This is a genomic window from Actinomycetes bacterium, assembly GCA_035489715.1.
In the GTDB taxonomy this organism is placed as follows: Bacteria; Actinomycetota; Actinomycetes; order JACCUZ01; family JACCUZ01; genus DATHAP01.
The window spans coordinates 1-51,017 of record DATHAP010000004.1 but is presented as its reverse complement, the minus strand read 5'-3'; the positions used below and the strand labels follow the sequence as shown (position 1 = coordinate 51,017).

The 51,017-nt window shown below is 72.6% G+C and carries 43 protein-coding genes and 2 pseudogenes; 19 read left to right on the top strand and 26 right to left on the bottom strand.

What is annotated here, in order from left to right; all coding sequences use genetic code 11:
• The coding region (locus VK640_00440; GenBank protein HTE71656.1) for a DEAD/DEAH box helicase at positions 1-2,631 on the top strand (2,631 nt) is incomplete at its 5' end.
• Positions 2,628-3,899, top strand: a complete 1,272-nt coding sequence (locus VK640_00435; protein ID HTE71655.1) for an FAD-binding protein — start codon at positions 2,628-2,630, stop codon at positions 3,897-3,899. The genes VK640_00440 and VK640_00435, both read left to right, overlap by 4 nt.
• Before the next feature lie 39 nt (positions 3,900-3,938).
• Here VK640_00435 and VK640_00430 read toward each other — a convergent pair whose 3' ends face one another.
• The 5 genes and pseudogenes from VK640_00430 to VK640_00410 form a co-directional block, all read right to left on the bottom strand.
• A complete protein-coding gene (locus VK640_00430; protein HTE71654.1) occupies positions 3,939-4,499 on the bottom strand; it encodes a hypothetical protein in 561 nt (186 codons plus the stop codon).
• Between the two features lie 156 nt (positions 4,500-4,655).
• Positions 4,656-5,203 (bottom strand): annotated as a pseudogene (locus tag VK640_00425) (GNAT family N-acetyltransferase).
• Positions 5,196-5,591, bottom strand: a complete 396-nt coding sequence (locus tag VK640_00420; GenBank protein ID HTE71653.1) for a universal stress protein — start codon at positions 5,589-5,591, stop codon at positions 5,196-5,198. The pseudogene VK640_00425 and the gene VK640_00420 overlap by 8 nt, the downstream one beginning before the upstream one ends.
• A 58-nt stretch (positions 5,592-5,649) precedes the next feature.
• Positions 5,650-6,129: a cupin domain-containing protein gene (locus VK640_00415; GenBank protein ID HTE71652.1), complete on the bottom strand. Its 480-nt coding sequence runs from the start codon at positions 6,127-6,129 to the stop codon at positions 5,650-5,652.
• Positions 6,130-6,162: 33 nt separating this feature from the next.
• The gene (locus VK640_00410) at positions 6,163-6,687 is read right to left on the bottom strand and encodes a maleylpyruvate isomerase family mycothiol-dependent enzyme (GenBank protein HTE71651.1); all 525 of its coding nucleotides are present in this window, start codon (positions 6,685-6,687) and stop codon (positions 6,163-6,165) included.
• Positions 6,688-6,883: 196 nt separating this feature from the next.
• On the opposite strand from VK640_00410, the gene VK640_00405 reads away from it, so the two are divergent.
• From VK640_00405 to VK640_00395, 3 genes are all read left to right on the top strand, one after another.
• Positions 6,884-8,428: an HNH endonuclease signature motif containing protein gene (locus VK640_00405; GenBank protein ID HTE71650.1), complete on the top strand. Its 1,545-nt coding sequence runs from the start codon at positions 6,884-6,886 to the stop codon at positions 8,426-8,428.
• Between the two features lie 167 nt (positions 8,429-8,595).
• On the top strand, positions 8,596-9,057 hold the full coding sequence (locus VK640_00400; protein ID HTE71649.1) for a hypothetical protein: 462 nt from the start codon (positions 8,596-8,598) through the stop codon (positions 9,055-9,057).
• Complete coding sequence (locus VK640_00395) at positions 9,057-10,034, top strand: ATP-dependent DNA ligase (protein HTE71648.1); 978 nt, start codon at positions 9,057-9,059, stop codon at positions 10,032-10,034. The genes VK640_00400 and VK640_00395 overlap by 1 nt, the downstream gene beginning before the upstream one ends.
• Before the next feature lie 12 nt (positions 10,035-10,046).
• Here VK640_00395 and VK640_00390 read toward each other — a convergent pair whose 3' ends face one another.
• From VK640_00390 to VK640_00370, 5 genes are read right to left on the bottom strand one after another with little or no spacing between them, the layout of a single operon-like run.
• On the bottom strand, positions 10,047-10,439 hold the full coding sequence (locus VK640_00390; protein HTE71647.1) for a VOC family protein: 393 nt from the start codon (positions 10,437-10,439) through the stop codon (positions 10,047-10,049).
• Between the two features lie 57 nt (positions 10,440-10,496).
• Complete coding sequence (locus tag VK640_00385; protein HTE71646.1) at positions 10,497-11,234, bottom strand: ABC transporter permease subunit; 738 nt, start codon at positions 11,232-11,234, stop codon at positions 10,497-10,499.
• A 22-nt stretch (positions 11,235-11,256) separates the two neighbouring features.
• Complete coding sequence (locus VK640_00380) at positions 11,257-12,165, bottom strand: ABC transporter ATP-binding protein (protein HTE71645.1); 909 nt, start codon at positions 12,163-12,165, stop codon at positions 11,257-11,259.
• Entirely contained in the window at positions 12,162-13,049 is an 888-nt protein-coding gene (locus VK640_00375; protein ID HTE71644.1) for an ABC transporter permease, read from the bottom strand. Before VK640_00375 ends, VK640_00380 begins: the two co-directional genes overlap by 4 nt.
• Positions 13,046-13,966: an ABC transporter ATP-binding protein gene (locus VK640_00370; GenBank protein HTE71643.1), complete on the bottom strand. Its 921-nt coding sequence runs from the start codon at positions 13,964-13,966 to the stop codon at positions 13,046-13,048. Before VK640_00370 ends, VK640_00375 begins: the two co-directional genes overlap by 4 nt.
• Before the next feature lie 56 nt (positions 13,967-14,022).
• On the opposite strand from VK640_00370, the gene VK640_00365 reads away from it, so the two are divergent.
• The 4 genes from VK640_00365 (at position 14,023) to VK640_00350 (ending at position 17,288) form a co-directional block, all read left to right on the top strand.
• On the top strand, positions 14,023-14,472 hold the full coding sequence (locus VK640_00365; protein ID HTE71642.1) for an OsmC family protein: 450 nt from the start codon (positions 14,023-14,025) through the stop codon (positions 14,470-14,472).
• A 1-nt stretch (position 14,473) separates the two neighbouring features.
• Positions 14,474-15,979, top strand: coding sequence for an LLM class flavin-dependent oxidoreductase (locus VK640_00360; GenBank protein HTE71641.1), 1,506 nt, complete (start codon positions 14,474-14,476; stop codon positions 15,977-15,979).
• A 167-nt stretch (positions 15,980-16,146) separates the two neighbouring features.
• Positions 16,147-16,299 carry a hypothetical protein gene (locus VK640_00355; GenBank protein HTE71640.1) on the top strand — a complete coding sequence of 51 codons (153 nt, stop codon included), beginning with the start codon at positions 16,147-16,149 and terminating at the stop codon, positions 16,297-16,299.
• Positions 16,300-16,433: 134 nt separating this feature from the next.
• Positions 16,434-17,288 carry a DNA-formamidopyrimidine glycosylase family protein gene (locus VK640_00350; GenBank protein ID HTE71639.1) on the top strand — a complete coding sequence of 285 codons (855 nt, stop codon included), beginning with the start codon at positions 16,434-16,436 and terminating at the stop codon, positions 17,286-17,288.
• Between the two features lie 216 nt (positions 17,289-17,504).
• Here the strand turns inward: VK640_00350 and VK640_00345 are convergent.
• From VK640_00345 to VK640_00300, 10 genes and pseudogenes are all read right to left on the bottom strand, one after another.
• Positions 17,505-17,732 (bottom strand): annotated as a pseudogene (locus VK640_00345) (helix-turn-helix transcriptional regulator).
• A gap of 94 nt (positions 17,733-17,826) precedes the next feature.
• The gene (locus tag VK640_00340) at positions 17,827-18,348 is read right to left on the bottom strand and encodes a CinA family protein (protein ID HTE71638.1); all 522 of its coding nucleotides are present in this window, start codon (positions 18,346-18,348) and stop codon (positions 17,827-17,829) included.
• Positions 18,345-18,959 (bottom strand): CDP-diacylglycerol--glycerol-3-phosphate 3-phosphatidyltransferase, encoded by a 615-nt coding sequence (pgsA, locus tag VK640_00335; protein HTE71637.1) that lies wholly within the window; start codon positions 18,957-18,959, stop codon positions 18,345-18,347. The genes VK640_00340 and pgsA overlap by 4 nt, the downstream gene beginning before the upstream one ends.
• On the bottom strand, positions 18,956-20,359 hold the full coding sequence (rimO, locus tag VK640_00330) for a 30S ribosomal protein S12 methylthiotransferase RimO (GenBank protein HTE71636.1): 1,404 nt from the start codon (positions 20,357-20,359) through the stop codon (positions 18,956-18,958). Before rimO ends, pgsA begins: the two co-directional genes overlap by 4 nt.
• A 61-nt stretch (positions 20,360-20,420) precedes the next feature.
• The gene (locus tag VK640_00325) at positions 20,421-21,176 is read right to left on the bottom strand and encodes a RodZ domain-containing protein (GenBank protein HTE71635.1); all 756 of its coding nucleotides are present in this window, start codon (positions 21,174-21,176) and stop codon (positions 20,421-20,423) included.
• A 154-nt stretch (positions 21,177-21,330) separates the two neighbouring features.
• The gene (locus tag VK640_00320; protein ID HTE71634.1) at positions 21,331-23,880 is read right to left on the bottom strand and encodes a DNA translocase FtsK; all 2,550 of its coding nucleotides are present in this window, start codon (positions 23,878-23,880) and stop codon (positions 21,331-21,333) included.
• 148 nt (positions 23,881-24,028) lie between these two features.
• Entirely contained in the window at positions 24,029-24,664 is a 636-nt protein-coding gene (locus VK640_00315) for a response regulator (GenBank protein ID HTE71633.1), read from the bottom strand.
• Complete coding sequence (locus tag VK640_00310; GenBank protein HTE71632.1) at positions 24,661-25,245, bottom strand: chemotaxis protein CheB; 585 nt, start codon at positions 25,243-25,245, stop codon at positions 24,661-24,663. The genes VK640_00315 and VK640_00310 overlap by 4 nt, the downstream gene beginning before the upstream one ends.
• Positions 25,242-26,075 (bottom strand): protein-glutamate O-methyltransferase CheR, encoded by an 834-nt coding sequence (locus VK640_00305; protein ID HTE71631.1) that lies wholly within the window; start codon positions 26,073-26,075, stop codon positions 25,242-25,244. The genes VK640_00310 and VK640_00305 overlap by 4 nt, the downstream gene beginning before the upstream one ends.
• Positions 26,076-32,291: a HAMP domain-containing protein gene (locus tag VK640_00300; GenBank protein HTE71630.1), complete on the bottom strand. Its 6,216-nt coding sequence runs from the start codon at positions 32,289-32,291 to the stop codon at positions 26,076-26,078.
• A gap of 138 nt (positions 32,292-32,429) precedes the next feature.
• On the opposite strand from VK640_00300, the gene VK640_00295 reads away from it, so the two are divergent.
• On the top strand, positions 32,430-34,964 hold the full coding sequence (locus tag VK640_00295; protein ID HTE71629.1) for a SpoIIE family protein phosphatase: 2,535 nt from the start codon (positions 32,430-32,432) through the stop codon (positions 34,962-34,964).
• Here the strand turns inward: VK640_00295 and VK640_00290 are convergent.
• From VK640_00290 to VK640_00275, 4 genes are all read right to left on the bottom strand, one after another.
• Entirely contained in the window at positions 34,939-36,624 is a 1,686-nt protein-coding gene (locus VK640_00290; GenBank protein HTE71628.1) for a ribonuclease J, read from the bottom strand. The genes VK640_00295 and VK640_00290 overlap by 26 nt on opposite strands.
• On the bottom strand, positions 36,621-37,520 hold the full coding sequence (gene dapA, locus VK640_00285; protein HTE71627.1) for a 4-hydroxy-tetrahydrodipicolinate synthase: 900 nt from the start codon (positions 37,518-37,520) through the stop codon (positions 36,621-36,623). The genes VK640_00290 and dapA overlap by 4 nt, the downstream gene beginning before the upstream one ends.
• Positions 37,521-37,642: 122 nt before the next feature.
• A complete protein-coding gene (locus VK640_00280; GenBank protein HTE71626.1) occupies positions 37,643-38,152 on the bottom strand; it encodes a dihydrofolate reductase in 510 nt (169 codons plus the stop codon).
• A gap of 20 nt (positions 38,153-38,172) precedes the next feature.
• On the bottom strand, positions 38,173-38,988 hold the full coding sequence (locus tag VK640_00275) for a thymidylate synthase (protein ID HTE71625.1): 816 nt from the start codon (positions 38,986-38,988) through the stop codon (positions 38,173-38,175).
• A 24-nt stretch (positions 38,989-39,012) separates the two neighbouring features.
• Here VK640_00275 and VK640_00270 point away from each other — a divergent pair, with 24 nt between their 5' ends.
• From VK640_00270 to VK640_00255, 4 genes are all read left to right on the top strand, one after another.
• Complete coding sequence (locus tag VK640_00270) at positions 39,013-39,555, top strand: GNAT family N-acetyltransferase (protein ID HTE71624.1); 543 nt, start codon at positions 39,013-39,015, stop codon at positions 39,553-39,555.
• The gene (locus VK640_00265) at positions 39,552-40,370 is read left to right on the top strand and encodes an AzlC family ABC transporter permease (protein HTE71623.1); all 819 of its coding nucleotides are present in this window, start codon (positions 39,552-39,554) and stop codon (positions 40,368-40,370) included. Before VK640_00270 ends, VK640_00265 begins: the two co-directional genes overlap by 4 nt.
• Positions 40,367-40,687 (top strand): AzlD domain-containing protein, encoded by a 321-nt coding sequence (locus tag VK640_00260; protein HTE71622.1) that lies wholly within the window; start codon positions 40,367-40,369, stop codon positions 40,685-40,687. The genes VK640_00265 and VK640_00260 overlap by 4 nt, the downstream gene beginning before the upstream one ends.
• 393 nt (positions 40,688-41,080) lie before the next feature.
• Entirely contained in the window at positions 41,081-43,105 is a 2,025-nt protein-coding gene (locus VK640_00255; protein ID HTE71621.1) for a DEAD/DEAH box helicase, read from the top strand.
• A gap of 36 nt (positions 43,106-43,141) precedes the next feature.
• On the opposite strand, the gene VK640_00250 is transcribed toward VK640_00255, so the two are convergent.
• Positions 43,142-43,600, bottom strand: a complete 459-nt coding sequence (locus VK640_00250) for an N-acetyltransferase (GenBank protein ID HTE71620.1) — start codon at positions 43,598-43,600, stop codon at positions 43,142-43,144.
• Positions 43,601-43,888: 288 nt separating this feature from the next.
• Between VK640_00250 and VK640_00245 the strand changes: the two genes are divergently transcribed.
• From VK640_00245 to VK640_00235, 3 genes are read left to right on the top strand one after another with little or no spacing between them, the layout of a single operon-like run.
• The gene (locus VK640_00245; GenBank protein HTE71619.1) at positions 43,889-44,299 is read left to right on the top strand and encodes a hypothetical protein; all 411 of its coding nucleotides are present in this window, start codon (positions 43,889-43,891) and stop codon (positions 44,297-44,299) included.
• On the top strand, positions 44,296-45,525 hold the full coding sequence (locus VK640_00240) for a divalent metal cation transporter (GenBank protein ID HTE71618.1): 1,230 nt from the start codon (positions 44,296-44,298) through the stop codon (positions 45,523-45,525). Before VK640_00245 ends, VK640_00240 begins: the two co-directional genes overlap by 4 nt.
• On the top strand, positions 45,525-46,367 hold the full coding sequence (locus VK640_00235) for a hypothetical protein (protein ID HTE71617.1): 843 nt from the start codon (positions 45,525-45,527) through the stop codon (positions 46,365-46,367). Before VK640_00240 ends, VK640_00235 begins: the two co-directional genes overlap by 1 nt.
• Before the next feature lie 37 nt (positions 46,368-46,404).
• Here VK640_00235 and VK640_00230 read toward each other — a convergent pair whose 3' ends face one another.
• Complete coding sequence (locus VK640_00230; GenBank protein ID HTE71616.1) at positions 46,405-48,468, bottom strand: thiamine pyrophosphate-dependent enzyme; 2,064 nt, start codon at positions 48,466-48,468, stop codon at positions 46,405-46,407.
• A 335-nt stretch (positions 48,469-48,803) separates the two neighbouring features.
• On the opposite strand from VK640_00230, the gene VK640_00225 reads away from it, so the two are divergent.
• Together VK640_00225 and VK640_00220 are read left to right on the top strand one after the other, a co-directional pair.
• Complete coding sequence (locus VK640_00225; GenBank protein HTE71615.1) at positions 48,804-49,793, top strand: patatin-like phospholipase family protein; 990 nt, start codon at positions 48,804-48,806, stop codon at positions 49,791-49,793.
• Positions 49,794-50,010: 217 nt separating this feature from the next.
• Positions 50,011-50,919, top strand: a complete 909-nt coding sequence (locus VK640_00220; protein HTE71614.1) for an alpha/beta hydrolase — start codon at positions 50,011-50,013, stop codon at positions 50,917-50,919.
• The last annotated feature ends 98 nt before the right edge of the window (positions 50,920-51,017 follow it).

Here is a 51,017-nt window from a genome sequence, read left to right as displayed (position 1 = left end):
GTCGAGCGCTTCCGTGACGAGCTGGGCGACTGGCGGGTGGCTATCCACTCCCCCTTCGGTGCGCCGGTGCACGCCCCGTGGGCGCTGGTCGTGTCGGCGCGGCTGCGGGAGCGCTACGGCGTCGACGTGCAGGCCATGCACTCCGACGACGGCATCGTGCTACGGCTGCCCGACGTGGAGCTCGACGACGGGGGTGCACCCGAGGCCGTCGGCACGGCGGTGGTCGAGCCCGACGACGTCGAGCCGCTGGTCACCGCCGAGGTGGGCGGCTCGGCGCTCTTCGCCTCGCGGTTCCGGGAGTGCGCGGCGCGCGCGCTCCTGCTGCCCCGCCGTGACCCGGGCCGGCGGACGCCGCTGTGGCAGCAGCGGCAGCGGTCCGCGCAGCTGCTGTCGGTGGCGAGCGACTACGGGTCGTTCCCGGTCGTGCTCGAGACGATGCGCGAGTGCCTGCAGGACGTCTTCGACGTGCCGGGGCTGGTGCAGCTGATGCGCGACGTCGAGTCGCGGACCGTGCGCTTCGTCGAGGTGGAGACCCAGCAGCCGTCGCCGTTCGCCCGGTCGCTGCTCTTCGGCTACGTCGCGCAGTTCCTCTACGAGGGCGACTCGCCGCTGGCCGAGCGACGCGCCCAGGCGCTGTCGCTGGACGCCACCTTGCTCGCCGAGCTGCTCGGCCAGCAGGGCTACGGCGCGCTGCGCGACCTGCTCGACCAGCAGGCCATCGACGTGCTGGCCCAGGACCTGCAGCGCCTCTCCGAGGACCGGCGGGCGCGTGACGTCGAGGGGATCGCCGACCTGCTGCGGATCCTTGGCCCGCTCAGCACCTCCGAGGCGGTCGAGCGCGGCGCGACACCCGGGTGGCTGGCTGCCCTCGAGGAGGCCCGGCGGGCGATCCGGGTGCGCGTCGCCGGCGAGGAGCGCTGGGCCGCCGTCGAGGACGCGGCGCGGCTGCGCGACGCCCTGGGCACCCCGCTGCCGGTGGGGGTGCCGGGTGCGTTCCTGGAGCCCGCGCGCGACCCGGTCGGCGACCTGGTCGCCCGCTACGCGCGCACCCACGTCCCCTTCCACGCCGCGACGGTGGCCGAGCGCTACGCCTTGGGTCCGGCCGTCGTGGGTGCGGCGCTGGACCGGCTGGCCGCCGCCGGGCGGGTGGTGTCGGGCGAGTTCCTGCCAGGCGGGTCCGGCCACGAGTGGTGCGACGCGGAGGTGCTGCGGACGCTGCGGCGCCGGTCGCTGGCCAGCCTCCGCAAGGAGGTCGAGGCGGTGCCGGTCGAGGCGCTGTCGGCGTTCCTGCCCGCCTGGCAGCACGTCGGCGGCCGGCTGCGCGGGGCCGAGGGCGTGCTGCGGGTGGCCGAGCAGCTGCAGGGTGCCCAGGTCCCGGCCTCGGCGCTGGAGTCGCTGGTGCTGCCGGCCCGGGTGGTCGGCTACTCGCCCGCGATGCTCGACGAGCTGTGCGCCGCCGGCGAGGTCGTCTGGCGCGGCCACGGCGCGCTGCCGGGCAGCGACGGCTGGGTCTCGCTGCACCTGGCCGACGCGGCGCAGCTGACGCTCCCGGAGCCGGACGCCGACGCCGTGGCCACGCCGCTGCACGAGGCCCTCCTGGCGACCCTCGACGGTGGCGGCGCCTACTTCTTCCGCGGCCTTTCCGACGCGGTCGGCTCGACCGACGACAAGACCCTGGTCGCCGCGCTCTGGGACCTCGTCTGGTCCGGTCACCTCACCAACGACACGCTCAGCCCCCTCCGGCAGCTTGTTGCCGGCGGGCGCGGCCGCGGTGGCGGCGCGCACCGGACCCGCGCTGCGACCCCTCGCGGACGCTACGGGCGCCCCCGGCCGGGCATGGCGGGCCGCCCCCCGATGCCGAGCCGCACCGGCCCGCCGACGGCGGCCGGCCGGTGGTCCCGGCTGCCCGACGTCGAGCCGGACCCGACCCGGCGCGCGCACACGCTGGCCGAGGTCCTGCTCGACCGGCACGGCGTGCTCACCCGCGGCGCGGTGATGGCCGAGCGGGTGACCGGCGGCTTCGCCGCGGTCTACCGGGTGCTGGCCGGGTTCGAAGAGGCAGGTCGGGCCCGGCGCGGCTACTTCGTCGAGGGCCTCGGGGCGGCGCAGTTCGCCCAGCCGGGGGCGGTCGACCGGGTGCGCGCGACCGCGACGGCACTGGAGCGGGCGGCCGAGCCGCCGGCCGCCGAGCAGTGGGGTGCGCCCCGGCCGGGCAGCAGCACCGACGCGACCGGACCGCGAGCGGTCGTGCTCGCCGCCACCGACCCGGCCAACCCGTTCGGTGCCGCCGTCGGCTGGCCGGCCCGTCCCGGCAAGCAGGAAGCAGGCGCCGACCGGACCGACGCCGGCCACCGGCCGGGACGCAAGGCCGGTGCCCTCGTCGTGCTCGTCGACGGCCACGTGGTGCTCTACGTCGAGCGTGGCGGGCGCACCCTGCTCACCTGGACCGAGGCGCAGACCGCGCTGCAGCCGGCTGTGGACGCGCTGTCCCTCGCGGTCCGAGAGGGGCATCTCGGCCGGCTGACCGTCGAGCGGGCAGACGGCACCGGAGTGCTCGACTCGCCCCTCGGACGTGCACTCGAGGAGGCCGGCTTCCACGCGACGCCACGGGGCCTCAGGCTCCGGGCATGACCGCCCCCGGTGCCGACGGCCCACTCCGCAACTGGGCTGGCAACGTCACGTTCGCGGCGCAGCGGGTCTTGCAGCCGCGGTCGATGGACCAGCTGCAGGAGCTCGTGGCCGCGAGCTCCCGGCTGCGGCCGCTCGGCAGCGGCCACTCCTTCAGCCGGGTCGCCGACACCGACGGCGACCTGCTGTCGCTGGCCGGCCTGCCGCCGCGGGTCGAGGTCGCGACTGACGGCAGGTCGGTCACGGTGTCTGCCGGCCTGCGCTACGGCGAGCTCGCGCCGCAGCTGCACGAGGCCGGCCTCGCGCTGCACAACCTGGGGTCGCTCCCGCACATCTGCATCGCCGGCGCGCTGGCCACCGGCACACACGGGTCCGGCGACCGCAACGGCGCACTGGCCACCGCCGTCCGAGCGCTCGACCTGGTGCTGCCGTCCGGCGAGCAGCTGCACGTCGACCGGTCCACCGCGTGGTTCCCCGGTGCGGTCGTCGCCCTGGGCTCGGTCGGCGTCGTCACCGCTGTGACCCTCGAGGTGCAGCCGACGTACGACGTGGTGCAGGTGATCCACGACGACCTTCCGGCCGCGGCGATGCGCGACAACCTCGACGAGGTCCTGGCGGCCGGCGACAGCGTCAGCATCTTCACGACGTGGGACCCGCGCGGCGCGGAGCAGGTGTGGGTCAAGCAGCGCACGGACGGGGACCGCCGCCCGATGCCCGACGGCTGGCTGGGCTCGAGGACGGCTAAGGCGCCGCGGCACCCGGTGCGCGGGATGCCGGCCGAGGCGACGACCGAGCAGGTGGGGGTGCGTGGTCCGTGGCACACCCGGCTGCCCCACTTCCGGCTCGACCACACGCCCAGTGCCGGCGAGGAGCTGCAGACCGAGTACCTCGTGGACCGGTCGGACGCGGCGGCCGTCCTCGAGGCGGTCGGTGCCCTGCACGAGCGGGTCCGGCCGCCGCTGCTGGTGTCCGAGCTGCGCAGCATCGCGGCCGACGACCTGTGGCTGAGCCCGTCGTACGGCCGGGAGAGCCTCGCCGTGCACTTCACCTGGCGCCCCGAGCCCGATGCGGTGCTGCCGGTGGTCGAGGCTCTGGAGGGCGTGCTGGCGCCGTTCGGGGCGCGACCGCACTGGGGCAAGGTCTTCGGCACCGACCCCGGTGCCCTGGCCGCGACGTACCCCCGCCACGACCTCGCCCGCCGGCTGCGGCGCGAGCTCGACCCCGACGACGTCTTCGGCAACGAGTTCCTGGACACCTACCTGCCGCGCTGACGGCCCGATCGACTCTTCATCTCCGGACAGCAACGAGTGCTAGCGCTTGAACTCGATGCGCGCGATGTCCTCGAGCCGGATCTCGACGAACCCGAGCTCGTTGGTGCCCGTAACGGGGCAGTTCCACGTGTCGACCGGGTCCGTCAACTCTCGTCCGTCGAGCAGCGTGACAACTGCGTCGGCACTTGAGTTCTCCGCATAGACCGCGTCGATCTCGATGCTGCGCACCAGTTCGAGGCTGACATCCTGACCGTTCTCGAATCCGACGACTTCGGTGTTGCAGGCCAGGCCGACCGTGGACGCCTTCACATCCGTTGACGTCCCGTCCCGGCGCACCAGGGTGGCCGTGGCCTCGACCCACGGGATCAGGGCCGACTCGTCCGTCGAATGTGCGGGCGACTTCGTGGGTGCTGCGCGATCACTCCGGTGCGTGCTCGTCGCTTCAGAGACATCGCGCGTGCTCGTGCCGTCACTGTCACGCCCGATGACGTCGTTCTGGACCAGAATGCCCAGCACACCTCCGACCGCGGTGATCAAAGCTGCAATGGCTGTGATCATCCCCGGCGCCGTCTGCCAGAAGTTCCTGGCGTCATCAGCCACGGCACCACCCCCAAGCGCATGATAGGCCGAATTGTCATCTCGTTGAAGCCCGTGACGGGCAAGGCGTTGGCAACGTGCGGCATCTACCGGGGGCGGAGTCAGCCGTCGCGATGGAGCCAAGCTCAGCGGCCTCGCACAGCAGGCTCGATCCAAGGATCAATCGCCCGACCGCGCAGCGGTGTCCCAGGGCAGCGCGCGTTCGTACCAGCGCACCTCGACCCAGCGGTCCTGCTTCCAGCCCACGTCCGTGAAGGTGCCGGCGTCGCGGAAGCCGAGGCGCCGGTGCAGCGCCTCGGAGGCGTCGTTGGGCAGGGCCACGCCGGCGTACGCGCGGTGCATCCCTTCGGCGGTGACGAGGTCGAGCAGCTCGCCGTAGTGCAGCGACCCGACACCTCGCCCGGTCGCCGTCGGGTCGAGGTAGACCGTGGTCTCGACGGTCCGGGCGTAGGCCGGCTTCAGCCGGAACGGTCCGCTCGTCGCGTAGCCGGCGACCTGCCCGTCGACCTGCCCTTCGACCTGCGCGACGAGCAGCCGGTGCGGCCCGGTCTCGGCGTAGTGCTCGAACCACGTCCGCCGCGCGTCGACGGTGAACGGCTCGACGTCGAACGTCGCGACGTCTGCTCGACGTAGTGGTTGTAGATGCGGGTGAGTGCCGGCAGGTCGTCCTCGATGCGGGCCGGACGGTAATGCCACCCGTCACGCAGTCGCCTTGACGGCCAGGATCGGGCACTCCAGGCCGAGGAGGAGTCGTGACGACGTGCTGCCGAGGACGAGCTTTCCCACGGCGGTACGTCGTCGCAGCCCGATGACGACCACGTCGGCGCCGGTCTCCCGGGCCACGTCGATGAGGGCGTCGGCTGTGTCCGCGCCGGTCGGAACCTCGCGCACCGACACCGCGACCCCTGCCGTCGCGAAGCGCTGCTGGACCGCGTCGAGGACCTGCTCGACCGAGTACGGCGAGGTGCCGGCGTCGGCAGGGCGGGGCACGTGGACGACGACGGCGTCGGTCGCCCGTCGCCGCGCCTCCTCGACAGCGGCGGTCACGGCGGCGTCGCCCTCGGGCGTGGGGACGTAGGCGAGCAGCACGGTCATGGCAGCAGTCTGGCCGATGTCCGTCCGGCTGGCAGCCCTCTGCCCAGCAGGCGGGCAGTCAGACCCAGATGTTGTCGTGCTCCGCGTAGAACGCCGTCCTCTCGTCCTCGCTCATCCGGTCGAGCCGGGCCAGGCCCTCGAAGTAGCCCTCGCGCGGTGCGCCTGGGGCGAAGTGCAGCAGCATCGAGGACGGCTCGCCGGACCGGTTGTGGAAGGCGTGCACCCCGCCCGGCGGCACGTGCACCCAGTCGCCGGGCTCGGCGTCGACCCATCGGTCACCGTCGAATATCTGGATGACTCCGGTGAGCACGTAGAACGACTCGGCGATCGAGCGGTGGTAGTGAGCCCGCGGGCCGGTCTCCTCGGGGCCGCACTGCCAGCGGTACATGCCGAACAGGCGGCCCGTCGACGCGCCGGTCGCGAGGTAGGAGATCGTCGTGCCGTTCGGGTAGACCAGCTCAGGGGCAACGTCGGCCCCGCGATAGGTCGCGCTGTGCTGCGGGTCCGGCTGTTGGTACCGCGGCGGTGGGTACGTCACCGGCACATCCTGGCCATGCTGCCGGGCGGCCGACTAGACCTTGCGCCCGGCGAACGCAGCAGCCCGTGCGTAGGCGTCCGCACCGTCCGGTGCGGGCTGCTCGGTCCGGAAGGCCGGCGCGCGGTTGTCGTCGTTCAGCGAAGCCTGCATGAAGGCCAGCCCGCGCTCCGCCACGTCGGGGTCCAGGTCGGCGGTCGGCCGGTGCAGCGCCGTGGCGAGGTCCCAGGTGTGCACGGCGATCTCGGCGCACTGCCAGTCTGGTCCGGGCGGCGCACCTGGGTCGGCGTCCACGGCGGCGCGGAGCTCGTCCGCGTGAGCGCGGAACGCCGCCACCGGGTCGCCCTCGTGCGGCGTGGGCGCCGACCAGTCGACGTCCTCGCCACGGGTCATCAGGGCGAACTTCTGCGGCGCCAGGACGAGGTGGTCGACCAGGTCCCGCACCGACCACTCGGGGCAGGGCGTGGAGCGGCCGCCGTCGTCCGGGCTGACCGCCGCGATCAGCGTCTCGACCTGGTCGAGCCCGGTGCGCAGGACGTCGATGCTGCTGCGCTCACTCATGGCACCGGAGTACCCGCCCGACCTTCGCGGCACTCCCCGCCGCGCCAGGAGAGTCGTTCCACCTGCGCGCTGACCGCCGGCTGCGCGGCTGCGCGACTCGTGACTCAACCTGTGGACAGAACCTGTTGTCCACAAGGGATTGCAGGTCTCGCTCGGCGTCGGGGTTTGCGTCCGACCCACTGTCTAGGTTCGGGGGATGGAGCGCACGACCCTCACCCGATCGGTGGTGACGGACGTGCACGCGGCGGTCGAGCTGATGGCCACAGCGGCTGGCGGCTTGGACTCGGTGTGGCAGCTCCGTGACGCTGACGTGGAGTCCGGGTTGTCGGCGCTGGTGCGGTTGCAGGCCCACACCGCCGCCCTGGAGGCGGTACTGCTGGCCGAGGCAGGGTCGCGGGACCTGAAGGCCGGCACGCAGGCGTCGACGCTTGTGCGCTGGCTGGGTGACCGGTTCCGGCTGTCCCGGGCTGACGGCAACACACGGGTCCGGGCCGCGGAGGCGCTGGGTCGCCACGCCGTGGTCACCGAGGCGTTGGCGACCGGGGCGGTGACTGTCGAGCAGGGCGAGGTGCTGACCCGGGTGCTGGACACCGTCGAGACGTTCCCGGGGGTCGCCGATGGCGAGCGGACGGCGGCGGGTCGGTTAATGGTCGCGCAGTGCGATGCCCTGGCCACGCCGGACCTGGAGCGCGCCGGCCGGGCCTTGGTCGAGGCGCTCACCGCAGCACCGTCGGTGGACGACCCGGCCGACGCCGAGGCGCTCGCCCGGGAGCAGCAGCGGGCCGAGGCCCAAGCCCAGGACGCCGAGCGCAGCCTGCTGAGCGTGACCCGCCGCCGTGGGCGGGTGCTGGCGATCCTCGAGCCCGGCACGATCGGGCAGGCCGCGCTGCAGCAGTGGATGCGCAAGAACGGCCAGCCGCATGCCGGGACCGACGGGTTGGAGGACACCCGGACCCGCTCCGAACGCCTCGGCGACGCCCTCGTCGACCTCCTCACCGCAGCCGCCGGCGCCCCAACCCCACCCGCGCACTCCGACGAGCTGGTTGACCTGGTCGAGGACGAACCGGAGATCGACGGTCAGGAGCCGCTGCCCGGTCCGGCGGCGGGCGCAGCACGCGGTGGGTCGGCGCCCGACCTGTGCGGATCCTGCGGCCGGCCGGGCCCGGCGCCGGCGACCGCCGTGCTCACGGTGACCACCACGGTGGACGGGCTGCGATCCGGGCTGGCCAAGGCCGGACGGCTGGACACCGGGATCGCGATGTCCGCCGCCGCGCTACGGATGCTGGCCTGCGACGCCCTGGTCGTCCCCGCCGTCCTCAGCACCGCGTCGGAGGTCCTCGACCTCGGACGGGCCTACCGCGTCTTCAACCGCGCCCAGCGCCGAGCGACGGCGCTACGTGACGGCGGTTGCGTGGCACCCGGCTGCGACCAGCCACCCAGCGCCTGCCACCTGCACCACATGTGGTGGTGGATCCAGGGCGGCCGGACCGACCTGGACAACGCAGCACTGCTGTGCGGCTTCCACCACCGGATGGTCCACCGCCAGGGCTGGGCGATGTGCCTCGCATCCAACGGCTACCCGCAGCTGGTGCCCCCGACCTCCATCGACCCCCAGCAGCGACCCCGCCAGCACCACCGCTTCACTCTCGACGCGGCGATCGCCGCCGCTCGGTGCGAGTCCCGACCCGGCCGACTCGGCTCGGCCCCCGGCGGCGCCGTCATCCCGCACCGCCGCACCTGACCGACGTCCGGCGACCCGAGCCCACCCGCACATGAGCCCTCAGCACACGAGTCGGGTGCCGGTCACGTGCACCTCACCTGGCACGCCGACTGCGATGAGTTCGCGCGCGTGCCCGGGTCCAACCTGGGGATGACCACGTCGAACGCATCGTACGGAAGGGGCACATGATGGATCAGCCGACGGCCGAGCACGCACTACGTGCCCTCGAGCCGCTCGTCGGAACATGGAGCATCGAGGCCACCGGCGCGGACGGGAAGCGGTGGCCGGGTGAGGGCCGGATGTCGGTCGAGTGGCACGAGTCCGGGCAGCACCTGGTGCAGCGGACCACCGTCGATCTGCCCGAAGCCCCGGACACGGTCTCGGTCATCGGGTGCGACGCCGCGAACGGCAGCTACGTCCAGGTCTACACCGACGACCGTGGCGTCTGCCGGATCTACCAGATGACGTTCGGGGACGGGCACTGGACGCTGCAGCGCGAGGGCGAGCCCTTCGCTCAGCGGTTCACCGCGACGTTCAGCGACGACGGCCGGACCATCACCGGCCGGTGGCAGCTCGCAGAGGCCGGTCAGCCCTACGAGACCGACTTCGACCTCGTCCACCGCCGCATCGACGGCAGAGGAGGGCGATGATGGCCGGCGTGGTCGAGGAGGAGCGCGACGGCGTACGGCTGACGAATCTCGACCAGCCGCTCACCAGCGACGGCAGCGAGACCAAGCGCGACCTGGTGGACTACCTGGACCAGATGGCCGACCGGCTGGTGCCGGTGCTCGCCGGCCGAGCGCTCAGCGTGATACGCGTCCGGCCAGGACAGCCGGCCTTCATGCAGAAGAACCTGCCGGCCTACGCGCCGGAGTCGGTCCGGACGCTCGACGTGCCGACGCAGGACGGCAGGAAGGTCGTGCACTACCCGGTCTGCGACGACCGGGAGACGTTGCTGTGGTTCGGCAACCAGCGCGCGGTCGAGTACCACCCGACGCTGTTCCGCGGCACGGAGGCCGACTGCCCCACCCACCTCGTCGTCGACCTGGACCCGCCGGCGGGCTCGGCGGCGTTCGGCCAGGCGGTCGCGGCGGCCCGGCTGGTGCGAGAGGTGCTGACCGAGGCGGGCATGGCCGCCGTGGTCAAGACCAGCGGGGCCAAGGGCGTGCACGTCGTGGTCCCACTTTCCCCTGGCGCAGGGGCGGCCGACGTGGCGGCCGCGACCAGGGCCATCGCGGCCCGCGCGGAGCGGCTCGACCCGCAGCTGACGACGACGGCGTTCGTCGTCGAGGAGCGCGGCGGCAAGGTGTTCCTCGACTCGACCCGTTCCGGCGGCGCGACAGTGGTGGCCGCCTGGAGCCCTCGGGCGAGGCCAGGCGGGACCGTGTCGTTCCCGGTCGCCTGGGACGACCTCGACGACGTGACCCCGGCCGACTTCACGATCACCTCCGTGCCGACACTCGTCGGCGACACCGATCCGTGGTCCGACCTGATGCCGGAGCCGCAGGTGCTCGACGCCGGCCTGGTGGAGGAGGGCCACACCGTCCCGGTCGCCCGGGTCGCCGCGATGCACGAAGGCAAGCGGCGCAAGCGAGCGGAGCAGGCGGCCGCCGAGCCCGACGGGTAGCGGAGCCGACTGCTACTCGGCGAGCTCCTCCGGGGTCAGCGCCCGGAGCACGCAGAACTCGTTACCGTCGGGGTCGGCGAGCACCACCCAGGTGACGTTCTCCGCCGCGCTCTGGCCGACGTCCACCCGGACGGCACCGAGCGCCTCGAGGCGGGCGACCTCGGCCGCCTGGTCGTCCGGGCGCAGGTCGATGTGCAGGCGGTTCTTCACCGACTTCTCCTCCGGGACCCGGAGGAAGAGGAGGTCCGGCGCCACGCCGTCCTCGGCGCTGCCCGCAGGTGGCTCCAGGACCACCTCGTCCGCGGAGTCGTAGGTGCGGCGCCAGCCCAGGGCCTGCTCCCAGAACGGCGCGATGCGGGCCGGGTCCGTCGAGTCGACGCAGATGCACTGCCAGCGGATGCTCACCCGGCAACCCAACCGGAGCCCACCGACGGTGTCGACCCGATTGGCCGGCGGGTGTCGTCAGCCGGCGAAGGTCAGACGCAGGCTGCGCAGCCGCCGGCCGGCCAGGTAGGTCGCCCCGACCAGCACGACGACAAGGGCGACCACAGCGACCTGGGGGCGTACCGCCGCGGTCAGCTCGAGCGCGTCGGCCCGGTCGCCGCCGACGATCGCCCTGGTCACCGCGAGCGACCACTGCTGGATGCTCAGGGCCTGGGCGCCGGGCAGCACGTTGCCCACGCCGGCCTCCCAGACCAGCGCGTAGACCAGGCCGATGACGACCGCGTTGCGGGTGAGCACCGACAGCAGCAAGAACACCGCGCAGTAGGTGACCCCGGCGACGAAGGCCCCGGCGCCGTACGCGATCGCCAGCCGGTCCGCTCCTCCGACCAGCACCAGTCCGGACAGCAGCACCGGCAGCGCTCCGAAGAGGGTGACCACCGCTGCCGACACGGCGAGCTTCGTGGTGACGATGACGTGCCGGTTCAACGGCTTGCTCAGCAGGTAGACGATCGAACCGTCGTCGATCTCACCGCCGAGCGCGCCGGTGCCGGCGATCAGCGCGAGCAGCGGGACGACGGTCGCGATCGCGAAGGCTCCCAGCACCACCACGGCTGCATCGGTGCGGTCGTCCTGGCCCACGGTGAGCCGCAGCAGGAGCGACATCAGCAGCAGCGCCGCCGGCAGCACCACCAGCAGCCAGGCCCGGCGCCGGCCGAGCAGGGTGCGCAGCGTCAGCGACGCGATCGTGGAGTTCACCGAGGCACCTGGGTCATCCGGCTCACCGGGTCACCAGGTAGGCGAAGACGCTCTCGAGCGACTCGTCGGCGGGAGCCACCGAGTAGAGCCGGATGCCGCGGTCGCGAGCCAGCCGCGGGAGCACGTGCACGAACCGCCCGTGGTCGCTGGACTGCACCCGCAGGGTCTCCCCGAGCTCCACCGCCGAGGCGGCCCCCTCGGCGACCACGGCGGCGGCAAGTGAGCGGTCGTCGCTGGACGAGACCGTGAACTGGTGCGGCCGCTCGGTCATCAGCCGGCGGATGTCGCGGAAGTCCCCGGAGGCTGCGTGCCGACCAGCGACCACGACCTCGATCGTGCCGGCGATCTCCTCGACCTCCTCGAGGATGTGCGAGCTGAAGAGGACGGTGCGACCCTCGGTGCCGAGCCTGGTGAGCAGGTCCATCAGGTGCAGGCGCTGCCGTGGGTCCATGCCGTTGAACGGCTCGTCCAGCAGCAGCACGGCCGGGTCGTGGACCAGCGCCGACGCCATCTTGATGCGCTGTTTCATGCCCTTGGAGTAGGTGCCGATCTCCCGGTCGGCCGCGGCCGCCATGTCGACCAGCCCGATCGCGCGCCGCGCCGCGCCCCCCGGGTCGGCCAGCCCGTGCAGCTTGGCGTTGGCGAGCACGAAGACCGCCCCGGTGACAACGTCGTACGCCGCCTCGGTCTCCGGCACGATGCCGATGTGCCGGTAGGCGTCCTCGTGGCGCCAGACCGCGCGCCCATCCAGCTCGACCGTCCCGGCCGACGGCGCCAGGAAGCCGGCCATCATCGAGATCAGCGTCGACTTGCCGGCGCCGTTGGGCCCGAGCAGGCCGGTGATGCCCGGCCCGATCGTCATCGTGACGTCGTTGACCGCGACCACGTCGCCGTACCACCGCGACACCGTGCTGAGCGTGATGGAGCTCACGCGTCGGTCACCGCCCGGTATCGCCGCATCAGCAGCAGGTAGCAGGCCGCCACGAGGGCGACCGCGACGAGCGCGAAGACCGGCCCGCCCCACGTGCCCGGCGGGCCGGCGACGACAGCGGCCGACGAGTCGAGCAACCAGACCTGCACACCGTCGACGATGGAGACCGGTGAGATCAGCCCGGCCCAGCCGGCCAGGGTGTCCTGGCCCTGCTCCTCGGCGACGCCGGAGACGATGGCGGAGATGCCCCCGAGCAGCGTCAGCACGGTGACGATCGCCGCGACCCCGATGCCGCGCCGCGGTGTCCAGGCAGCGATGGCCAGCCCGACCGACGCGAGGACGACGGCGAACATCGCCGCCCCGGCGACGCCCTTGAGGAACCCGACCGTGTTGTCCCAGACGTCGAGCTCGCCGAGCAGCGCGCCGACGTACAGCACGACGAGCGGCGCGGTGAGGAAGCCGAACAGCGCCGCGGACATCGCGAGGAGCTTCGACCGGACGTACGTCGCGCGCGAGATCGGCCGGGCGAAGTAGAGGGCGACCAGCCGGAACCGCAGGTCCCGCGACACCGCCTGCGGGGACTGGGCTGCGACGAAGATGGTCAGGACTGCCCCGAGGCGCACCGCGTAGGAGGTGTACTCCAGCGGCAGCTCGTCGGCGCCGCCCAGCACGACGACCAGGGCGATGACGAACGCCGGGACGACCATCGCCGCGAGTAGCAGGAACGGCACGACCTTCGAGCGGGTGGCCCGCCCGAGGCCGAAGGCGCCACGCAGGCTGTGCACCGTCAGGGAGCGAGCGATGTAGGCGGCCCCCAGACGCGGCCCGGTGTAGTGGCGGTAGCCGATGTCGTGGATGGCGCCGGTCTCGCGCGGCACGGTCACGGGGCAGCACCCACCGGAGCGTCCCGGAACATGTCCAGCATGTGCTGGCGGCCGCGCTGCAGCCGCACCAGACCGATGCCGAGGTCGGCGACCGCGTCGCGGACCAGGTCATACGTGCCGTCGTCGGTCAGCACCAGGTGGAGCACCTCGCCCTGGCGACGCACCGCGACGCCCGCCGCGGCCAGCCGGGCCTCGACGTCGGCACCGCGCTCGGTGACCTCGACGACGACGTCCTGGGTCAGGGCGGTCATCGTCGACGTCGCGGCCGAACGCATCAGGCGGCCGCCGTCGATGACCACGACGTGGTCGCAGACGCGCTCCAGCTCACCCATGAGGTGCGAGGTGACGACGACGGAGATGCCGAACACGGTGCCGATCCGGCGGATCAGGCGCAGCATCTCGTCGCGACCGGCCGGGTCGAGCCCGTTGGTCGGCTCGTCGAGCAGCACCAGCTGCGGGTCGTGCACCAGGGCCTGAGCGAGCTTGACCCGCTGCTTCATGCCGGTCGAGTAGCCGCCGACCGGCCGGTAGCGCTCCTCGAACAGGCCGACGTGGCGCAGCGTGTCCGCAGCCCGCTCGCGGGCGGCGTTGGTGGGCAGCCCGGACATCCGCGCCAGGTGCACGACCAGCTCGGTGGCGGTGACGTCCGGAGGCAGGCAGTCGTGCTCGGGCATGTAACCGACCAGCTCACGGATCCGCTGCCCCTGGGTCGCCACGTCCAGGTCGAGCACCCGGGCGCTGCCCGACGTGGCCGGCAGGAGCCCGAGCAGGATCTTGATCAGCGTCGACTTGCCGGCCCCGTTGGCGCCGACCAGGCCGGTCACGCCCTCGGGCACCTCCACGTGGAGATCGGCCAAGGCGGTCACCCTGGCGCCGTACCGCTTCGTCAGCGACTCCGTGACGACGAGCGACGGCATCTGGGCAGCCTAGCGATCATTCCCCGGTGGCCATGGCGTCTGGCAGTCTCCGGCGTGTGCGCGAAGACACCGGCCCCCCGACGGCGAACCCCGGCTACCGCACGGTCACGGTCGACCGCGACCCGGCCGGAGTGCTGCACGCGCGCAACGTCCGCGATGGCAGCCTGACTGTCGGGCACGGCGACGACGGGCACTTCACGCCGACCGAGCTGCTGCTCGCGGCGATCGCGGCCTGCACCGCCGCCGACGTCGACGCCCTCACCAGCCGCCGGGCGGAGCCGAACGCCTTCGCCGTGCTGGTCGAGGCCCTCAAGGTGCGCGACGACGACGGCAACCGGCTGTCCGACGTCACGGTCACCTTCCGGGTCGCCTTCCCCGACGGATCCCGAGGCGACGCGGCGCGCGCGGTCCTCCCGGACGCCGTGCGCCGCTCGCACGACCGACTGTGCACCGTCGGCCGCACGGTCGAGCTGGCCACGCCCGTCGAGACACGCATCGAGGGTTGAGGTGCTCCGCCTCCCCGCGCCGTGCCTGGTCGTCCTGGTCGGGCCAGGGGCCTCGGGGAAGTCCACCTGGGCCGCCGCCCACTTCGCGCCCGAGGCGGTGGTGAGCAGCGACCGGCTGCGCGCCGTCGTCGGTGCCGGCGAGGACGACGTGACCGCGAGCGCGGACGCGCTGCGGCTGCTCGACGACATCGTGGCGCTGCGTGTCGGCCGCGGCCTCACCACGGTCGTCGACACGCTGGGCCTCGACGGGGGCCGGCGAGCAGCGTGGCGCAAGCTGGCCCGGGCGGCCGGGGTGCCGTGCGTGGCGGTCGCCTTCGACATCCCGGCCGCGGAGTGCCGCCAGCGCAACCGCTCACGGACCAAGCGGATCCCGGCCGACGTAATGGCCGGGCAGCTGCGCGCCTGGCCCGCGGTCCGGGAGGCGCTGGGGTCGGAGGGGTTCGCCGACGTCATCGCGCCGGAGCCGGTGCGGGTCGTGGCCGCGCCGTTCGCCGAGCCGTGGAGCCGGCCGGGCACCCGGCCGGCTCCGCCGGTGCGCGCCGCGGTCCCGCCGGCAGGACTGCGCTTCGGGCTGCACCTGTCGCAGTTCGCCGCCCCGGGCGGCGCGCCGGCGATGCGGGGCTGGCTACGCGAGGTCGCGACGTCCGCCGAGGCAGCCGGCTTCGACGCGGTCTACGTCATGGACCACTTCCGCCAGATCCCTCAGGTGGGTCGGCCGTTCGACGACATGCTCGAGAGCTTCACGACACTGGCCTACCTCGCGGCGTGCACCGAGCGCGTCCGGCTCGGTGCCCTGGTCGCCGCCGTGACCCACCGCAGCGTCCCGCTGCTGGCCAAGACGGTCGCCACGCTCGACGTGCTGAGCGGCGGACGGGCGGTGTGCGGGCTGGGCCTCGGCTGGTTCGCCGCCGAGCAGGCCGCCCTCGGCATCGCGCTGCCGCCGGTCGCCGATCGTTACGTGCTGCTCGAGGACGCGCTGCGCCTGCTGCCCGTGATGTGGGGCCCGGGCAGCAAGCCGTTCCACGGCCGGGTGCTCGACGTGCCCCAGGCGCTCTGCTACCCGAGGCCGCTGCAGGAGCACGTGCCGCTCCTCGTCGGCGGTGCCGGGGAGCGCCGCACGTTGCGGCTCGCGGCGGAGCTCGCCGATGCGGCCAACGTGTTCGGCGGCCTCGACACCGTACGTCGCAAGGCAGCCGTGCTGCGCGACCACTGCGCGAACGTCGGACGCGACCCGGACCAGGTTGCGCTCACCCACCTCACCACCGCGCTGGTCGGCGACGACGACAGCCACGTGGCGCGACTCGTCGAGACGCACCGGCCGCGCCGGCGCAGCGCGGAGAGCTACGCCGCGACCGTGCACGCGGGGACGGTGGACGACCACGTCGAGCGGTTCAGTGCTCTCGCGGATGCCGGCGTGGCAGAGGTGATGGTGCGGCTGGTCGACGTGGGCGACCCGCAGTCGGTGGCCCGGATGGGGCAGGTCATCGCCGCGCTGCGTCAGGCGTAGGAGCGATGCGGCCCCCGAGGGAGCTCCCGGTCGTTACTGTCACGCGACGGCCCTCCGACTGACTGGCTCAACATGCCTGGTCCGTGGTGTCTTCTACAGCCTCGGCGGCTACCTGTCGGTGCTGCAGGCGTCCAACAGCCCCACGCACATCGATGACGGCGGCAGGCATGCTCAGCTCGCCGCGCCGGCAGTGGTGGCGAGCCGACGCGCGACGCCTCGGCTGGCTGAGAGCGGCCGTGCTGTTCGTCGGAACGCTGTTCTTCTCGGTCAGCCTGGTCGCCGCCTTCGCCGAGGGCGTCGCCCGGGCAGTCCGACGGTGAGCTGGGACGTTCGCCGGTGCGCTGTGCTTCGTGGTCGGCGGTGTCGTCCAGGCGTTCGAGCGCCGGACGCATCAGCGACCGACAGGACTCCCCGGAGGCATGATCCCCGGCCGGTCGGAGACGATGGGCACACCATGCCCGAGGGAGACACCGTCTGGCTGGCCGGGCGGCGGCTGCACGACGCGCTGGCCGGTCAGCCGCTGACCCGCAGCGACTTCCGGGTCCCGCAGCTCGCGACGGTCGACCTGTCAGGGCGCACCGTGACCGAGGTGGTGAGCCGCGGCAAGCACCTGCTGACCCGCATCGGCGACGACCTCACCCTGCACACGCACTTCCGGATGGACGGCTCCTGGCACCTCTACCGGCCCGGCGACCGGTGGCGCGGCGGGCCCGAGTGGCAGGTGCGGGTGCTGCTGGAGAACGCCGGCTGGCAGGCCGTCGGCTACCGGCTGCCCGTCGTGGAGCTGTTCCCCCGAGACCGAGAGCGCGAGGCGGTCGGGCACCTCGGGCCGGACGTCCTCGGCCCGGACTGGGACGTCGCCGAGGCCGTGCGCCGGCTGGCCGGCGACCCGGACCGGGAGGTCGGCGAGGCGCTGCTCGACCAGCGCAACCTGGCCGGGATCGGCAACCTCTACAAGAGCGAGTCGCTCTTTCTGGACGGCATCACCCCGTGGACCCGGGTGGGTGCGGTGCCGGACCTGCCCCGGCTGGTCGACCGGGCGGCCCGGCTGCTCGAGGCCAACAAGCAGACCGTGTCGCAGGTGACGACCGGTGACCTCCGCCGGGGCCGTCAGCACTGGGTGTTCGAGCGGAGCGGCCGGCCGTGCCTGCGGTGCGGCACCCCGGTCGCGTCCGCGGAGCAGGGTCGAGCGCCGTACCAGCGGATCTCTTACTGGTGCCCCACCTGCCAGCGCGGCCCGGCGCCGGCGCCCGTCGCCGCCGTGCGGCCCGCCGACCGGCCTGCCGGGCGCAGCCGCCACCGGCCCTGAGCGGACCGAGAATGCCGAACGCCCGTCCAACCCCCCGTTGACGTGGGGAGGACGGGCGTGCGACTGAGAGTCCCTACCCGATGCTGAGGCAGGCGCAAACCCGCGCTAGGCGGCGACGTTGGTGACGTGCAGCGGGCCGTCGGCAGCCGGGGCCGGCAGCGGGACCGGCTCGGGCGCCGGCGCGGACCCGGCCGCGATGCCGTCGACCTGCTCGACGAGGGCGAGGTGGTCGCTCACGTCGCGCAGCACGGTCGACAGCGGCACGTCGAGGGCCTCGCAGATCGAGCCGAGCAGCTCGGAGGAGGCTTCCTTCTGGCCGCGCTCGACCTCGGAGAGGTAGCCCAGGGAGACCCGGGCGGATGCGCTCACCTCGCGCAGGGTGCGGCCCTGCTCCCGGCGGCGCTCCCGCAGGACGTCGCCGAGCAGTCGGCGGAGCAGCACCATGGGGCACCTCCCTCAGGACCGGCCTTCTCGATCAGGTCGCCACCGTACCCGCCGGAGCGGACATCGGGGGCTGCGACCCACTGTAACTCTGTAATCAGTCGTCTGCTTCCCCGGCTTCCCCGGCTTCCCCACTGACCGCCTCGGCGGCCAGCAGCAGCGCACGGCGCACCGTGGCCGCCCGCACCGCCGCCCGGTCGCCGACCAGTTGCAGCCGCTCGTGCCGGGTGCCGCCGGGGCCGGCGACGGCCAGGTGCACCTCGCCCGGCGGGTGGCCGGCCTGGGGGTCGGGTCCGGCGACTCCGGTGGTGGCCAGGCCGTACGTCGCCCCGAGCCGGGCCCGTGCCCCCGTGGCCATGGCGGCGGCGACGTCGGGATCGACCGGCCCCCGCTCGGCCAGCAGGCCGGCGTCGACGCCGAGCAGCGCCGCCTTGAGGTCGGTCGCATAGGCCACCACGCCGCCGCGGAACGTCGCCGAGACGCCCGGCACCGACGTCAGGGCCGCGCCCAGCGCTCCGCCGGTGAGGGACTCGGCCACCGCCAGGGTCTCGCCCCGGGCGAGCAGCAGCTCGTGCAGCCGTCGCGCCCCGTCGAGGCCGTGTGCGGTCGGCTCCGTCATGCCCTGCTGGCCCGCCGGGCCTCGTTGCGCGCCGTCGTGCGGGCACTGGTGCGGCGCAGCCGGAGGGCGCGCAGGACGTAGTCGACCCCGGTGACGACCGTGACGAGGACGGCGACCGCCATGACGAGCAGCGCCACGTCCTCGAGCCAGCCGGTGGTGGGCAGCACCAGCAGACCGATCGCCAGGCTCTGCAACATCGTCTTGACCTTGCCGCCCCGACTGGCCGGCATCACGCCGTGCCGGATGACGACGAGCCGCAGCGCCGTCACGCCGACCTCGCGGACCAGGATGACGGCGGTCACCCACCACGGCAGCTCGCCGAGGACAGACAGCCCGATCAGGCCGGCGCCGGTCAGCGCCTTGTCGGCGATCGGGTCGGCGATCTTGCCGAAGTCGGTGACCAGGTTGTGCCGCCGGGCCAGCTCACCGTCGATCCGGTCGGTCACCGACGCGACCGCGAACGCGACGAACGCGCCCACCCGCCAGGCCGCCGAGTCACCGCCGTCCTGGAACAGCGCGACCAGGAAGACCGGCACCAGCACCAGCCGCAGCACGGTGAGGGCGTTGGCGACGTTCCAGCTGCTCGCGGCGGCCGGCACCGGCGCCGTCACGCGAGCACCTCCGCCAGCAGGTCGGCGCCGTCGGACCCCACGACCTTGGCGCGCACCAGGTCGCCGACGCGCGGCATGCGGGGCAGGACCTCGAGACCGCGCACCGTGGTGGAGCCGTCGACCTCGGGTGCCTGGTGCGCGGCCCGGCCTTCGGCGACGCCGCCGACGGGGTCCAGTGACTCGACCAGGACGTCGAGCGCCTCGCCGGCCCTCTCCTCCGCCCGCTGCGCGACCAGCTCGTCGGCCAGTCGGCTGACCCGCTCGACCCGCTCGCGCACGACGTCGTCCTCGTGGTGCCCGTCCAGCCCGACAGCCTCGGTGCCGTCCTCGTCGCTGTAGCCGAACACGCCGACCGCGTCGAGCCGCGCCCCGGTGAGGAACGTCTCGAGCTCGGCAAGGTCGTCGTCGGTCTCGCCGGGGAAGCCGACGATCACGTTGGAGCGAATGCCCGCCTCCGGTGCCGCTGCGCGGATCCGCTCGACCAGGTGGAGGAAGCGCTCGGTGTCGCCGAAGCGGCGCATGCGTCGCAGGACGGCGGCGCTGGAGTGCTGGAACGACAGGTCGAAGTACGGCGCCACGCCCGGCGTCGACGCGATCACCTCGAGCAGCCCGGGCCGCATCTCGGCCGGCTGCAGGTAGCTGACCCGCACCCGAAGGACCCCGTCGACGGCGGCCAGCTCGGGGAGCAGTGCCTCGAGGAGACGCAGGTCGCCGAGGTCCTTGCCGTACGACGTCGAGTTCTCGCTCACGAGCACCAGCTCGCGGACCCCGTCCTGCGCCAGCCAGTGTGCCTCGGCCAGCACGTCGGACGGGCGGCGCGACACGAAGGAGCCGCGGAAGGTCGGGATGGCGCAGAAGCTGCACCGCCGGTCGCAGCCGGACGCGAGCTTGAGTGCGGCGACCGGGCCGCCGGTCGTGCGCACTCGTGGCACCGGCGGGGCGTCGACGGCCGCGCGGTCGACGGGGGTGACCGGCAGCAGCCGCCGCCGGTCCTGCGGCGCGTGGGGGACGTGGGGCTCGCCGGCCAGGACCGACTGCAGCCGCGCGGAGATCTCCGGGTAGTCGTCGAAGCCGAGCACGGCGTCCGCCTCGGGCAGCGACTCGGCCAGCTGGCGGCCGTACCGCTCGGCGAGGCACCCGACGGCCACCACCGCCTGGGTGCGGCCCCTCTCCTGGAGGTCCCCCTTGAGGTCGGCGAGGGAGAGCACCGTGTCGATGGAGTCCTTCTTGGCCGCCTCGACGAAGCCGCAGGTGTTGACCACCGCGACGTCCGCGTCGGTGGCGTCGGCGACCAGGTCCCAGCCGTCCGCCGCGAGGCGCCCGGCCAGCTCGTCGGAGTCGACGTCGTTGCGCCCGCACCCGAGGGTGACCAGCGCCACGCGCCGGCGGGCGTGGGACATGGGCAGAGCCTAGTTGCCCGGGACGGCCGGTCGGCCTCTCGTACGCTCGTGCTGCCCCTGCTCAGCCGGCCGCGGGGTCCTGCGGGGTGAAGTGCACCCGGGCGACCGCACCCGGCGGGCCGGGCGACCCGATGGACGTGCCGTTGACCGTGAGCGTGACGGCGCCGGCGTTGCCGATCACCAGGTTGACCCGCTGGCGGTCGGTGAAGGTGCGGCTCTCGTCCTCGAGCAGCCCCTGGAAGAGCTCCTCGCCGCTCGCGGTGGTGGCCTGCACCCAGCTGGTGTCCCGCGCCCGCACCACGACGGTGACCTTGGTGCGTGGCGCCTGCGCGACGGCGCTGCCGTCGCCGGTCGGCGTCGGGCTCGAGGAGGTCTTCGCGGGCGCTGAGGTGGTCGTCGCGCCGCCGCCGGGCCCCGAGAGGCCGTCGGTGGGCGTCGTCGAGTCCCTCGTCACGACCTGGACGACGCCGTACACCAGGACTACCGCGACGGCCAGGGCCATCGCCGCGGTCCAGTTGGGACCACGGCGCTCGGGTCTGGCCGCGGTCTCGGACTCGAACACGTCGGTCGCCCGCGGCGGAGCGGCCTCGGGGCGGGCGGCGTCGAACTCCGCGAGCAGGGGCGTCGGGTCGGTCCCGACCTTCTGGGCGATCGTCCGGATGTGCCCGCGGGCGTAGAAGTCGCCGCCGCTGGAGGCGAAGTCGTCGCGCTCGATGTCCATCACCAGGGTCCGCCGGATGCGGGTCGCTGCAGCGACCTGCTCGACGGTCAGGCCTGCCTTCTCCCGCGCCGAGGCGAGGGTCTGGCCGATCGACACGCGCTCTCCTCCCGGTCCGCGACCCGCCCCGGTTCCGCGGCAGGAGACCGGCTGACGAGCACAGGAAGAGCCCTCAGTCTAGGGGCCCTGATCACTGTCGACCAGCCACGCCCTCACCCTGAGTGATCATGCTGCGCCGTCCGGATGACCCCGCTCACTCGCCCCGGATGGTCAGCAGCACACCGTCCAGCTCGTCGGACTTCACGAGCACGTCGCGGGCCTTCGACCCCTCGCTCGGGCCGACGATCCCGCGGCTCTCCATCAGGTCCATCAGCCGTCCGGCCTTGGCGAAGCCCACCCGCAGCTTGCGCTGCAGCATCGACGTCGAGCCGAACTGCGTCGTCACGACCAGCTCGACCGCCTGGCAGAGCAGGCCGAGGTCGTCGCCGATGTCCTCGTCGACGTCCTTCTTGCTCGCGGCCGGCGCGGTGACGTCCTCGCGGTAGGTGGGCTGAAGCTGGTCCTTGCAGTGCTCGACGATCGAGACGACCTCGGGCTCGGTGACCCACGCGCCCTGCAGGCGCATCGCCTTGTTGGCACCCATCGGCAGGAACAGCGCGTCGCCCTGACCGACGAGCTTCTCGGCGCCGGGCTGGTCCAGGATGACCCGGCTGTCGGCCAGGCTCGACGTCGCGAAGGCAAGCCGCGACGGCACATTGGCCTTGATCAGGCCGGTGACGACGTCGACCGACGGACGCTGGGTGGCCAGCACCAGGTGGATACCGGCGGCGCGCGCCAGCTGGGTGATCCGGACGATCGAGTCCTCGACGTCGCGCGGTGCGACCATCATCAGGTCGGCGAGCTCGTCGACGATGACCAGCAGGTATGGGTAGGGCGCGATGACGCGCTCGCTGCCTGGTGGCGCGGTGACCTTGCCGGAGTGCACCGCCTTGTTGAAGTCGTCGACGTGCCGGTAGCCGAACGCCGCCAGGTCGTCGTAGCGCATGTCCATCTCGCGCACGACCCACTGCAGCGCCTCGGCCGCCTTCTTCGGGCTGGTGATGATCGGCGTGATGAGGTGCGGGATCCCTTCGTACGCCGTCAGCTCCACCCGCTTCGGGTCCACCAGCACCATCCGCACCTCGTCCGGCGTCGCGCGCAGCAGCACCGAGGTGATCAGCGTGTTGATGCAGCTCGACTTGCCGGAGCCGGTGGCGCCGGCGACGAGCAGGTGCGGCATCTTCGCCAGGTTGGCGACGACGAATCCGCCTTCGACGTCCTTGCCGAGCCCGACCACCATCGGGTGGTGGTCGGCCCGCGCGTTGCCCGAGCGCAGCACGTCGCCGAGGCTCACCGTCTCGCGGTCGGTGTTGGGGATCTCGATGCCGATCGCGGACTTGCCCGGGATCGGCGACAGGATCCGGACGTCGGCGCTGGCCACGGCGTACGCGATGTTCTTCGACAGCGCCGTGACCCGCTCGACCTTGGTGCCGTGGCCGAGCTCGACCTCGTACCGCGTGACCGTCGGGCCGCGGGTGAAGCCGGTCACCTGGGCGTCGATGCCGAACTGCTCGAGCACGCCGGTCAGCGACTCGACCACGGCGTCGTTGGCCTTGGTGCGCGCCTTGTGCGCCGAGCCCTCGCGCAGCAGGGACCCGTCCGGAAGCGAGTAGGTGACGTCGCCGGAGAGCAGCAGCTGCTCGACCCGCACCGGCAGCGGCGAGTGCGCGGGCGGCGGCTTCTCGGTCGGCGACTCGTCCTTGGCCGCGGCCGCCGCTCCCGGGAAGGCCGGCACGTCTCCCACGACGAGCGCGTTGTCGTAGGGCACGTCGGCCGAGCCGTCGTCGGTGTCAGCCATCGAGCCCTGGCGACGGCGGGGGCGGCGGCGCTTGAGCGGCTCCGGCGACTCGGCGGCAGAGCCGTCCGTCGTTGCCGGGTCCGCCTCGGCCCCGGGGGACGTGCGGTGCAGCAGCCGGGCCAGCGTCGCCTTGGTCCGCTCGGGGACGGCATGAACCGGCGTCGCGGTGACGACGAGCAGGCCGAAGCAGCCCAGCAGCACGAGCAGCGGCACCGCGACCCACTGGGTGACGGCGGCCTCCAGCGGTGAGGACACCAGGAAGCCGAGGACTCCCCCGGCCTCACGCATGTCCTCTGCGCCCTTGCTGGGGTCGGGCAGCCCGCGGGCGATGTGCACCAGCCCGACCACCGACAGCACGAGCGCGAACAGCCCGATGCCGATGCGCCCCGACGCCTCGGCGTCCTCGGGGTGCCGCAGCAGCCGGACCCCGAGGGCCAGCAGCACGAGGGGCACGACCAGCCCGACCCGGCCGAACGTGCCGGCCACGACCGCGTGGACGACCGCACCCACCGGGCCGCGCAGGCCCCACCACTCGACGGCGGCCACCACCGTGGCGAGGCCGAGCAGCGAGAGCCCGATGCCGTCCCGGCGGTGGGCCGGGTCCAGGTCACGAGCGCTGGTGCCTATCCGGCGGGCCAGGCCGCCGACCAGGTGCGCGATGCCCAGCCAGATCGCCCGGCAGGCCCGGCCGAGCCCGTGCAGGACCGCGGAGCCGGGCCGGCCCACGCGCCGGGTTGATGACCGGCTCACCCGCCGAGGAGCCGGCTTGCGCGCGGCAGGGCGGCCGGCGGAGCTGCGGCTCGACGACCGGGACCCGCCGGAGGACCGGCTCGTGCCCCCGCTGGAGCCGCGCGACCTACCGGTCGTGCCTCGCGACGTGCCTCGGGTCGGCGTACGGGTGGCCATGCCGCGAGGCTACCCGTCAGTCACGCCGGCACCAGCTGTCACAGCGGCAACACGCCGTCGAGTCGCCGGACTGTGCGAGGCCAGCAGCAGTCGGGTGGAGGCCGTACGGCGGCGGCGGATCGCCCGGGCCGTCCCGCCGGACGAGAAGTCAGAGGTCGCGGGGACGCAGCGCCTCGACGCCCTCGCGCAGACGGGCCACCCGCTGGGCCAGCTCGACCACCTGGTCGGGGACCGTGGGGTCGATGGTGACCTTGGCCTGCAGGGTGAGCAGCTCGACCTGGTCCTCGACCGCGTGCAGCCGGTCGGCGAGGTCGCGGCGCAGCGCGTCTCGCGACGGGTCGTCGAGCTGGCTGCGCAGCATCTCGGCCTGCTCGCGCAGCTGCCGGTTCTTCAGGTAGAGCTCGACGAAGACCGACACCTTGGCCCGCAGCACCCAGGGGTCGAACGGCTTGGCCAGGTAGTCGACGGCTCCGGCCGAGTAGCCGCGGAACGCGTGCTGGGGCTCCCGGTTGATCGCGGTCAGGAAGATGATCGGGATGTCACGGGTCCGTTCGCGGCGCTTGATGTGCGACGCCGTCTCGAAGCCGTCCATGCCCGGCATCTGCACGTCGAGCAGGATCACCGCGTAGTCGTCGCCCAGCAGTGCCTTGAGCGCCTCCTCCCCGGAGGTGGCGCGCACCAGGGTCTGGTCGAGCGATGACAGGATCGCCTCGAGCGCGAGGAGGTTCTCCGGCCGGTCGTCGACCAGGAGGATGTTGGCCCGCGCGGCGCCGGCAGCGGTCACGACGTCGGCCCGACGAGGGCTGCGACGCGCGGCCCCAGCTCGGAGACCGGCGCCACCTCGTCGACCGCCCCGGTCGCTATCGCGGCGTCCGGCATGTCGGCGCGCCCCGCGTCGGCGGGGTCCTGGACCAGGGTGCGTCCGCCCGCCCGGTGCACCGCGGCGATGCCGCGAGCGCCGTCCCGGCCGAGACCGGACAGGAGGACGGCCACGAGCGCCGCCCCGTGCTCGTCGGCCGCGGACTCGAAGGCCAGGTCCACCGACGGGCGGCTGTGATTGACGTGCTCCTCCACCGACAGTGACACGGAGCCTCCTTCGACGAGCACATGGTAGTCGGGCGGCGCGAGGTGCACGGTGCCCGCGCCCAGCTCGTCCTTGTCGCCGACCTCGCGCACCGGGTGACCGGTGTCGCGCTCCAGCACCCGCTCGAGCACCGCGGCCTCCGAGCTGCGGGAGCGGTGCAGGACGAGCAGCACCGGCACCGGCAGAGGCACGGGCAGCGCGCGCAGCAACGCGGTGGCGGCGGCCGCCCCGCCCCACGAGCCGCCCACCACCACCAGGCGGACCGGGGCGGAGGTCGTCACGGGCGCTTCCGGTAGATGCGCTCGAGGTCATCGACGACGTCGAAGCGCTCCGCCGCCCCGCTGTGCGCGAGCGTCTCCTTCCGGCCCAGCGCCAGCACGCCGAAGGGCACCAGGCTGTCGAGGAACAGCCGGTGCACGTGCTCCTGCAGGGTCCGGTCGAAGTAGATGAGCACGTTGCGGCAGACGACGACGTGGAACTCGTTGAAGGAGCGGTCGGACACCAGGTTGTGGGCGGCGAAGACGATGTTGTCCGAGAGCGAGCGGTCGAGCTGGGCCCGCCCGTACGCCGCCCGGTAGTAGTCCGAGAACGACCGCGACCCGCCGGCTGCGAGGTAGTTCTCGGTGAACTCCTGCATCTTCGCGACCGGGTAGATGCCCTCCGCGGCGGAGACGAGGACCGCCTCGTTGATGTCGGTCGCGTAGATGCGGGACCGGTCGTAGAGCCCGACCTCGCGCAGCAGGATCGCCAGCGAGTACGTCTCCTCGCCGGTCGAGCAGCCGGCGTTCCAGATCCGCAGGAAGGGATAGGTCCGCAGCGAGGGCACCACGTGCTGCCGGAACGAGGCGAAGAACCCCGGGTCGCGGAACATCGACGTGACGTTGATGGACAGGTCGAGCAGCAGCCGCTCCATGGCCGACCGGTCGTGCAGCACCCGCTCCTGCAGTCCGCTGATGGTCTGCAGCCCCTCCGCGTGCACCCGGCGCCACAGGCGCCGGCGCAGCGACGCCTTGGCGTACTGCCGGAAGTCGAAGCCGTAGTGCTGGTACACGCCCTCGAGGAGCAGGGCGATCTCCACGGCCTCCCGCTCCGACTCGGCTCGCCCGGGCATCTAGCGGTAGAGCCAGACCCGCATGAGCGACAGCAGCTGGTCGACGTCGACCGGCTTCGTCACGTAGTCGGAGGCACCGGCCGCGATGCTCTTCTCCCGGTCGCCCTTCATCGCCTTCGCGGTCAGGGCGATGATCGGGAGCCGGGCGAACCGGGTGGTGGCCCGGATCGCCTCCGTCGTGGCGTAGCCGTCCATCTCCGGCATCATGATGTCCATCAGGACCAGGTCGACGTCCGGGTTCTGCTTGAGCGTGTCGATGCCCTCGCGGCCGTTCTCGGCATAGACCACGACCATGCCGTGGCGCTCGAGGGCACTGGTGAGCGCGAAGACGTTGCGCACGTCGTCGTCCACGATGAGCACCTTCTTGCCGTCGAACACCGCGTCGTCGTCGCGCAGGTGCTCGATCATCCGTCGGCGCGAGGGGGGCATCTGCGCCTCGACGCGGTGCAGGAACAGCGCGGTCTCGTCGAGCAGTCGCTCCGGGGAGCGTGCGTCCTTGACGATGATGGTCTCGGCGTAGCGCCGCAGCCGGGTCTCCTCGCGCCGGGTCAGGTCCTGACCGGTGTAGACGATGACCGGCAGGGTGCGCAGGTCGGCCCGCCTCTTGAGCCGCTCGAGGAGCGTGAAGCCGCTCGTGCCGCCGAGCTTGAGGTCGAGGACCATCGCGTCGAAGCGGCCCTCGTCGAGGGCGGCGACCGCCGCCTCGGCGCTCTCCGCGCCGACGACCTCGACCTCGTCGCCGGTGCCGATCAGCTCGATGATCGCGTCGCGCTCGGTCGCGTCGTCCTCCACCACGAGCAGCCGGCGCACCCGGCGGTCGAGGAAGGAGGCCATCTCGGCCAGTCCTTCGGCCAGCGTCTCAGCGGTCACCGGGGTCTCGAGCACCGCGAGCGCGCCGGCCTGCATGGCGCGGCGGCGCCGCTCGGCGGCGGCCGCTCCGTCGGCGTCGTCGCCGGCCTCGCCGTCGGGGGCGGGCTCCACGACGTGCACCGGGATGTGCCGGGTCTCCGGCGACTGCTTGGCCGCCTCCAGCAGCGGCATGCCGGCCGCCGTCACCTGGTCGAGCCCGAGGACCATCGCGTCCGGCGCCAGCTCGCGCAGGGCCGTCAGCGCACGGTCGGCGTCCTGGGTCGCCACGGCCTTGAAGCCGCGCCGACGGGCCTCGGCCACGGCCAGCTCCGCCGTGTCGGCGTCGGCCAGCGCCACCAGCAGCAGCCGGTCGTCGGGCTGCAGGTCGTGCCGGTCGTCCTCGACGCCCGCGTCACCGAGCAGGGCCGGAGCCACCGGTGGCCCGGCGACGACGAGGTCGTCGGTCGGCGTGCTCGGCGACGGGAAGGCGACCTCGACGGTGGACCCGGTCGTGCCGGTCGCGCTGACCGGTCCGGCCAGCAGCGGCTCGTGCGCGACCGCTGCCTCAACTGCGCCGGCGTTGGTCGGGTCGGCGAGCCCGGCCGCGAACGCGTTGACCGGCAGGAACAGCGTGAACGTGCTGCCCTTCCCGGCCTTGCTGCCGGCGTGGATCTCGCCGCCGAGCAGGCGGGCGATCTCGCGGCTGATGGACAGGCCCAGGCCGGTGCCGCCGTAGCGGCGACTGGTGGTCCCGTCAGCCTGCTGGAACGCCTCGAAGATGATCCGGAGCTTGTCCTCAGGGATGCCGATTCCGGTGTCGACCACGGAGAACGCGATGACGTCGTCGCGACCCTGCAGCCGGGGGTCGACGAAGCGCTGCCCGGTCGCGGGCTCGACGACCAGCCGCACCTCGCCTTCCTCGGTGAACTTCACCGCGTTGGAGACCAGGTTGCGCAGGACCTGCTGCAGCCGGTGCTCGTCGGTGTGCACGGCGGGCGGGAGGCCCGGCGCGATGGACACCGAGAAGCCCAGCGACTTCTCCGACGTGAGCGGCCGGAAGGTCTCGTCGACGTAGCCGACCACCTGCTCCAGAGCGACGTCGCCCGGGTGGACGTCCATCCGGCCGGCCTCGACCTTCGACAGGTCGAGGATGTCGTTGATCAGCTGCAGCAGGTCGGCACCGGCGTTGTGGATGGTGCGGGCGAAGTCGACCTGCTTGCCGGTGAGGTTGCCGTCGGGGTTGTCTGAGAGCAGCCGGGCCAGGATCAGCAGGCTGTTCAGCGGCGTGCGCAGCTCATGGGACATGTTCGCGAGGAACTCCGACTTGTAGCGGCTCGACAGCGCCAGCTGCTCGGCCCGCTCCTCGAGCGCCCGCCGGGCCTCCTCGATCTCGCTGTTCTTGATCTCGATCGCCGAGTTCTGCTCGGCGAGCAGCGCCGCCTTCTCCTCCAGCTCGGCGTTGGACTGCTGCAGCTCCTCCTGCTGGGTCTGCAGCAGCTCCTCGCTCGCCTTCAGGGACGCCGCCTGCTGCTCCAGCTCGGCGTTGGACATGCGCAGCTCCTCCTGCTGCGCCTGGAGCTCGGCCTGCTTCTCCTGCAGCTCGGTCGCGAGCCGCTGTGACTCGAGCAGCAGCTCCTCGGTGCGCGAGCTGGCGAGGATCGCGTTCAGCGAGACGCCGATCAGCTCCATCAGCTGGTCGAAGAACGCCAGGTGCACGGCGGTGAACGGCGTCAGCGCCCCGAGCTCGATGACGCCGAGCACCTGCCCCTCGAAGAGCACCGGCAGCACGATGACGTTGACCGGGCTGGCCTCGCCGAGCCCCGACGAGACCTTGATGTAGTCCGAAGGTGCCTGCGAGATCAGGATCGGCTTGCGCTCGAGGGCGGCCTGGCCGACCAGCGCCTCCCCGATCTTGAAGTGGTTGGACACCGTCTTGCGGGCCTTGTAGCCGTACGTCGCCACGAGCCGCAGCTGCGCGTCGTCGCCCTCCCCCTCGGACAGGAAGAAGGCGCCGTGCTGCGCGGTGACCGACGGGGTCAGCTCGCGCATGACGACGTCGGTGACGTCCATCAGGTCCCGTCGGCCCTGCACCAGGCCGGTGATGCGAGCCAGGTTGGTCTTGAGCCAGTCCTGCTCCTCGTTGGCCTGCGTGGTCTCCCGCAGGTTGGCGATCATCTGGTTGATGTTGTCCTTGAGCTCGGCCACCTCTCCGGAGGCCTCGACCGCGACCTGCCGGGTGAGGTCGCCGCGGGTCACCGCGGTGGAGACCTCCGCGATCGCGCGCAGCTGGGTGGTCAGGGTGCTCGCCAGCTGGTTGACGTTCTCGGTCAGCTTCTTCCAGGTCCCGGAGACGCCCTCGACCTCGGCCTGACCGCCGAGCTTGCCCTCGGTGCCCACCTCGCGGGCCACCCGGGTCACCTCGTCGGCGAAGGCCGACAGCTGGTCGACCATCGTGTTGATCGTCGTCTTGAGCTCGAGGATCTCGCCGCGGGCGTCGACGTCGATCTTCTTGGACAGGTCGCCGTTGGCGACGGCGGTGGTGACGAGGGCGATCGACCGGACCTGGCTGGTCAGGTTGTCGGCCATGCCGTTGACGTTGTCGGTGAGGTCCTTCCAGGTGCCGGCAACGTTGGGCACCTGGGCCCGGCCGCCGAGGCGGCCGTCGGTGCCGACCTCGCGGGCGACCCGGGTGACCTCGTCGGCGAAGGCCGACAGGGTGTCGACCATCGTGTTGATGGTCTGGGCGAGCGCGGCGACCTCACCCTTGGCCTCGACGCTGATCTTCTGGCTCAGGTCGCCGCGCGCGACGGCGGTGGACACGGTGGCGATCGAGCGGACCTGGCCGGTCAGGTTGCTCGCCATGCCGTTGACGTTGTCGGTGAGGTCCTTCCAGGTGCCTGCGACGCCGCGGACCAGGGCCTGGCCGCCGAGGACGCCCTCGGTGCCGACCTCGCGGGCGACCCGGGTCACCTCGTCGGCGAAGCCGGAGAGCTGGTCGACCATCGTGTTGATCGTGTTCTTCAGCTCGAGGATCTCGCCGCGCGCGTCGACGGTGATCTTCTGCGTCAGGTCGCCCCGGGCCACCGCCGTCGTCACCTGTGCGATGTTGCGCACCTGGCTGGTCAGGTTGTCCGCCATGAAGTTGACGTTGTCGGTGAGGTCCTTCCAGGTGCCGGCGACGCCCTGGACGTCGGCCTGACCACCCAGCCGACCCTCCGTGCCGACCTCGCGGGCGACCCGGGTGACCTCGTCGGCGAAGGCCCGCAGGGTGTCGACCATCGTGTTGATGGTGTCGGCCAGCGCGGCCACCTCGCCCTTGGCCTCGACGCTGATCTTCTGGCTCAGGTCGCCGCGCGCGACGGCGGTGGACACGGCGGCGATCGAGCGGACCTGGCCGGTCAGGTTGCCCGCCATGCCGTTGACGTTGTCGGTGAGGTCCTTCCAGGTGCCGGAGACGCCGGGCACCTCCGCCTGACCACCGAGGACGCCCTCGGTGCCGACCTCGCGCGCCACCCGGGTCACCTCGTCCGCGAAGGACGAGAGCTGGTCGACCATCGTGTTGATCGTGTTCTTCAGCTCGAGGATCTCGCCGCGCGCGTCGACGGTGATCTTCTGCGTCAGGTCGCCCCGGGCCACCGCCGTCGTCACCTGCGCGATGTTGCGCACCTGGCTGGTCAGCGAGCCGGCCATGAAGTTGACGTTGTCGGTCAGGTCGCGCCAGGTGCCGCTGACGCCGGGCACCTCCGCCTGGCCGCCCAGCCGACCCTCGCCACCTGCCTCGCGGGCCACCCGCGTCACCTCGGAGGCGAAGGACGACAGCTGGTCGACCATCGTGTTGATCGTGCTCTTCAGCTCGAACAGCTCGCCCTTGACGTCGACCGTGATCTTCTGGCTCAGGTCGCCGCGGGCGACCGCGGTGGTGACCTGGGCGATGTTGCGCACCTGGCTGGTCAGCGAGCCGGCCATGAAGTTCACCGAGTCGGTGAGGTCCTTCCAGGTGCCCGAGACGCCTGCCACCTGCGCCTGCCCGCCGAGCTTGCCCTCGCTGCCGACCTCACGGGCGACCCGGGTCACCTCGGAGGCGAAGGACGACAGCTGGTCGACCATCGTGTTGATCGTGCTCTTGAGCTCGAACAGCTCGCCCTTGACGTCGACCGTGATCTTGCGGGAGAGGTCGCCGTTGGCGACGGCCGTGGTGACCTGGGCGATGTCGCGGACCTGGCCGGTGAGGTTGCTCGCCATCGAGTTGACCGAGTCGGTGAGGTCCTTCCAGGTGCCGGAGACGCCGGCTACCTGCGCCTGCCCGCCGAGCTTGCCCTCGGTGCCGACCTCGCGCGCGACCCGGGTGACCTCGTCGGCGAAGGACCCGAGCGTGTCGGTCATCGTGTTGATGGTCTCGGTCAGCTCGGCGACCTCGCCGCGGGCCGTGACGGTGATCTTCTGGGTGAGGTCGCCGCGGGCGACCGCCCGCGCCACGGTCGAGATGCCACGGACCTGGTCGGTGAGGTTGCTCGCCATGACGTTGACCGAGTCGGTGAGGTCGCGCCAGGTGCCGCTCACCCCCTTGACGTCGGCCTGGCCGCCGAGGCTGCCGTCGGTGCCGACCTCGCGCGCCACCCGGGTCACCTCGTCGGCGAAGGACGACAGCTGGTCGACCATCCGGTTGACGGTCTGCTTGAGCTCCAGCACCTCGCCCTGTACGTCGACCGTCACCTTGCGCGACAGGTCGCCGTTGGCGACCGCGGTCGTGACGAGGCCGATGTCGCGCACCTGCGCGGTGAGCCGGCTGGCCATCGAGTTCACCGAGTCGGTGAGGTCCTTCCAGCTGCCGGAGACCCCGCGGACCTTGGCCTGGCCGCCGAGCTTGCCCTCGGTGCCGACCTCGCGGGCGACCCGGGTGACCTCGACGTTGAACAGCGAGAGCTGGTCGACCATCCCGTTCACGGTGCGCCCGATGCGCAGGAACTCGCCGCGCAGCGGCGCGTCGCTGGTGCGCAGCTCGATCTTCTGCGACAGGTCGCCCTCGGCGACGGCCTCGATGACACGGGCCACCTCGGTGACCGGCCGCACCAGGTCGTCGACCAGCGCGTTGGCGTCCTCGATGCAGCCGGCCCACGCGCCCTGCGCCCCGGCCGGATCGATGCGCTCGTGCAGCTTGCCCTCGCGGCCGACCGCCCGCCGCACCCGCCGCAGCTCGGCGGCCAGGTGGCTGTTGCGGTCGGCGACCTCGTTGAACGCCCGCGCCAGGTCGAGGCCGATGCCGTCGCCCGTCTCCGGCAGCCGGCGCCGGAACGTGCCGGTGCCCAGGTCTTCGAGCGCGGTGAGCAGGCGGCGCGCCGCCGCCTGGTCCAGGGTCCCTGCAGCCATCGGCCCTCCCGGAGCACCGGACGGGGGCCTGGCGGCCCCCGAAGCGGCGCAAGTCTGTCACCATGTGTGCGCTCCCGTCCCTCACCCGAGCGGGGAAACGTGACCACTCCTCCCGTCGGGGCGAGCGCACGGAACGCCGTGACGCTGCCCCCCGCGGAACCGTCCGTCGCGGCGGCGCGCGGGATGGTCGCGGCGGCCCTCGCGGGCTGGGCGGCGGAGGAGCTGACCGATGACGCGACCCTGCTCGTCAGCGAGCTCGCGACCAACGCGGTGCTGCACGCCGGGACCGACTTCGAGGTGGCGGCCCAGCTGCTCGGCGACGCCGTGGAGGTCTCGGTCACCGACCACCACCCGACACGGACGCTTCCACAACCGGCGGTGACGGTGGACGAGGAGCTGGAGGGCGGCCGTGGGCTCTTCCTGACCTCCTCGCTCGCGCAGATGTGGGGCGTGGACTACACCTCGACCAGCAAGCGGGTCTGGTTCCGGCTGGCGCTGCCCGTCGGCGCCGTGCCCGCGCCCCGCACGAGGGCGCCGACCGTCGAGGACGCGGACCTGGTGGCCGGCGTCGGGACGGTGCGTCTCGACCCGCACGGCGTCGTGTCCTGGGCCGACGACGCCGCCGCCGGCCTGCTCGGGCGGCCGTCCGGCGACGAGCTGGTAGGGCGGCGGTGGCTGTCGCTGTGCGAGCCCGACGAGGTGGCGACCGTCGTCGCCGCGTCGGCGTCCCCGCGGTGGCAGGGGTCCTACCCGGTGCTGCTTCCCGACGGCGGCACCCGGCGGGTCCAGGTCCGTCACGTGCGCACCACCACCGGCCCCGACGGGCTCCCGGGCACCGTCGTCGTGCTGGTCGACCACCGCCTGCGGGCGCTGCTGGCCGACGTCCCCGGCGGCTCGCGGCCCACCGGGCCGGCGTCGTCCGCGCTGCCCGCTGGCCCCTTCGCCCTGTCGCCCGAGTCACTGGTCCGGCTGGAGCTCGGCGCCCTGCTGCAGCGTACGGCGGGGTGGGCCCGCGACGCTCTCGGCGGCGACGGCGCCTACGCGCTGCTGGTGTCCGGTGACGACGACGCGCTCGAGGCCCGGGCGCTCGTCGGCCTGCCGCCGCCGGGCCCGTTGGTGCCCGACGGCGCGGCGCACGGCGTCGCGGCCCGGGTCGCCCGCGACCTGATGCCGGTGGTGCACGACGACCTCGGCGACACCTATGACGCCGACCCGGACTTCCGGTCCGGCACCGAAGGCTGGCTGCGCGCGGCCGGCGTGCGCTCGCTGGTCGCGGTACCGGTGCTCGCGGAAGGCCGTTCGATCGGGTCGATCGGCGTGACGTCGCACCAGCCCTCGGCGTTCGGCAGCGAGGCGGGCGCCACCCTGCAGCGGGCGGTCGACGCCGTGGCCCTGGCGGTTCAGAGCGCCCGGGTCACCGAGATCGAGCGACGGCGGCACGGCTGGCTGGGCTTCCTCGCGGAGGCCGGTGACCTGCTGGCCGGCACGCTCGACCCCGAGATGGCGCTGGCCCTCGTCGCCCAGCTGGTGACGCCCCGGCTCGGGCCCTGGTCGGCGGTGCACCTCGTCGACGAGTCGGGTCGGAGCACGCTCGCGACCGTCTGGCACGAGGACGAGGAGCGGCTGGCCGACCTGAGGGCATACCTCGACGCCGTGCTGCCACCCGAGCCCCCGGTCCGCGGCTCGGCGCGCTGGCTCCCGCGGCCGGTCGCCGGGCTGACGGCCGGGGCCGCCGCGATCGCCGCCGCCGGCGGGCAGGTCGCGCCGCTGGTGGCGCGCGGGCGCACGCTCGGCACGCTCGCCGTCGGCCAGCCCGAGTCCACCCGCGAGATGCACCTCCTCGGCGACCTGGCACCGCGGGCGGCGCTCGCGCTGGACAACGCGCTGCTCTATGCCGAGCGGACCGCGGCCAGCCGGGCCCTGCAGGGCAGCCTGCTGCCACCCGAGCTGCCGGTGCTGCCCGGCGTCGACGTGGGAGTCGTCTACGAGGCCTCGGGCCGGGGAAACGAGGTCGGCGGCGACTTCTACGACGTGTTCGCCCTGGACCCCGCCGGCACCGTGGCCGGCGGCCGGTTCGCCTTCGCCATCGGAGACGTCTGCGGCAAGGGGCCGGAGGCCGCGGCGGTCACCGGGCTGGCCCGGACCGCGCTGCGGCTGCTCGGCCGCCGCGGCGACGACATCCCCCAGGTGCTGGCCGAGCTCAACGACGCCGTCCTCGCCGAGGGCAGCCGGGCCCGCTTCGTGACGCTCGTCTACGGGGAGGCGACACCTCGGCCGGACGGCAGCCTCGACGTGCGGTTCGCGTCGGCCGGCCACCCGGCGCCGGTCGTGCTGCGGGTGGACGGCACGACGACCGCGGTGGGGCGGGCCGGCGACCTGCTCGGCGTCTTCGCGAAGGCCGAGACGGTGGTCGACACCCTCCGGCTCGGGCCGGGCGACACGCTGGTCTGCTTCACCGACGGGGTCACCGAGCGCCGCGACAGCTCCACGACCGGCCGGATGCTGGGCGAGGACGGGGTCCTGGCGGTGCTGGCCGGGGCTTCGGACCTCGATGCCACCGGGGTGGCCCGGCGGCTGGGCCGGGCGGTCGCGGACTTCGCGGCGACCGCAGCACGCGACGACGTGGCGGTGCTGGCCCTGCGCGCGGTCAGACCTCGACCACGAGCGGGATGATCATTGGCCGGCGCCGGTAGGTGTCGCTCACCCAGCGGCCGACCGTCCGGCGCACCAGCTGCTCGAGCTGGCGGGTGTCACCGATGCCCTCGGCGCCAGCGCGCTCCAAAGCGTCCTCGATCCTGGCCCGTACGTCGTCGAAGACGGAGTCGTCCTCGGCGAACCCCCTGGCGTGGATCTCGGGACCGCCGGAGACCTTGCCGGTGACGGAGTCGACGACGACCACGACCGAGATGAAGCCCTCGTCGCGCAGGATCCGGCGGTCCTTGAGCGAGGCGTCGGTGACGTCGCCGACGCTCGACCCGTCGACGTAGACGTAGCCGCAGGGCACGGTGCCGACGATGCTCGCCCGGCCGTCGACCAGGTCGACGACGACCCCGTCCTCGGCCAGGACCGTGCGGTCACGCGGCACGCCGGTGAGGACGGCGAGATCGGCGTTGGCGCGCAGGTGCCGCCACTCGCCGTGGACCGGCATCACGTTGCTCGGGCGGACGAGGTTGTAGACGTAGAGCAGCTCGCCGGCGGACGCGTGCCCGGACACGTGGACCAGGGCGTTCGCCTTGTGCACGACCTTGGCGCCCCACCGGGACAGCCCGTTGATGACCCGGTAGACCGGGTTCTCGTTGCCCGGGATGAGCGAGGACGCGAGGATCACGGTGTCGCCCTCGCCGATGCGGATCGGGTGATCGCGGTTGGCGATGCGCGACAGGGCCGACATCGGCTCCCCCTGCGACCCGGTGCACACCAGGACGATCTGGTCGTCGGGCAGGTCGTCGAGCGCCTTGACGTCGACGACCAGGCCGCCGGGCACCTCCAGGTAGCCCAGGTCGCGGGCCACGCCCATGTTGCGGACCATCGACCGTCCGACGAACGCGACCTTTCGGCGGTGCTTCACGGCCGCGTCGAGCACCTGCTGGACCCGGTGCACGTGGCTGGCGAACGACGCGACGATGACCCGCTTGCGCGCCTCGGCGAACACCCGGTCGAGGACCGGGGTGATGTCGCGCTCCGGCGTGGTGAAGCCGGGGACTTCAGCGTTGGTGGAGTCCGACAGCAGCAGGTCGACACCCTCGTCACCGAGCCTGGCGAAGGCCCGCAGGTCGGTGATCCGGCCGTCCAGCGGGAGCTGGTCCATCTTGAAGTCGCCGGTGTGCAGGACCAGACCGGCCGGGCTGCGGATCGCGACCGCCAGAGCGTCCGGGATCGAGTGGTTGACCGCGACGAACTCGCAGTCGAAGGGCCCGATCCGCTCCCGCTGCCCCTCGCGGACCTCCAGCGTGTAGGGCTTGATCCGGTGCTCCTGCAGCTTGGCCTCGACCATGGCGAGGGTCAGCCGGGAGCCGACCACCGGGATGTCGGCGCGCTCCCGCAGCAGGTAGGGCACGCCGCCGATGTGGTCCTCGTGGGCGTGGGTGAGCACGATGCCCTCGACCCGGTCGAGCCGGTCCCGGATGTAGTCGAAGTCGGGCAGGATCAGGTCCACCCCGGGCTGGTAGTCCTCGGGGAAGAGCACCCCGCAGTCGACGACGAGCAGCCGGCCGTCGTACTCGAAGACGGTCATGTTGCGGCCGACCTCGCCGAGGCCGCCGAGGGCGACGACGCGCAGCCCGCCCTCGGGGAGCTCCGGCGGGGGACCGAGCTCGGGGTGCGGGTGGCTCACGAAGCGGACCGGACGGCCGCCAGGGCCGTCGCGAGCCGGGTCACGTCGTCGTCGCCGGCGGGCAGCAGGGGCGGTCGTACGGTGCGCTCGGGGATCAGGCCGGCCGACTGCAGCGCGGCCTTGGCCCGGATCGCCCCCTGCGAGGACTTGTCCATGATCGCCCGGACCGCGGGGATCAGCCGGCGGTGGATCTCCAGCGCGCCGGCCAGGTCACCGCGGTCGACGGCGGCTACCATCGCGGTGTAGTCGTCGCCGTACAGGTGGCCGACGACGCTGATGACGCCGGTGCCGCCGTAGGTCAGCCAGGCCAGGTTCATCGGGTCGTCGCCGGAGTAGTAGGCGAGGCCCGTCTCCGCCATCACCCGCGAGCCCTCGAAGAGGTCGCCCTTGGCGTCCTTCACCGCCAGGATCCGCTCGTGGCCGGCGAGGGCGACCAGCGAGTCGTACTCGATCGGGGTGCCGGTGCGGCCCGGAATGTCGTAGAGGATCACCGGGATGCCGACCGCGTCGGCGGTCGCCCGGAAGTGCGCGACCAGGGCAGCCTGCGGAGGCTTGTTGTAGTACGGCGTCACGACCAGGCAGCCGTGGGCACCGGCCTTCTCCGCCGCGCGCGAGAGCTCGACCGTGTGGTGCGTGTCGTTGGTGCCGGTGCCGGCGACGACCCGGGCCCGGCCGCCCACCGCCTCGAGGACGGCACGGAGCAGCCGGTCCTTCTCGTCGTCGCTGGTCGTGGGCGACTCCCCCGTCGTCCCGCTGACCACCAGCCCGTCGTGCCCGTGGTCGACCAGGTGGGCGGCCAGCGCCTGGGCGGCGTCGAGGTCCAGCGACCCGTCGGACCGGAAGGGGGTGACCATCGCCGTCAGGACCCGCCCGAAGGCGTCCGCCGCGCTCGTCATGGGCGCCACGCTACCCCGAGGGCCGCGCCTGGCCGGGGCGTGCAGGAACCCCGCCGCCACCCGCTCGGGGGTTCGGGCAGCGACGGGGCCCGTCCGTCACATCGACCGGGACGGCCCGGCCGTTACACCTTCCGCTGGGCCGTCCGGCGGACCATGCGGGTGACGCGGTAGCGCAGGCCGGTCCGCGACTCCAGCCAGCCCTCGGCCGGCTCGCGCTCGACCGGCTCCCAGTCGGGGCCGGGCTCCGGGGCCAGGGTGTCCCCGTCGTACGCCGCGTCGATCTCCGTGACGACCGCGACGTCGGCCAGAGGCATGGCGGCCCGGTAGACGCTCGCCCCGCCGATCACCCACACGTCGCCGGTCGCGGCGGCCAGGGCCTGCTCGAGGGAGGCCGCGACCGTCGCGCCGGGGGCCAGGAACCCGGACCGGCGGCTGAGCACGACGTTGCGCCGGCCGCTCAGCGGACGGACCGCGGCGGGCAGCGACTCCCAGGTGGCCCGCCCCATGACGACGGTGCCGCCGATGGTCAGCGCCCGGAAGCGGGCGAGGTCCTCGGGCAGGTGCCAGGGCAGGCCGCCGTCGACCCCGATCACGCCGCCCCGGGCCTGTGCCCAGACCAGGCCGACGGCCACGTCGAGCGCCGTGGTCCGGGTCAGACCGCGACCGGCGCGCGCAGCGCCGGGTGGTGCTGGTAGCCGAGGACCTCGACGTCCTCGTAGGTGTGGTCGAAGAGCGAGGGCGCCGGCTTCAGCCGCAGCTCCGGGAACGGGTAGGCCGCCCGCGACAGCTGCACCCGGACCTGCTCGACGTGGTTGTCGTAGATGTGGCAGTCGCCGCCGGTCCACACGAAGTCGCCGACGTCGATGCCCACCTGCTGGGCGACCATGTGGGTCAGCAGCGCGTAGCTCGCGATGTTGAACGGCACGCCCAGGAACAGGTCGGCGCTGCGCTGGTAGAGCTGGCAGGACAGCCGCCCGTCGGCGACGTAGAACTGGAAGAGGAGGTGGCACGGCGGCAGCGCCATCTGCGGGACCTCGGCGACGTTCCAGGCCGACACGATCATCCGCCGCGAGTCGGGGTCGGTGCGCAGCTGGTCGAGCACGTTGCTGATCTGGTCGACGTGGCCGCCGTCGGGGGTCGGCCAGGACCGCCACTGCACGCCGTAGACCGGGCCGAGCTCGCCGTCGGGCCGCGCCCACTCGTCCCAGATGGTGACGCCGCGCTCCTGCAGCCAGCGCACGTTGGAGTCGCCGCGCAGGAACCACAGCAGCTCGTGGACGATCGACTTGAGGTGCACCCGCTTGGTCGTGATCAGCGGGAAGCCGGCCGACAGGTCGTAGCGCATCTGGTGGCCGAACACCGAGCGGGCACCGGTGCCGGTGCGGTCGGACTTGGCGGTGCCGGTCTCCAGGACGTGGCGCAGGAGGTCTTCGTACTGGGTGTCCACGGGTGCCTCCACGGCTCGCATTCTACGGCTGGGAGGATGCCTGTCATGGCCGACGCGAGCGTGCGCCGGGCGGTGACCGGGGACGCGACGGGGATCGCCCGGGTGCAGGGCGCCGTGTGGGCCCACGTCTACGCCGACGTCCTGCCGGCCGAGATCCTGGCGGAGGTGGCCGGCCAGGAGGGCGTCGACACCTGGGCCGCCGCCATCGCGAGCCCGCCCGCCGAGCGGAACCGCCTGCTGGTCGCGCTGGACGACGTACGCCTGGTCGGGGTGTCTGCTCTGTCACCGGCCACCGACCCGGACCTCGTCCCCCGCCTTGATGCGGAGCTGCACGTCTTCTGCGTGGATCCCGACGAGGAGGGCCGCGGGCACGGCAGCCGGTTGCTCAACGCCTCCGCCGACGTGATGCGCGAGCTGGGGTTCAGCCACCTGCACGTCTGGCTCGGCGAGCCGGAGCGGGGGCTGTGGACCTTCCTCGAGGGGGCCGGCTGGGCACCCGATGGCGCCGTCCGGACGCTCGACCTGCGCGGCGACTCCGCGGTCGTCGTCGAGCAGGTGCGGCTGCGGACCTCCCTCGAGGACGCGTGAGCACCGAGCCGACCGAGCCGACCGAGCCGACCGAGCCGACCGAAGCCTCTTGGCGCACGGTGCGCGCGTCGGTGGTGCGCACCGGGCTCGGCGTCGGCGTGGCCTCCGGCGCCTATGCGCTGTCCATCGGCGCGCTCGGCGTCGCGGCCGGGCTGAGCATCGTCCAGACCTGTGCGCTGTCGGTGCTCGTCTTCACCGGCGGTTCGCAGTTCGCCTTCGTCGGCGTCGTGGCCGGCGGCGGCAGCCCGATGTCCGGCGCCGCCTCGGCGGTCCTGCTGGGTGCGCGGAACGGCCTGTACGGCGTCCGGCTGGTCCCGCTGCTCCGAGTCAGCGGCGGTCGCCGGCTGGTCGCTGCCCAGCTGACCATCGACGAGTCGACCGCCGTCGCCCTCGCCAACGAGGACCGTGGCCGCCGGGCCGGGCAGCTGGGCTTCTGGGTCACCGGGCTGGCGATCTTCCTGCTGTGGAACCTCGGCACGCTGGTCGGGGCGGTCGTCGGGTCGGCGGTGGGCGACCCGCGGGACTACGGGCTGGACGCCGCGGCTCCGGCGGCGTTCCTCGCGCTGCTCGCCCCGCGGCTGCGCGGCCCCACCGAGTGGACCGCGGCTGTGCTGGCCGCGGCGGTGGCGCTCGTCGCCGTGCCGCTGGTGCCGGCCGGGCTGCCGGTGCTGGTCGCCGCCGGCGTGCCGGTCGTCATGGTGCTGCGGCACCGCGAGCAGCCGTACGTCGACGCGTCGGAGCGGGACCACCACGGGGCGCCCGAGGGGTCCGAGGCGCCCGAGGGGCACCGACCTGCTGAGGAGGGTGGGCGATGAGCGACGGCGCAACCCTCTGGGTCGCCATCCTGGTGACCGCGGCCGGCTGCTACGGCCTCAAGCTGCTCGGCCTGCTCGCTCCGGCCCGGCTGCTGGAGCACCCGCTGGCCGCCCGGGTGTCCGCCCTGCTGCCGGTGTCGCTGCTCGCCGCCCTGGCAGCGGTGCAGACGTTCGCCACCGGGACCGAGCTGGTCGTGGACGCCCGGGTCGCCGGCGTCGGTGCGGCGGTGGTGGCGATCGTGCTGCGCGCGCCGTTCCTCGTGGTGGTCGGGGTCGCCGCCCTCACCGCCGCCCTGGTCCGGCTCGTCGCCGGGTGACCCGGCCGCGCTGCCCGGTCGTGCCGGGCGCGCTCGGGTAGCATGGCAGCAGCACTGACTCGTGGGGCGTCTTGCGGAAGACCTCTTCCCAGCTCGGCGGCCTCTGGTTCTCGCCGAGTCGTCTCGACCCGTCGGTGCGCGGCGCTGATCGCGCGCGTGGGGCCCCTCGCGCGTGGGAGCCGGACCGGGGCCGTCGCCGGGCCGTTCGACGGCGGGAGGGGGCTCTGCGAGGCCCGGGATTCCCGGCCGGCTGAGCCGGTCGACGCCAGAGCACAGCTAGGGAGAGTCTCGTTGGCACAACGCCAGCAGCGTTCCGGGCCACCCGGGACAGACAAGCGTGGGCAACGTCGTCCCCGCGACAACGACGGCATCCTGCCTGTCCTCGCCAAGGCGGTGCGTGAGGTCGAGACGGGTGTGCAGCGCGGCCGCACCCAGCCGGCGAAGTTCCAGGCCATCGCGCTGCTGGTGCGGGAGGAGCGCGCCCGGGTCAAGGCCGCCGGCTCCAGGGAGGCGGAGCGCGAGGCGCAGCTGAAGCGGCTGGACGGGATCGCGACGATCCTGGCCCAGACCGCGGCCCGCGAGCCTTTCCTGCTGAGCCTGCTCGGCGACGATGCTGACGTCAGCGACGCGGCGCGGAGGCTGAAGCGCGAGATGCAGGTCAGGGGCGGGCTGGAGCCCGACCCCGAGGTCGAGAAACCGAGACCGGCCGCGGCTGCCGTCCGCCGGGAGGGCTCGGTGGCTCCGCAGTCGGTGATGAGCGCGCAGCTGGCCAACCCGTTCCTCGCGCCCGACTTCAGCGGCGTCGAGCAGCGCCGTCTTCGCCAGCGGCGCCTAGCGGGCTGGGAGCTGATCGGGCCGTTGCTCAACTCGTTCGAGCACCCCGAGCCGGGCGCGTCGTCGTGCATGGAGCTGCCCGAGCCGATGACCTCGGTCCGGCTCCCACCGGGGCTCGAGCTGATGCCGCACCAGGCACGGCTGCTCGCAGCGGCGACCGGCGGGCACCGCACGTTCCTGCTGGCCGACGAGCCGGGGCTCGGCAAGACCGCCCAGGCGCTGCTCGCCGCGCAGGCTGCCGGCGCCTACCCGCTGCTGTGCGTGGTGCCCAACGTGGTCAAGACCAACTGGGCCCGTGAGGTCGACATCTGGACCCCTTCGCGCACCGTCACCGTGGTGCACGGCAGCGGCGAGACCATCGACGGGTTCGCCGACATCGTCGTCGTCAACTACGACGTGCTGGACCGTCACGTCGGCTGGATGGCCACCCACGGCTTCCGCGGGATGATCGTCGACGAGGCGCACTTCATCAAGAACGAGAAGTCGCAGCGCTCCCAGCACGTCCGCGAGATCGCCGACCTGATCCGCCAGCGGATCACGCGGCCCCTGATGATGGCGCTCACCGGCACCCCGCTGATCAACGACATCGACGACTTCCGCCCGATCTGGCAGTTCCTCGGCTGGGTCGGGGAGAAGGCACCTGGACCGCAGCTGCTCTCGACGCTGGAGGAGACCGGGCTCACGCCGGCCGACCTCGGCTTCTACCCGGCTGCCCGTCAGGCCGTCATCGATCTCGGTGTCGTACGGCGGCGCAAGGTCGACGTCGCCGGCGAGATCCCCTCCCGGCGGATCGCCGACCTGCCGGTCGAGCTCGAGCCGGCCGCCGCCCTCTCCATCCGCCGTGCCGAGCAGGAGCTCGCCCAGCGGCTCGTCCGTCGCTACGACGCTGCCGTGGCCGCCCGCGCGGAACGGTTCCCCGACGAGACCGTCGAAGGCATCGACCGGGAGCTTGTCGGCAAGGTCGCGGGCTGGGAGCTCGCGGACGCCGGGGAGTCGTCCTCCGGCGAGAACGTCTTCGCGATGGTCCGCCGGATCGGCCAGGCAAAGGCCACTCTGGCTGCCGACTACGCCGCCCAGCTCTCCCGCAGCGCCGGCAAGGTCGTGTTCTTCGCCAAGCACATCGACGTGATGGACGCCGCCACCGAGCTGCTGGAGTCTCGAGGCATCCGCACCGCCTCGGTCCGGGGCAACCAGACCTCCGCCGTGCGTCAGCGCAACATCGACGCGTTCGTCAACGACCCCGACGTGCACGTCGTGATCTGCTCGCTGACCGCCGCCGGTGTGGGACTGAACCTCCAGGTCGCGAGCAACGTCGTCCTCGCCGAGCTGTCCTGGACCAACGCCGAGCAGACCCAGGCGATCGACCGCCTCCATCGCATCGGCCAGACCGAGCCCGTCACCGCGTGGCGGATCATCGCCGCCCAGACGATGGACGCCAGGATCGCCTTGCTGATCGATGCCAAGGCGGGCCTCGCCGCGCGGGCCCTCGATGGCTCCGACGAGGAGGTCGCCTCCTCCACCGACGTCCAGCGCGAGGCGCTCATGGCCCTGTTGACCGACGCCCTCACCGACCGGCAGGGATAGAGCCCGCTCGCTCCGGTCCGGGCGCGCCCGGCAGCCTCAGCGGCCGCAGCGATCGACGCGCTTCCAGGGCCAGTCGGTTTTGAGCCAGCGTGCGACGGCGTCTGCGAGTGGTCCGTCGAGCTCTGCTCTGTCCGCCCGCACCCAGGACTGGACCGTGACGTCCCAGTCCTCGGAGGGCGACGGGTACAGGTAGACGCAACCGATGACGTCGTCGTCGCCCGGGTCGAGGACGGTGAAGGTGAAGCCGGCGCCGCGCGCGAAGTCGTCGGCGTGGCGCCGGAGGTCGCTGAGGTTCCGCTCGAGCGTCATCCCGTCAGGTGGTGGCCAGTTCCCGTCCGGGTAGCCGGGGGTCGAGCGGATGTGCTCGATGCTCGACGTCCAGGCAGCATGATCGGCCTGGTTGTGCTCCGGCCCTAGCGGTTCGAGGTGGAAACCGTCGGTGGCGAGTGAGGTCGGCGGATCGAACCCGGCTGGCACGAAGTCTTCCCCGGTCATGAGCGGGACCGTACTGGCCTGACCAGTCTTCCTGCACTGGAGATACGGGGGGACGGGGGAAACCATCCGGTCGAGCGCAGTCCCCGCCAGTCGGCATGATCCCCGGCTTCTCGGGTAACCGCCCGATGCCGGCTCCTGCACGCCGGCAGGAAAGACGTGTCCGGTGACCGACGGTTTCGCGCTCGCTTTCGGATGGCTCGAGCTCCTCGTCCTGCTCGGGGTCCTCGGCTACTTCTTGCTGAGTGGACGCCGGTGACCGGCCCGGGCCGCCGGGTTGCCGGCCTCAGCGTGACTGCACTGCTCCTCGCCAGCTGTGTCACGCCGGCGACCGGCCACGACTCGTACAGCGACAAGGCCGTCACTTCGGTGCGGGCCGCGACCAGCGAGGTGCAGACGGCGCGGCTCGTCCTGCAGCTGCTCTCGCGGCACCGCATCTTCACCCCGTACGCCGATGAGACCCTGACCGCGAACGAGGAGGCGGTCGGCTCGATCGCGACGACGTTCCGCTCCGTCCAGCCGCCACGCGGTGACGACGAGCTGCGCGACGCGATCGCCGGTCTACTGTCCGACGCCGAGGACGCCGTCGGCCACGCACGCATCGCCGCCCGGCGCAGCGACCCGGTCGGTACCGGCGACGCGGCGGAGGAGCTGCGCGGCGTCGCGGGTGACCTGGCGCGTGCCGAGGAGCGCCTGTCGTGAAGAAGTACTTCGCCGTCGCCCTCGGGGTCCTCACTGCGATCGGCGGCTTCGTCGACATCGGAGATCTGGTCACCAACGCTCTCGTGGGCGCCCGGTTCGGGCTGTCACTCGTCTGGGTGGTCGCCGTCGGCGTCGTCGGCATCTGCGTGTTCGCCGAGATGAGCGGCCGCGTCGCCGCCGTCAGTGGCCGCGCGACCTTCGACCTGGTCCGGGAGCGGCTCGGGCCCCGCGTCGGCCTGGCGAACCTGCTCGCGTCGATGGCGGTGACCCTGCTGACCTTCGTCGCCGAGATCGGCGGCGTCGCCCTGGCGCTCGAGCTGGCGAGCAGCGTCAACGAGCTGCTGTGGGTGCCGCTGGTGGCCGCCGCGGTCTGGGTAGTCCTGTGGCGGGCGAGATTCTCGCTCATCGAGAACGTCTTCGGTCTAATGGGGCTGGCACTGGTCGTCTTTGCTGTCGCCGTGTGGCGTCTCGGGCCCGACTACGCCGCCTTGTGGCACGAGGCGACGCACCCGACCAAGCCCGCCGGCGAGGGGCTGCCGACGTACGCGTACTACGCTGTCGCGCTCTTCGGTGCTGCGATGACGCCGTACGAGGTCTTCTTCTTCTCCTCCGGCGGCGTCGAGGAGCACTGGGGCACGAGGGACCTCGCGACGATGCGCGCCAACGTGTTCGTCGGGTTCCCACTCGGCGGCCTGTTGTCGGTCGCCATCGCCGCCAGCACGGCGCTCGTCCTGCAGCCCGCGGGGATCGAGGTGGACACCCTCGCCCAGGTAGGCCTGCCGGTGGCCGTGGCACTCGGAAAGCTCGGTCTCGCCGTCGCGCTGCTCGGGTTCTTCGCGGCAACGTACGGCGCAGCCTGCGAAACCGGGCTCTCGGTCGGTTACAGCATCTCGCAGTACTTCGGCTGGCAGTGGGGCAAGTACGTGCGGCCCGCCCAGGCCAGCCGGTTCCACGCGACGCTGTTGCTCTGCAGCATCGTCGCTGCCGCCCTGCTGCTGACGACGGTCGACCCCATCAAGGTTACGGAGTACTCCGTCGTGTTCTCGGCGGTGGCGCTGCCGCTGACGTACTTCCCGATCCTGGTCGTGGCCAACGACCCCGACTACATGGGCGACCGGGTCAACGGCCGGCTCGCGAACGGCCTCGGCTCCTTGTACCTCGTCATCATCCTCGTCGCAGCGGTTTCCGCCCTCCCGTTGATGCTGGTCACGAAGGCAGGCATGTGATGGCAGCCGGCAAGGATCCGATAGCGGCGTCCCCGGTGGTGGCGGGCCGTCGGTACGACGCGGCGCTGCACCTGCTGGATCGCCAGCTGGTCGACCCGGACGGCCGACTGGTGGCCAAGGTCGACGACCTCGAGGTCGCCGAGGGCGCCGACCGTCGGATCACCCTTTCCGCGGTCCTGACCGGTCCTGGCGCGCTCGGACCCCGCATGCACGGCCGCCTGGGCGAGTGGATGGTCGCTGTCTGGTCGCGGCTGCACCCGGCGGAGCAGCCGCGACCCGGGAGGATCCCGATGGGCGACCTGGTCCGGGTCGACAGCGCCGTCCACGTCGGCCGCCGCACCGCCGGGCTCGGCGTCGACGGCTCGGAGCGGTGGGTCCGTGAGCACGTCGTCGGGCGGCTCCCGCTCGCCTCCGACGAGGACGAACCGAGCGAGCAGCACCCGCCGACCATGGAGGCGCGACAGGCGCGCGAGCGAGCCGACGACGACGTGGCAGGGCGAAGGCGGATGGTGCACCTGCTCGGGCTTCCGGTCCTCGGACCTGACGGGGTCCGGCTCGGCTTCCTCGCCGATGTGCGCCTCGCGCCGACGTCCGGTGTCGAGGGCGTCTTGCCGCGTCTGGTGGTCGACGGCCTGGTCGTCGACGGCCGTCACGTCGGCTCCATGCTCGGCTACGACCGCCGCGCCCGGCAAGGCCCTTGGCTGCTGCGCCGCATCGTGCGCCGCATTCACCGCAACGCCGGCTACCTGCCCTGGGATGCAGTGGAAACCGTGGACTGGGACGCCGGCGTCGTCAGGGTTCTGCGGTCGGATCTCGATCCCTTGGACGTCGCCACCAGGTGACCGGGCTGGAGGGATCGGAAGAGCTGCCGCCATCACCTCACATGATTGCCCGTACGCATCGGACGACCTGGTCCTCCGAGAGCAGTACATGATCGGCCGCTGGACCCAGGGGGATGTAGGTGTCACTGCTGGTGACGCGCGCCATCCGCCCGGCGTATCCGTCGTCCACCAGGGCAGCCAGGACGCCTTCGCTGACGCCGCCGCTCGAGCGGGTCTCGTCGACTACGACGACGCGTGGATGCCGATGGGCGGCCGCGACGAGGTCAGCGAGCGGGAGGGGGGCGAGCCACTGCAGGTCGAGGACTGAGCAGCGAACCGAGTGTCCGGCGAGTCGGCGAGCCGCGCGCAGGCTCATCCTCACCCCGTTGCCGAAGGTGACGAGCAGGACATCGGGTCCCTCCTGCATCAGCCGAGCGCGACCGAGTTCCTGCTGCCCGCCGTCCCAGGACGACGGCGGTGAGTACGGCGCCAGGAGGCCTCCGTCCCCCACGTCGTACAGATCCCGCTCGTGGTAGAGCGCGATGGGCTCTAGGTAGACGCAGACCCGTCCCTCGGTGGCCGCCAACGCCACACACTCCCGCAGCAGGGCAGGGGCGCTGGCAGGGCCGCTGGGGACAGCGAGCGCGAGCCCTGGGATGTCGCGGAGCACGGCCACGGAGTTGTCGTTGTGGAAGTGCCCGCCGAATCCCTTCTGGTAGGGCAGACCGGCGATGCGAACGACCAGACCGTTCTCGTACTGGCCGTTCGAGAAGAACTTGAGCGACGCAGCCTCTCCCCGTAGCTGGTCCTCGGCGTTGTGCAGATAGGCCAGGTACTGGATCTCGGGGATGGGCAGGCACCCGGCAAGGGCTGCGCCGAGCGCGGTTCCGAGGATCGTCTGCTCGTCCAGCAGGGTGTCGAACACCCTGCCGTGTCCGAAGTGCTTCTGCAGCCGTCGGGTGACGCCGTAGACGCCGCCCTTCCTTCCCACGTCCTGGCCGAAGACCAACGCCTGGGGCCAGGCGGCCAGGACGTCGCGCAGAGCTGCGTTGATCGCCTGGGCGAGGGTGAGCGGAGCCGAGTCCTCGGGCAGCGTCCCGTCGAACACCTTCACCCTGGCCGGGCCGTGGGTCAGTGCTGCCTGACGGGCCCGCTCCGGCGAGCGCGTGGCCAGAGGCGCGGCGACCTCGCGCGCCGACGTCAGGCGGGGCACGCCGTTGGCCAGCCCACGTGCGCAGGCCATCACGTCGGCTCGGACGTTCTCGTAGCGCTCGAGCAGGTCGTCCGCAGTTGCCGCGCCTGCGGCGGTCAGGGCCGTCGCCGTCGCGAGCAGAGGATCCTTGGCGTAGTCGGCGAGGACCTCACGAGAGGACCGGTAGGAGAGCTCGGCATCGGATCCGGCGTGTCCGAGGAAGCGGACGGTCCGTAGGTGCACGATCGCCGGACGGCGCTCCGCGCGGACCGTGTCGGCGACGTCGCGTGTCACCTGGAGGAGGCGGACCGGGTCGTCGCCGTCCGCCTCCCGGTACTCGATGCCGGGGCGCGTGGAGAGAGCCCGGCGGATCCATCCGTCCGGCGATCTGGTGCTGATCCCGAGGCCGTTGTCCTCGCAGACGAAGATGATCGGCATCGGGAGACCGCGGTGCCCGCAGTAGCCCGCAGCGTTGAGTGCTCCGACGGTCGTCGAGTGGTTGGCCGATGCGTCGCCGAAGCTGCAGACGACGACGGCGTCCGACGGGATGGCGGCCTCGGGCGCCAGCTGCTGGCCGAGCGCGAAGGCCAGGCCGAAGGCGCGCGGAAGGTGTGAGCCGATCGTCGAGGTCTGCGGGATGACGGCCAGGTCACGGCTGCCGAACACCTTGTGGCGCCCGCCCGAGATCTGGTCCTCGACCGACGCCGCGCTACCGGTGAGCACGTCCTGGATCGGCGCGGAACCCGGTACCTGTGCCGCCCGAGCGCTGTAGAAGCCGCCGCTGCGGTAGTGCAGCAGCGCCGGGTCGCTGGGCCGCAAGGCCATGGCCACAGCGGCGTTGCTCTCGTGACCGGCGGAGCTGATGGTGTAGTACCCCTGGCCCTGGCCGTGCAGCCAGCGCTGGGCGAAGTCGAGATGGCGACTCTGCACCTGAGCCTCGAACAGGGGCCACAGCAGCGCCGCGTCCGCCTGGGCGTCGCGGTGCGCTGCCCGTGGGAGAGCTCCCGTGCTGAGGGCTCGGACCACATGGTCGTCCAGCTGTTCCGCCACCGGTCACTCCCTTCGTCATCGATGAAAGCCTGACATCGCCCGCTCGACTCCGGGTCGGTACGTCCTGCTAACGTCGTGGCGATCCTGTACGTCGACGGAGGTGAGTCCCCATGAACACAGTGTCCGCTGTGGGTGCTCCCTGCCCTTCTCGATCGTGCGGCTGAGGTAGTCGCAACCAGGAGCGCCCGCCACGCAGGTTGGTGAAAGGCGACTCCATGAACACACCTTCCGTACCTCCACGCTCCATCTCGACGTCGGCGCCCGACCCGCTGGGGTCTGACCAGGGTCAGGCGCGGATCGACGCGACAGGCCGGATACCCGCCGGGGGCAGGCGAGCATTGGTCCTCGGTGGCGGCGGATCGACCGGCAACGCGTGGCTGATCGGCGTCGTCGCCGGCCTGTTCGATGCCGGGCTGGACGTGACCCCTGCCGAGCTGACGATCGGGACGTCAGCCGGCTCGACGGCCGCGGCCCAGGTTGCTGGTGCGACCCCACCGCAGCTGCTGGCCGCGATCCTCTCCGCGGAACCCCGACCGGGGACCGATCCGGCCGGACCTCACCGAGGACGCGCTCCGACGAGGCCGGTGGCAGACCACCTCAAGAGGCTGGAAAGGCTCATCGCCTCCGCTGAGGATGCGGCCGACATGAGACGCAGCGTCGGTGCGTCGGCAGTCGACATGGACGCGGCGTCAGACGGCTCCTGGCACACACAGTGGCGCGCCACCGTTGCTTCCCGCCTGCCAAGTCCGATCTGGCCGCATCGAACGGTGCTCATCACGGCGGTCGACGCCCAGACCGGTGAACCGGTCGTGTTCGACCGCCACAGCGGAGTCGACCTGGCGGACGCCGTCGCCGCCAGCTGTTCCAGTGGCCGTGCCTACCGGATCGGCAACAACAGATACATCGACGGCGGCTATCGACGTAACGAGAACGCCGATCTCGCAGCCGGACACGAGCGAATCCTGGTGCTGTCACCCTTCGGCGGCAGAACACTGCACCCTCCGGAGTGGGGCATGCAGCTCGCCGCGCAGGTCGACGAGCTAAGCGCGGGAGGCAGCAGAGTGGAAGCGATCTTCCCGGACAGCGGCTCGGAGCACCTCTTCGGCGCCGATGCGATGGATTTCTCGCTGCGTCCGCCGGCCGCTCGAGCCGGTTACCAGCAAGGCGGCGAACATGCCCAGCGGCTCGCCGACTTCTGGCGCTGAGCCCACGAGCCTGCCCTCGTGCTGGATCAGGCCGGCCTCGAGCCCTTCCCCACGAGTTCTGTAGCGAGGTCCAGACTGGCGCTACCGAGCGCCTGGAATCACATCATGCCGCCCTGCGGCTGCCCCGCGGCCAGTTCCCGGGTCCACGTCCGGGTCGTTGGTTCGGATCGTCCCGGGCGGCCGGCCCGACAGGAGGTGACTCGACAGCGCGCCGCGGATGGTCTATGCCGAGGGCAGGACGATGGCGGCCATCCTCAGGGGAGACCTCGTGGCGGACGGATCGATGCCCTATGGGGATAGCTGGGTGGCGTACCGGGACTTCGGCGGCCGGGGGCCAGCGGTGATGCTGGTGCACGGGCTGGGCGGCAACCTGGCGCACTGGGGGCGCGTCGCGCCGCTCCTTCAAGACCGGTACCGCTTGGTTGCGGTCGATCTGCCGTCTCACGGAGCCTCCACCGCGCCGCCCGTCTACTCCTTCGATCATGACCTCGGCGCGGTGGACGAAGTTCGTCAGAGATTGAGTCTGGACCGACCCGCTCTGGTCGGGCACTCCTACGGCGGCATGCTCGCGGTCTCGCTCGGGGCCATTCGCCCAGGCGCCTACCGCGTGGTCGTCAACGTCGACGGTCTCGGGTTCGCCCTGGATACCGAGAGGGAGCCGGAGTCGCAACAGGAGGAGCTGTCGGCGGAGGCCTCGGTGAACGATGGCGACGCCGAGTGGCTCGAAACCGAGGTCAGCCGGGAAGTCGAGGAAGCCGCCGCGATCGGATTACGCCTCGACCGCGACGGCGAGATGGTCCGACGGGCGTTCCAGCTGGGCGACGACGGGCGCTGGCACAGCTCGCCCACCATCGACCGCTTCGTCGAGATCGGCCACTTCCTCGATGCACTGCGGCTCATCCCGGCCTACACCGCCAGCTCGTGTCGGACCGTCACGGTGATCGCCGAGCACCGGTACGCCCCGAACGAGGAGGCGGCGGCCAGCTCCCGGCGGCACACTGACCAAGTTCGAGCGGCACTGGTCGCCGCGGGCTCCGAGCTGGACAGCGTTCCCTCCGGCCACTACCCGCACGTCGAGGTGCCTGACGTGACAGCCGAACGGTTCGGGGGATGGGTCGGAAGCTGACTGCTGCTCTGGTGCCGTCAGCCTATGTGACGCCGCTTCCGAAAAGCGCAGAGGTGCACACTCCTGAGCGCCGGGTGCCGCGGCCGCGTCACTCCGGA

Excerpts from the sequence above, each read along its gene's own strand:
- VK640_00435 (HTE71655.1), top strand. The coding sequence starts at position 2,628 with ATGACCGCCCCCGGTGCCGACGGCCCACTCCGCAACTGGGCTGGCAAC.
- VK640_00420 (HTE71653.1), bottom strand. The coding sequence starts at position 5,591 with ATGACCGTGCTGCTCGCCTACGTCCCCACGCCCGAGGGCGACGCCGCC.
- VK640_00410 (HTE71651.1), bottom strand. The coding sequence starts at position 6,687 with ATGAGTGAGCGCAGCAGCATCGACGTCCTGCGCACCGGGCTCGACCAG.
- VK640_00405 (HTE71650.1), top strand. The coding sequence starts at position 6,884 with ATGGAGCGCACGACCCTCACCCGATCGGTGGTGACGGACGTGCACGCG.
- VK640_00400 (HTE71649.1), top strand. The coding sequence starts at position 8,596 with ATGGATCAGCCGACGGCCGAGCACGCACTACGTGCCCTCGAGCCGCTC.
- VK640_00395 (HTE71648.1), top strand. The coding sequence starts at position 9,057 with ATGGCCGGCGTGGTCGAGGAGGAGCGCGACGGCGTACGGCTGACGAAT.
- VK640_00370 (HTE71643.1), bottom strand. The coding sequence starts at position 13,966 with ATGCCGTCGCTCGTCGTCACGGAGTCGCTGACGAAGCGGTACGGCGCC.
- VK640_00355 (HTE71640.1), top strand. The coding sequence starts at position 16,147 with ATGCTCAGCTCGCCGCGCCGGCAGTGGTGGCGAGCCGACGCGCGACGC.
- VK640_00350 (HTE71639.1), top strand. The coding sequence starts at position 16,434 with ATGCCCGAGGGAGACACCGTCTGGCTGGCCGGGCGGCGGCTGCACGAC.
- VK640_00340 (HTE71638.1), bottom strand. The coding sequence starts at position 18,348 with ATGACGGAGCCGACCGCACACGGCCTCGACGGGGCGCGACGGCTGCAC.
- rimO (HTE71636.1), bottom strand. The coding sequence starts at position 20,359 with ATGTCCCACGCCCGCCGGCGCGTGGCGCTGGTCACCCTCGGGTGCGGG.
- VK640_00320 (HTE71634.1), bottom strand. The coding sequence starts at position 23,880 with ATGGCCACCCGTACGCCGACCCGAGGCACGTCGCGAGGCACGACCGGT.
- VK640_00305 (HTE71631.1), bottom strand. The coding sequence starts at position 26,075 with ATGCCCGGGCGAGCCGAGTCGGAGCGGGAGGCCGTGGAGATCGCCCTG.
- VK640_00300 (HTE71630.1), bottom strand. The coding sequence starts at position 32,291 with ATGGCTGCAGGGACCCTGGACCAGGCGGCGGCGCGCCGCCTGCTCACC.
- dapA (HTE71627.1), bottom strand. The coding sequence starts at position 37,520 with ATGACGAGCGCGGCGGACGCCTTCGGGCGGGTCCTGACGGCGATGGTC.
- VK640_00275 (HTE71625.1), bottom strand. The coding sequence starts at position 38,988 with ATGCGAGCCGTGGAGGCACCCGTGGACACCCAGTACGAAGACCTCCTG.
- VK640_00270 (HTE71624.1), top strand. The coding sequence starts at position 39,013 with ATGGCCGACGCGAGCGTGCGCCGGGCGGTGACCGGGGACGCGACGGGG.
- VK640_00260 (HTE71622.1), top strand. The coding sequence starts at position 40,367 with ATGAGCGACGGCGCAACCCTCTGGGTCGCCATCCTGGTGACCGCGGCC.
- VK640_00250 (HTE71620.1), bottom strand. The coding sequence starts at position 43,600 with ATGACCGGGGAAGACTTCGTGCCAGCCGGGTTCGATCCGCCGACCTCA.
- VK640_00235 (HTE71617.1), top strand. The coding sequence starts at position 45,525 with ATGGCAGCCGGCAAGGATCCGATAGCGGCGTCCCCGGTGGTGGCGGGC.
- VK640_00225 (HTE71615.1), top strand. The coding sequence starts at position 48,804 with ATGAACACACCTTCCGTACCTCCACGCTCCATCTCGACGTCGGCGCCC.
- VK640_00220 (HTE71614.1), top strand. The coding sequence starts at position 50,011 with ATGGTCTATGCCGAGGGCAGGACGATGGCGGCCATCCTCAGGGGAGAC.